Source organism: Cryobacterium sp. TMT2-4, assembly GCF_004402575.1.
Taxonomy (GTDB): Bacteria; Actinomycetota; Actinomycetes; order Actinomycetales; family Microbacteriaceae; genus Cryobacterium; species Cryobacterium sandaracinum.
Genome location: NZ_SOGE01000031.1, coordinates 55251 through 112470, shown reverse-complemented (window position 1 = coordinate 112470; position 57220 = coordinate 55251). Strand labels below are relative to the sequence as shown.

Annotated in this window: 57 protein-coding genes (2 of these 57 only partly in view); 14 read left to right on the top strand and 43 right to left on the bottom strand. The window is 65.2% G+C overall.

The genetic code is table 11. The features are described 5' to 3' along the window. The 33 genes from rpsQ to E3O54_RS10400 all read right to left on the bottom strand — a co-directional run. Positions 1-121 carry the beginning of a 30S ribosomal protein S17 gene (gene rpsQ / locus E3O54_RS10560; RefSeq protein WP_104100961.1) on the bottom strand. Its footprint begins 179 nt before the window's first position, so only the first 121 of its 300 coding nucleotides appear in the window; its start codon is at positions 119-121; its stop codon lies off the left edge, out of view. A 2-nt stretch (positions 122-123) separates the two neighbouring features. Continuing rightward, positions 124-462 carry a 50S ribosomal protein L29 gene (gene rpmC / locus E3O54_RS17220; RefSeq protein WP_134342141.1) on the bottom strand — a complete coding sequence of 113 codons (339 nt, stop codon included), beginning with the start codon at positions 460-462 and terminating at the stop codon, positions 124-126. Beyond that, the gene (gene rplP / locus E3O54_RS10550) at positions 462-881 is read right to left on the bottom strand and encodes a 50S ribosomal protein L16 (RefSeq protein WP_104100963.1); all 420 of its coding nucleotides are present in this window, start codon (positions 879-881) and stop codon (positions 462-464) included. The genes rpmC and rplP overlap by 1 nt, the downstream gene beginning before the upstream one ends. A 2-nt stretch (positions 882-883) precedes the next feature. Beyond that, complete coding sequence (gene rpsC, locus E3O54_RS10545) at positions 884-1645, bottom strand: 30S ribosomal protein S3 (RefSeq protein ID WP_104100964.1); 762 nt, start codon at positions 1643-1645, stop codon at positions 884-886. Next, the gene (gene rplV, locus E3O54_RS10540; protein ID WP_104100965.1) at positions 1645-2010 is read right to left on the bottom strand and encodes a 50S ribosomal protein L22; all 366 of its coding nucleotides are present in this window, start codon (positions 2008-2010) and stop codon (positions 1645-1647) included. Before rplV ends, rpsC begins: the two co-directional genes overlap by 1 nt. Positions 2011-2036: 26 nt before the next feature. Beyond that, a complete protein-coding gene (rpsS, locus tag E3O54_RS10535; RefSeq protein WP_104100966.1) occupies positions 2037-2318 on the bottom strand; it encodes a 30S ribosomal protein S19 in 282 nt (93 codons plus the stop codon). A 9-nt stretch (positions 2319-2327) separates the two neighbouring features. After that, on the bottom strand, positions 2328-3167 hold the full coding sequence (rplB, locus tag E3O54_RS10530; RefSeq protein WP_104100967.1) for a 50S ribosomal protein L2: 840 nt from the start codon (positions 3165-3167) through the stop codon (positions 2328-2330). Positions 3168-3192: 25 nt separating this feature from the next. Then, positions 3193-3495 (bottom strand): 50S ribosomal protein L23, encoded by a 303-nt coding sequence (rplW, locus tag E3O54_RS10525; RefSeq protein WP_104100968.1) that lies wholly within the window; start codon positions 3493-3495, stop codon positions 3193-3195. Beyond that, entirely contained in the window at positions 3495-4145 is a 651-nt protein-coding gene (gene rplD, locus E3O54_RS10520; protein ID WP_104100969.1) for a 50S ribosomal protein L4, read from the bottom strand. The genes rplW and rplD overlap by 1 nt, the downstream gene beginning before the upstream one ends. Positions 4146-4149: 4 nt before the next feature. Then, entirely contained in the window at positions 4150-4809 is a 660-nt protein-coding gene (gene rplC / locus E3O54_RS10515; protein ID WP_104100970.1) for a 50S ribosomal protein L3, read from the bottom strand. Positions 4810-4817: 8 nt separating this feature from the next. Then, a complete protein-coding gene (gene rpsJ / locus E3O54_RS10510) occupies positions 4818-5126 on the bottom strand; it encodes a 30S ribosomal protein S10 (RefSeq protein WP_035834607.1) in 309 nt (102 codons plus the stop codon). A 534-nt stretch (positions 5127-5660) separates the two neighbouring features. Then, positions 5661-6461: a hypothetical protein gene (locus tag E3O54_RS10505; RefSeq protein WP_134401560.1), complete on the bottom strand. Its 801-nt coding sequence runs from the start codon at positions 6459-6461 to the stop codon at positions 5661-5663. A gap of 21 nt (positions 6462-6482) precedes the next feature. Further along, the gene (locus E3O54_RS10500; protein ID WP_134511889.1) at positions 6483-6713 is read right to left on the bottom strand and encodes an Rv0909 family putative TA system antitoxin; all 231 of its coding nucleotides are present in this window, start codon (positions 6711-6713) and stop codon (positions 6483-6485) included. Between the two features lie 134 nt (positions 6714-6847). Further along, positions 6848-8041, bottom strand: a complete 1194-nt coding sequence (gene tuf, locus E3O54_RS10495; protein WP_104100973.1) for an elongation factor Tu — start codon at positions 8039-8041, stop codon at positions 6848-6850. A gap of 143 nt (positions 8042-8184) precedes the next feature. Continuing rightward, the gene (gene fusA, locus E3O54_RS10490; protein WP_104100974.1) at positions 8185-10299 is read right to left on the bottom strand and encodes an elongation factor G; all 2115 of its coding nucleotides are present in this window, start codon (positions 10297-10299) and stop codon (positions 8185-8187) included. A gap of 105 nt (positions 10300-10404) precedes the next feature. Further along, entirely contained in the window at positions 10405-10875 is a 471-nt protein-coding gene (gene rpsG / locus E3O54_RS10485; protein ID WP_066597688.1) for a 30S ribosomal protein S7, read from the bottom strand. After that, positions 10875-11249 (bottom strand): 30S ribosomal protein S12, encoded by a 375-nt coding sequence (rpsL, locus tag E3O54_RS10480; RefSeq protein WP_055811472.1) that lies wholly within the window; start codon positions 11247-11249, stop codon positions 10875-10877. Before rpsL ends, rpsG begins: the two co-directional genes overlap by 1 nt. Positions 11250-11572: 323 nt before the next feature. Then, positions 11573-12229 carry a spermidine/putrescine ABC transporter substrate-binding protein gene (locus E3O54_RS10475; protein ID WP_134401559.1) on the bottom strand — a complete coding sequence of 219 codons (657 nt, stop codon included), beginning with the start codon at positions 12227-12229 and terminating at the stop codon, positions 11573-11575. Between the two features lie 61 nt (positions 12230-12290). Further along, positions 12291-12800: a DUF6121 family protein gene (locus tag E3O54_RS10470; protein ID WP_134401558.1), complete on the bottom strand. Its 510-nt coding sequence runs from the start codon at positions 12798-12800 to the stop codon at positions 12291-12293. Between the two features lie 61 nt (positions 12801-12861). Continuing rightward, positions 12862-13830, bottom strand: a complete 969-nt coding sequence (locus tag E3O54_RS10465; RefSeq protein WP_134401557.1) for a hypothetical protein — start codon at positions 13828-13830, stop codon at positions 12862-12864. A gap of 103 nt (positions 13831-13933) precedes the next feature. After that, on the bottom strand, positions 13934-14710 hold the full coding sequence (locus E3O54_RS10460; protein ID WP_134401556.1) for a hypothetical protein: 777 nt from the start codon (positions 14708-14710) through the stop codon (positions 13934-13936). 2 nt (positions 14711-14712) lie between these two features. Beyond that, positions 14713-15378: a hypothetical protein gene (locus tag E3O54_RS10455; RefSeq protein ID WP_104100978.1), complete on the bottom strand. Its 666-nt coding sequence runs from the start codon at positions 15376-15378 to the stop codon at positions 14713-14715. Continuing rightward, complete coding sequence (pilM, locus tag E3O54_RS10450; RefSeq protein WP_134401555.1) at positions 15375-16415, bottom strand: type IV pilus assembly protein PilM; 1041 nt, start codon at positions 16413-16415, stop codon at positions 15375-15377. Before pilM ends, E3O54_RS10455 begins: the two co-directional genes overlap by 4 nt. 25 nt (positions 16416-16440) lie before the next feature. After that, on the bottom strand, positions 16441-17262 hold the full coding sequence (locus E3O54_RS10445; protein WP_134401554.1) for an A24 family peptidase: 822 nt from the start codon (positions 17260-17262) through the stop codon (positions 16441-16443). Between the two features lies 1 nt (position 17263). Then, positions 17264-18853 (bottom strand): hypothetical protein, encoded by a 1590-nt coding sequence (locus E3O54_RS10440; protein WP_134401553.1) that lies wholly within the window; start codon positions 18851-18853, stop codon positions 17264-17266. 47 nt (positions 18854-18900) lie between these two features. Continuing rightward, on the bottom strand, positions 18901-19494 hold the full coding sequence (locus E3O54_RS10435; protein ID WP_134401552.1) for a PilW family protein: 594 nt from the start codon (positions 19492-19494) through the stop codon (positions 18901-18903). 2 nt (positions 19495-19496) lie between these two features. Then, positions 19497-19952 (bottom strand): hypothetical protein, encoded by a 456-nt coding sequence (locus E3O54_RS10430; protein ID WP_134401551.1) that lies wholly within the window; start codon positions 19950-19952, stop codon positions 19497-19499. 80 nt (positions 19953-20032) lie between these two features. After that, positions 20033-20509 carry a type II secretion system protein gene (locus E3O54_RS10425; RefSeq protein WP_255570311.1) on the bottom strand — a complete coding sequence of 159 codons (477 nt, stop codon included), beginning with the start codon at positions 20507-20509 and terminating at the stop codon, positions 20033-20035. Between the two features lie 107 nt (positions 20510-20616). Next, the gene (locus E3O54_RS10420; protein ID WP_134401549.1) at positions 20617-21084 is read right to left on the bottom strand and encodes a type II secretion system protein; all 468 of its coding nucleotides are present in this window, start codon (positions 21082-21084) and stop codon (positions 20617-20619) included. Between the two features lie 198 nt (positions 21085-21282). Beyond that, the gene (locus E3O54_RS10415; protein WP_241976857.1) at positions 21283-22512 is read right to left on the bottom strand and encodes a type II secretion system F family protein; all 1230 of its coding nucleotides are present in this window, start codon (positions 22510-22512) and stop codon (positions 21283-21285) included. Then, positions 22512-23912: a type IV pilus twitching motility protein PilT gene (locus tag E3O54_RS10410; protein WP_134401548.1), complete on the bottom strand. Its 1401-nt coding sequence runs from the start codon at positions 23910-23912 to the stop codon at positions 22512-22514. Before E3O54_RS10410 ends, E3O54_RS10415 begins: the two co-directional genes overlap by 1 nt. A 19-nt stretch (positions 23913-23931) precedes the next feature. After that, positions 23932-25602 carry a GspE/PulE family protein gene (locus tag E3O54_RS10405; RefSeq protein ID WP_104100986.1) on the bottom strand — a complete coding sequence of 557 codons (1671 nt, stop codon included), beginning with the start codon at positions 25600-25602 and terminating at the stop codon, positions 23932-23934. A 382-nt stretch (positions 25603-25984) separates the two neighbouring features. Beyond that, positions 25985-26308: a hypothetical protein gene (locus E3O54_RS10400; RefSeq protein WP_134401547.1), complete on the bottom strand. Its 324-nt coding sequence runs from the start codon at positions 26306-26308 to the stop codon at positions 25985-25987. A gap of 359 nt (positions 26309-26667) precedes the next feature. Between E3O54_RS10400 and E3O54_RS10395 the strand changes: the two genes are divergently transcribed. Continuing rightward, a complete protein-coding gene (locus E3O54_RS10395; protein ID WP_134401546.1) occupies positions 26668-28113 on the top strand; it encodes a DUF222 domain-containing protein in 1446 nt (481 codons plus the stop codon). Between the two features lie 307 nt (positions 28114-28420). Beyond that, on the top strand, positions 28421-30817 hold the full coding sequence (locus E3O54_RS10390; RefSeq protein WP_134401545.1) for a glycosyltransferase family 2 protein: 2397 nt from the start codon (positions 28421-28423) through the stop codon (positions 30815-30817). Between the two features lie 72 nt (positions 30818-30889). Here E3O54_RS10390 and E3O54_RS10385 read toward each other — a convergent pair whose 3' ends face one another. The 4 genes from E3O54_RS10385 to rpoB all read right to left on the bottom strand — a co-directional run bounded on the left by E3O54_RS10385 (position 30890) and on the right by rpoB (position 42157). Next, positions 30890-33784 (bottom strand): bifunctional diguanylate cyclase/phosphodiesterase, encoded by a 2895-nt coding sequence (locus E3O54_RS10385; protein ID WP_134401544.1) that lies wholly within the window; start codon positions 33782-33784, stop codon positions 30890-30892. A gap of 84 nt (positions 33785-33868) precedes the next feature. Continuing rightward, a complete protein-coding gene (locus E3O54_RS10380) occupies positions 33869-34525 on the bottom strand; it encodes a hypothetical protein (protein ID WP_134401543.1) in 657 nt (218 codons plus the stop codon). Between the two features lie 180 nt (positions 34526-34705). Then, positions 34706-38617, bottom strand: coding sequence for a DNA-directed RNA polymerase subunit beta' (locus E3O54_RS10375; RefSeq protein ID WP_104100992.1), 3912 nt, complete (start codon positions 38615-38617; stop codon positions 34706-34708). Between the two features lie 45 nt (positions 38618-38662). Next, complete coding sequence (rpoB, locus tag E3O54_RS10370; protein WP_104100993.1) at positions 38663-42157, bottom strand: DNA-directed RNA polymerase subunit beta; 3495 nt, start codon at positions 42155-42157, stop codon at positions 38663-38665. 310 nt (positions 42158-42467) lie between these two features. Between rpoB and E3O54_RS10365 the strand changes: the two genes are divergently transcribed. The 4 genes from E3O54_RS10365 (at position 42468) to E3O54_RS10350 (ending at position 45992) form a co-directional block, all read left to right on the top strand. Beyond that, positions 42468-43337, top strand: a complete 870-nt coding sequence (locus E3O54_RS10365; RefSeq protein WP_134401542.1) for a spermidine synthase — start codon at positions 42468-42470, stop codon at positions 43335-43337. Between the two features lie 264 nt (positions 43338-43601). Next, complete coding sequence (locus E3O54_RS10360; protein ID WP_233191403.1) at positions 43602-44165, top strand: hypothetical protein; 564 nt, start codon at positions 43602-43604, stop codon at positions 44163-44165. A gap of 163 nt (positions 44166-44328) precedes the next feature. Next, positions 44329-45498, top strand: coding sequence for a sorbosone dehydrogenase family protein (locus tag E3O54_RS10355; RefSeq protein ID WP_241976856.1), 1170 nt, complete (start codon positions 44329-44331; stop codon positions 45496-45498). Further along, complete coding sequence (locus E3O54_RS10350; protein ID WP_134401541.1) at positions 45498-45992, top strand: SprT-like domain-containing protein; 495 nt, start codon at positions 45498-45500, stop codon at positions 45990-45992. The genes E3O54_RS10355 and E3O54_RS10350 overlap by 1 nt, the downstream gene beginning before the upstream one ends. A gap of 67 nt (positions 45993-46059) precedes the next feature. Here E3O54_RS10350 and E3O54_RS10345 read toward each other — a convergent pair whose 3' ends face one another. From E3O54_RS10345 to E3O54_RS10330, 4 genes are all read right to left on the bottom strand, one after another. After that, positions 46060-46362 (bottom strand): DUF427 domain-containing protein, encoded by a 303-nt coding sequence (locus E3O54_RS10345; RefSeq protein WP_104100997.1) that lies wholly within the window; start codon positions 46360-46362, stop codon positions 46060-46062. Positions 46363-46441: 79 nt separating this feature from the next. Then, positions 46442-46996 carry a 2-phosphosulfolactate phosphatase gene (locus tag E3O54_RS10340; protein WP_134401540.1) on the bottom strand — a complete coding sequence of 185 codons (555 nt, stop codon included), beginning with the start codon at positions 46994-46996 and terminating at the stop codon, positions 46442-46444. Between the two features lie 21 nt (positions 46997-47017). After that, the gene (locus E3O54_RS10335; RefSeq protein WP_134401539.1) at positions 47018-48283 is read right to left on the bottom strand and encodes a hypothetical protein; all 1266 of its coding nucleotides are present in this window, start codon (positions 48281-48283) and stop codon (positions 47018-47020) included. A gap of 140 nt (positions 48284-48423) precedes the next feature. Then, positions 48424-48852 carry an EVE domain-containing protein gene (locus tag E3O54_RS10330; RefSeq protein WP_241976854.1) on the bottom strand — a complete coding sequence of 143 codons (429 nt, stop codon included), beginning with the start codon at positions 48850-48852 and terminating at the stop codon, positions 48424-48426. 43 nt (positions 48853-48895) lie between these two features. On the opposite strand from E3O54_RS10330, the gene E3O54_RS10325 reads away from it, so the two are divergent. The 4 genes from E3O54_RS10325 to E3O54_RS10310 all read left to right on the top strand — a co-directional run bounded on the left by E3O54_RS10325 (position 48896) and on the right by E3O54_RS10310 (position 52716). Continuing rightward, positions 48896-49408, top strand: a complete 513-nt coding sequence (locus tag E3O54_RS10325) for a hypothetical protein (protein ID WP_104101001.1) — start codon at positions 48896-48898, stop codon at positions 49406-49408. After that, positions 49405-50085, top strand: coding sequence for a DUF1684 domain-containing protein (locus tag E3O54_RS10320; protein ID WP_198411477.1), 681 nt, complete (start codon positions 49405-49407; stop codon positions 50083-50085). Before E3O54_RS10325 ends, E3O54_RS10320 begins: the two co-directional genes overlap by 4 nt. A 232-nt stretch (positions 50086-50317) precedes the next feature. Next, the gene (locus tag E3O54_RS10315; protein WP_134401537.1) at positions 50318-51871 is read left to right on the top strand and encodes a DEAD/DEAH box helicase; all 1554 of its coding nucleotides are present in this window, start codon (positions 50318-50320) and stop codon (positions 51869-51871) included. Positions 51872-52182: 311 nt separating this feature from the next. Next, entirely contained in the window at positions 52183-52716 is a 534-nt protein-coding gene (locus E3O54_RS10310; protein WP_104101003.1) for a GNAT family N-acetyltransferase, read from the top strand. A 42-nt stretch (positions 52717-52758) separates the two neighbouring features. Here the strand turns inward: E3O54_RS10310 and E3O54_RS10305 are convergent, their stop codons facing one another. Then, positions 52759-53346, bottom strand: a complete 588-nt coding sequence (locus tag E3O54_RS10305) for an NUDIX hydrolase family protein (protein WP_104101004.1) — start codon at positions 53344-53346, stop codon at positions 52759-52761. Positions 53347-53887: 541 nt separating this feature from the next. Here E3O54_RS10305 and E3O54_RS10300 point away from each other — a divergent pair. Then, positions 53888-54136: a hypothetical protein gene (locus tag E3O54_RS10300; RefSeq protein WP_134401536.1), complete on the top strand. Its 249-nt coding sequence runs from the start codon at positions 53888-53890 to the stop codon at positions 54134-54136. Between the two features lie 360 nt (positions 54137-54496). Continuing rightward, complete coding sequence (locus E3O54_RS10295; protein WP_134401535.1) at positions 54497-55240, top strand: alpha/beta hydrolase; 744 nt, start codon at positions 54497-54499, stop codon at positions 55238-55240. 254 nt (positions 55241-55494) lie between these two features. Here E3O54_RS10295 and E3O54_RS10290 read toward each other — a convergent pair whose 3' ends face one another. Continuing rightward, positions 55495-55932 carry a DUF5997 family protein gene (locus E3O54_RS10290; protein WP_174720213.1) on the bottom strand — a complete coding sequence of 146 codons (438 nt, stop codon included), beginning with the start codon at positions 55930-55932 and terminating at the stop codon, positions 55495-55497. Positions 55933-56028: 96 nt separating this feature from the next. Here E3O54_RS10290 and E3O54_RS10285 point away from each other — a divergent pair, with 96 nt between their 5' ends. Both E3O54_RS10285 and E3O54_RS10280 read left to right on the top strand, forming a co-directional pair. Then, entirely contained in the window at positions 56029-56823 is a 795-nt protein-coding gene (locus E3O54_RS10285; protein ID WP_198411476.1) for a LysR substrate-binding domain-containing protein, read from the top strand. Between the two features lie 63 nt (positions 56824-56886). Then, positions 56887-57220 carry the start of a GAF domain-containing protein gene (locus E3O54_RS10280; protein ID WP_134401533.1) on the top strand. The gene runs 851 nt beyond the window's last position, so only the first 334 of its 1185 coding nucleotides appear in the window; it begins with the start codon at positions 56887-56889; its stop codon lies off the right edge, out of view.

The window sequence follows — 57220 nt, the reverse complement described above, 5'->3', positions numbered from 1 at the left end:
CCTCGACAACGATGGTCTTGTCCATCTTGTCGCTGGTCACGTAACCACGCAGCGTCTTGCGGTAGCCGCGAACGAGAGCCTCAGCCTCGGCAGCGACGACCTTTTCGTCAGTCTTCGCCATGACTAGGCCTCCTTCGTCTGGGCGGCGTCGGCCGCAGCGGAGTCGTCAACGGACTCCACTGCAGGCTTGGCCTTCTTGGTCTTCTTCTCAGCCTTGGCCGGAGCCTCGACTGGTGCGGGAGTCGGACGAATGCCCAACTCGCGCTCACGGAGAACCGTGTAGATGCGAGCGATGTCGCGCTTGACCGCGCGGAGGCGGCCGTGGCTCTCGAGCTGGCCGGTGGCCGACTGGAAGCGAAGGTTGAAGAGTTCTTCCTTCGCTTTCTTCAGCTCATCGAACAACCGCTCGTTTTCAAAAGTGTCGAGCTCGACTGAGGCGAGCTCCTTGGATCCGATCGCCATTATGCGTCGCCCTCCTCGCGCTTGATGATGCGTGCCTTCAAGGGCAGTTTATGGATAGCGCGGGTCAGCGCTTCCTTTGCGACGATGTCAGTGACACCGCTGAGTTCGAAAAGCACGCGACCGGGCTTGACGTTGGCAACCCACCACTCGACGGAACCCTTACCGGAACCCATGCGGGTTTCGGCCGGCTTCTTGGTGAGCGGGCGGTCCGGGTAGATGTTGATCCAGACCTTGCCGCCGCGCTTCATGTGACGGGTGATCGCGATACGAGCGGACTCGATCTGACGGTTGGTCACATAGGCGGGCGTGAGGGCCTGGATGCCGTACTCACCGAACGACAGCTCGGTACCACCGGTTGCGTGGCCGGTACGGCCCGGGTGGTGCTGCTTGCGGTGCTTGACTCTGCGTGGAATCAACATGGTTATGCCTCAACTCCTGCTGCAACCGGTGCCGCTGCCTCTGCGCGGGGCGCACGACGCGGTCGGTCGTCACGACGCTCGGGGCGGGTCGACTTAGCGTTGGCCTGCTCGCGAGCGAGTTCCTTGTTGGTGATGTCGCCCTTGTAGATCCAAACCTTCACGCCGATGCGGCCGAAGGTGGTCTTGGCTTCGTAGAACCCGTAGTCGATGTTCGCGCGCAGAGTGTGCAGGGGCACACGGCCTTCGCGGTAGAACTCCGAACGGCTCATTTCGGCGCCACCCAGGCGACCGGAGACCTGGATGCGAACACCCTTGGCACCGGCGCGCTGGGCACCCTGCAGGCCCTTACGCATCGCGCGGCGGAATGCCACGCGAGCGGAGAGCTGCTCGGCGATGCCCTGAGCGACCAGCTGAGCGTCGACCTCGGGGTTCTTCACCTCGAGGATGTTCAGCTGGATCTGCTTGGCGGTGAGCTTCTCGAGGTCGGAGCGAATGCGCTCAGCCTCCGCGCCGCGGCGACCGATCACAATGCCCGGACGGGCGGTGTGGATGTCGACGCGAACGCGGTCACGAGTGCGCTCGATCTCGATGCGGGACACGCCGGCGCGGTCGAGACTGGTGCTCAACAGGCGGCGGATCTTGACGTCTTCAGCGACGAAGTCGCTGTAACGCTGGCCCGGCTTCGTGCTGTCAGAGAACCAACGCGACACGTGGTCGGTCGTGATTCCCAGACGGAAGCCATAGGGGTTTACTTTCTGACCCATTACTTCGTACCCTCCTCAGGAGTGGCGAGCACAACCGTGATGTGGCTCGTGCGCTTCTTGATCTGGAATGCGCGACCCTGTGCACGGGCCTGGAAACGCTTGAGGGTCGTACCCTCGTCAACGAACGCCTGGCTGACGAACAGGTCCTGCTCGTCGAGGAAGGTGTTGGCTGCATCAGCCTTGACTCGCGCGTTGGCGATTGCCGAGGCAACCAGCTTGTACACCGGGTCGCTCGCGCCCTGCGGCGCAAACTTCAGAATTCCCAGGGCCTCGAAGGCCTGCTTGCCGCGGATCAGGTTGACAACGCGACGAGCCTTCTGGGGGGTAACGCGGATGTGACGCACGCGTGCGATCGACTCCACCATTTCTTATCCTCCTTCACGTCCCCGCGTTAGCGGCGACGGCCCTTCTTGTCGTCCTTCACGTGTCCACGGAAGGTGCGGGTGGGCGCAAACTCGCCGAGCTTATGCCCGACCATGCTCTCGGTGACGAACACCGGGATGTGCTTGCGTCCGTCGTGCACGGCGATGGTGTGCCCGAGCATGCCGGGGATGATCATCGAACGGCGCGACCAGGTCTTGATTACGTTCTTGCTGCTGGCTTCGTTCGCCTTGACAACCTTGCGAAGCAGGTGGTCGTCAACGAACGGGCCTTTCTTGAGACTGCGTGGCATCGTCTACTCCTACTTACGCTTCTTGCCGACGGTACGGCGACGAACGATGAGCTTGTCGCTTTCCTTGTTCGGGTGGCGGGTACGCCCTTCTTTCTGGCCCCAAGGGCTGACGGGGTGACGTCCACCGGACGTCTTACCCTCACCACCACCGTGCGGGTGGTCAACCGGGTTCATGGCGACACCACGAACGGTCGGGCGAACGCCTTTCCAGCGCATCCGGCCGGCCTTACCCCAGTTGATGTTCGACTGCTCGGCGTTGCCGACCTCGCCGATCGTGGCGCGGCAGCGGGCGTCGACGTTGCGGATTTCTCCGGACGGCAGGCGCAGCTGGGCGTAGATGCCATCCTTCGCAACGAGGCGAACGGATGATCCGGCGGAGCGGGCCATCTTGGCGCCACCGCCCGGACGCAGTTCGACCGCGTGGATGATGGTACCGGTCGGGATGTTCTTCAGCGGCAGGTTGTTGCCGGGCTTGATGTCAGCGCCGGCGCCCGACTCTACGATGTCGCCCTGGTTCAGCTTGTTCGGGGCGATGATGTAGCGCTTGGAGCCGTCCATGAAGTGCAGGAGCGCGATGCGCGCCGTGCGGTTGGGGTCGTACTCGATGTGAGCAACCTTGGCGTTGACGCCGTCCTTGTCGTTACGACGGAAGTCGATCAGACGGTACTGGCGCTTGTGTCCACCACCGATGTGACGGGTGGTGATGCGACCCTGGTTGTTACGGCCACCGGTCTTGGACAGGGGGCGAAGCAGGGACTTCTCCGGCGTGGAGCGGGTGATCTCTGCGAAGTCTGCAACAGATGAACCGCGACGACCGGGAGTCGTGGGCTTGAACTTACGAATAGCCATTTCTTATTCCTCTAGTCCGCGCCGCTTAGCCGACGGCCGTGAAGATGTCAATGGAACCGGACTTGAGCGTGACGATGGCACGCTTGGTGTCCTTGCGCTTGCCCTGACCGAACTTCGTGCGACGCGTCTTGCCGATGCGGTTCATGGTGTTGATCGAAGCGACCTCCACCTTGAAGATCTTTTCGATCGCAAGCTTGATTTCGGTCTTGTTCGAGCGCGGGTCCACGATGAAGGTGTACTTGCCTTCGTCGATCAGGCCATAGCTCTTCTCAGAGACGACCGGAGCGATGATGACGTCGCGGGGATCCTTGTTGATCGGGGTAGCCATTATGCGGACACCTCTTCCTTCTTGGTCTTGCTCGCCACGAACGCGTCGAACGCGCCCTTGGTGAAGACGATGTCGTCGCTGACGAGAACGTCATAGGCATTCAGCTGGTCCCACGGCAGAACGTGCACCGTCGGCAGGTTGCGGATGCTGCGCAGCGTCAGTTCGTCGGTGCGCTCCAGGACGACCAGCACATGCTTGCTGCTGGCGATCTGGCTGAGCAGCTCGATGGCGCCCTTGGTGCTGGGCGTCTCGGCGCTGAAGAGTGCGGTCACGACGTGCAGGCGGTCGCCACGGGCGCGGTCGGAAAGGGATCCACGCAGTGCTGCCGCGATCATCTTCTTGGGGGTGCGCTGTTCGTAGTTACGCGGGGTCGGTCCGTGGACGATTCCACCACCGGTCATCTGAGGGGCGCGGATCGAGCCCTGACGAGCGCGACCGGTTCCCTTCTGCTTGAACGGCTTGCGGCCGGAACCGGAAACCTCGCCACGACGCTTGGTCTTGTGAGTTCCCTGACGTGCGGCAGCGAGCTGCGCGACGACGACCTGGTGGATCAACGGGACGTTGGTCTGAACGTCAAAGATTTCGGCGGGCAACTCGACGGAGCCGGCCTTCTTACCCTTGGCGTCGATGAGATCGAGTGAGGTAGTCATACGACTAGGCTCCCTTCACTGCATTGCGGACGAATACGAGGCGGCCCTTGGCGCCGGGAACGGCACCCTTGACCAGCAGGAGGCCCTTCTCGGCATCCACGGCGTGAACCTTGAGGTTCAGCACGGTGACGCGCTCGCCACCCATACGACCGGCCATGCGCATGCCCTTGAAGACACGGCTCGGGGTCGAGGAAGCACCGATGGAACCAGGCTTGCGGTGGTTGCGGTGCGAACCGTGAGAGGAGGAAACACCCTTGAAGTTGTGACGCTTCATAACACCGGCGAAACCCTTGCCCTTGCTGGTGCCCATGACGTCGACCTTGGTACCGGCAGCGAACACACCGTCAACGGTGAGCTCCTGACCCAGGGTGTAGTCAGCGGCATCCGCAGTGCGGAGCTCGGTGAGGTGGCGGCGAGGCGTGACGCCTGCCTTTTCGAAGTGTCCGGCGGAAGGCTTGTTGACCTTGCGCGGATCGATGGCCCCGGCAGCGATCTGGACGCCGGCGTAACCGTCGATGTCCTTGCTGCGGATCTGGGTGACAACGTTGGGCGAGATTTCGATGACGGTGACGGGAACGAGCTTGTTGTTCTCATCCCACACCTGCGTCATGCCGAGCTTCTTGCCGAGGAGACCCTTGGTGGTCTTGGTATCTGAGTAAGACATCGCGGGCCCTAGAGCTTGATCTCGATGTTGACGTCGGCCGGCAGGTCGAGACGCATGAGCGAGTCGACAGCCTTCGGGGTCGGGTCAATGATGTCGATCAGACGCTTGTGGGTGCGCATTTCAAAGTGCTCCCGGCTGTCCTTGTACTTGTGAGGGGAACGGATGACACACACCACGTTCTTCTCGGTCGGAAGCGGCACGGGGCCGACGACAGTCGCACCCGCGCGGGTCACTGTGTCGACGATCTTGCGCGCCGAGATGTCGATGACCTCGTGGTCATACGACTTAAGTCGAATGCGGATTTTCTGTCCCGCCATGTCGAACTCGCTTTCTTGTCAAGGCTTCGTACATCCCGAGGGGCTGCATTGGACGCCGTAGTAGCACTGCTGCTGTCGCACCACTGTTCATCTGTCAATTTCGGCAGGGCCGCGGAGCGGTCATGCCGAGCCAACCCGCTTCTCCACACTCGCGCGTGGGGGAAGGCATGGATTTACCCAGCTGTCCCGGCTGTTGGTTTGAGCTATGTTCTGCTACCCGCGGCCTAACTGTGCACCTGGCGCCTTTTACGGCGAACGGCACAAGCTATGCACTGCCTGGCAGTGATCCCGACACCGCGTGCAGCGCGGCAGTCGAAAGTGTTGAACTAGAAGAGTCTGCCACAGGGTTGGGTCATTGTGCAACCCGGGCGTGTCGCGGGCGGCGTGTCGCCACATCCGCGTCGTTCCGCGGCTCGGCCGGCTCTCGCCCCGGGCGCGTCGCCGCCGCCATTCACGCCTCGCGCGAGTGCTGCGCCGCTCCGCGCGGGGCACGCCACCAGCGCAGCGGCGCAACACCCGCGCACCACCGGCACCTCACCGAAACTGGAGTCGCGGGCGCCCGAACGGCAGCCCCAACTGCAGCAGCCGAGTGCGCAGCCGACTCTGACTCATCCCGACCGGGAAGTCCCACCGGGTGAACGCGTGCACCTGGTGCCGCACGCCACCGTCACGGCGTTTCTCGTCGCAGAACACCTCGGCGGTGGTGCGATCGCCTCGCAACACGGGGTCGAAGTATTTGCCCTTGCCGTCGGCCTCCCCCACCGAGTTCTCGTCGATCCAGTAGAAGTCCGTGAAGACGGTCTTGCCTTCGACGACGAACGGATGCTGCAGCACCGGCTCCGGAAATCCGTTCAGCGCCACGTTGACGCGGCTTCCGGACACGTTGGGGGAACCGGACAGCGTCGAAGAGAAGTCGATCACGGCCCGCGCCCGCACGGACCCGCGGAAGGGAAGCAACCCTTCCCAGGTCTCAAGCAGCCTGGCTCTGGTGGTCAGAGGCAGAATGCGCCCCCTGCGATCCACCGCAATGGAGCGGTCGGCCATGGCGACCGCGGACTTCAGATCCAGAGTGGCGGCGAGGTCGACGACCGTGCGTTCGACGCTGGTGACCAGGAGTCCGTTCACCACGGCGATATCCCGCGTGTCGAGTCCCAATGCATGCTTGCGGATACCCGGCGTCGAGCGTCCGCCGCGGGTGCGTTCGGGGAGGGACTGGACCTCGGGCGGCCAGCCGGCGAGAGTGGGGAGTCCCCACAGGACAGCCGCGGACCCGTTCGCAGGTGGCATGCCACGCGCGAACCGGCGCACGACCCGCGCCACGGTGCGCTCGGTCACCGAAGTGAGCTCGACCAGCGGTTACCTGCCGTCGGGGCCAGTGCCTCGAGCGTCGCGGTCGGTCGGACCGTCCCCGCGACCGAGGTGTTTGTCCGCCGCCGCGCGGGCATCCTTGATCTTGTCGGCGTGCTTGTTGCCGGTGACCTTGTTCGCGGCGGCGGCGCCCCCGTCGAGAATCTTGTCGGCGATCTTCTCGCCCTTCTCTGTTTTGAGGAACTCCTGCGCTTTGCGGCTGATGTCGTTGAAATTCACGGGGTGCTCCGATCTGGGGCTGTTGAGGTTCATGTCAAGGCTAGTTCCTGGGCGATTCGGGATCAACTGGCCCCGCAAGTCGGGCACGAAAAAAGGGCCGGCCCCGAAGGACCGACCCCATTTTCTGAAGGGGACTACTTGACGATCTTGGTCACCGTTCCGGCGCCAACGGTGCGGCCACCTTCACGAATGGCGAAGCCGAGGCCCTCTTCCATGGCGATCGGCTGGATCAGCGCGACGTTCATGTCGGTGGTGTCGCCGGGCATGACCATCTCGGTGCCCTCAGGCAGCGTGATGACGCCGGTGACGTCCGTGGTGCGGAAGTAGAACTGCGGGCGGTAGTTCGCGTAGAACGGGTTGTGACGCCCACCCTCATCCTTGGACAGGATGTACGCGGTGCCCTCGAAGTCGGTGTGCGGAGTGACCGAACCCGGCTTGACGACAACCTGGCCGCGCTCGACGTCTTCGCGCTTGGTGCCACGAAGAAGAAGGCCACAGTTCTCGCCGGCCCATGCCTCGTCGAGCTGCTTGTGGAACATCTCGATACCCGTGACCGTGGTCTTGATGGTCGGGCGGATGCCGACAACCTCGACCTCGGAGTTGATCTTGAGGGTTCCACGCTCGGCGCGGCCGGTGACGACGGTTCCACGACCGGTGATCGTGAAGACGTCCTCGATCGGCATCAGGAAGGGCTTGTCCTTGTCGCGGACGGGCTCCGGGAAGTAGTCGTCGACAGCCTTCATGAGCTCAAGGATGTTGCCGACCCACTTCTCGTCGCCTTCAAGCGCCTTGAGTGCGGAAACGCGCACGACGGGAGCGTTGTCGCCGTCGAAGCCCTGGGCGGAGAGGAGTTCGCGAACCTCGAGCTCAACGAGCTCGAGGATCTCTTCGTCGTCAACCATGTCGGACTTGTTCAGTGCCACGAGCAGGGACGGCACGCCGACCTGCTTCGCGAGCAGGACGTGCTCACGGGTCTGAGCCATCGGGCCGTCAGTAGCGGCAACCACAAGGATCGCCCCGTCCATCTGGGCAGCACCGGTGATCATGTTCTTGATGTAGTCAGCGTGGCCCGGTGCGTCTACGTGCGCATAGTGACGCTTTTCGGTCTCGTACTCAACGTGCGAGATGTTGATCGTGATACCGCGCTGGCGTTCTTCCGGAGCAGAGTCGATCGACGCAAAGTCGCGCTGAACGTTCGTCTTGGACGGATACGTGTCGGCAAGGACCTTGGAGATCGCTGCAGTCAGCGTGGTCTTTCCGTGGTCAACGTGACCGATCGTTCCGATGTTTACGTGCGGCTTGGTCCGCTCGAACTTGGCCTTGGCCACTGTGGGTCCTCCTCAGGACTCATGGCTCCATCGACCGCTGGTTTGCGGCCGGTGAAACTGCTGGATTTGTGTACTTATGCTACTCGGGCCGGGAGGCCGAAGCGATTTCGGCCCGAAGGCCCGGAGAGACCGGAAGCCTCAGGCTATTCGCCCTTGTTCTTCTGGATGATCTCTTCGGCCACGGCCCGGGGGACCTCCGCGTAACTCTCGAAGGTCATCGAGTACACCGCGCGGCCCGAGGTCTTCGACCTCAGGTCACCGATATATCCGAACATCTCCGACAGCGGCACGTTGGCGCGAATTACCTTCACGCCCTGAGCGTCCTCCATGGTCTGGATCTGTCCACGACGCGAGTTGAGGTCGCCGATGACGTCGCCCATGTACTCCTCGGGCGTACGAACCTCGACGGCCATCAGCGGCTCGAGCAGAACAGGGTCAGCCTTACGAACGGCTTCCTTGAAGCCCATCGAACCGGCAATCTTGAACGCCATCTCCGAGGAGTCGACGTCGTGCGCGGCGCCGTCAAGCAGGCTTGCCTTGACGCCCACCATCGGGTAGCCGGCCAGGACGCCAACGTGCAGCGCATCCTGGATTCCTGCGTCCACCGAGGGGATGTACTCCCGGGGGATGCGGCCACCCGTGACCTTGTTGACGAACTCGTAGCTCTTCTCGGCAGTGATCTCGAGCGGCTCGATCGCGATCTGAATCTTCGCGAACTGCCCGGATCCACCGGTCTGCTTCTTGTGCGTGTAGTCGTGACGCTCGACCGCCCTGCGGATGGTCTCGCGGTAGGCGACCTGAGGCTTGCCGACGTTGGCTTCGACGTTGAATTCACGTCGCATCCGGTCGACCAGGATGTCCAGGTGAAGTTCACCCATCCCCTTGATGACCGTCTGACCAGTTTCCTGGTTCTGCTCGGTGCGGAAGGTCGGGTCTTCTTCGGCCAATTTCTGGATCGCAAGACCCAGTTTTTCCTGGTCCTGCTTCGTCTTCGGCTCGATCGCAACCTCGATGACCGGGTCAGGGAACGTCATCGACTCGAGCACGACCTGCGCGTTCGGGTCGCACAGGGTGTCACCTGTGGTGGTGTCCTTGAGGCCGATGACCGCGTAGATGTGACCGGCGGTCACGAAGGCCACCGGGTTCTCCTTGTTGGCGTGCATCTGGAAGATCTTGCCGATGCGCTCCTTCTTGCCCTTGGTCGAGTTGACGACCTGGGCGCCGGAGTCAAGGTGACCGGAGTACACGCGAACGTAGGTCAGACGACCGAAGAACGGGTGAACGGCGACCTTGAACGCGAGGGCCGTGAACGGCTCCGTCGCGTCGGGGTGACGCATGATGACCTTTTCCTCGTCGCGCGCGTCGTGGGCTTCGATGGCCGGCACGTCGAGCGGGGTGGGGAGGTAGTCGACGACTGCGTCAAGCATCGGCTGAACGCCGCGGTTCTTGAACGCGGAACCGCAGAGGACCGGATAGATCTCGCTGGAGACCGTGAGCCCCCGAATCGCGTGCTTGATCTCGGAGACGGTGAGCTCTTCGCCGGAGAAGTACTTCTCCATGAGGTCGTCGTCGGTCTCGGCGACGGTTTCAAGGAGCAGCTTGCGGTATTCCGCGGCCTGCTCGGCAAGGTCGGCCGGGATCTCTTCGATGGCGTATTTGGAGCCCATCTCGACGTCACCCTTGGAGTCGCCGCGCCAAGTCAGTGCACGCATTTCGACGAGGTCGACAACACCTTCGAAGGTGTTCTCGGCGCCGATGGGCAGCTGGATGACGAGCGGCTTCGCACCGAGGCGCTTGACAATGGTGTCGACCGTGTAGAAGAAGTCGGCGCCGAGCTTGTCCATCTTGTTGACGAAGCAAATGCGGGGCACGTCGTACTTGTCGGCCTGGCGCCAGACGGTCTCCGACTGGGGCTCAACGCCCTCCTTGCCGTCGAACACTGCGACGGCGCCGTCGAGGACGCGGAGCGAACGCTCCACCTCGACGGTGAAGTCGACGTGGCCGGGGGTGTCGATGATGTTGATCTGGTTTGAGGCCCAGAAACAGGTCGTCGCGGCAGACGTGATGGTGATGCCACGTTCCTGCTCCTGCGCCATCCAGTCCATGGTCGAGGCGCCGTCGTGCGTCTCGCCGATCTTGTGATTGACACCCGTGTAGTACAGGATGCGCTCAGTGACGGTGGTCTTGCCAGCATCAATGTGAGCCATGATGCCGATGTTGCGGACCTTACTCAGGTCGGTGAGCACGTCAAGTGCCACGGGGGTCCTCCGGAAGTTTGCTTGTGGATCTTGGGGCGAAACAGGGCATCCGGTCGCCGGGCCCATCGAGATCTGCTCTCGACAAGCCCGGATTCCGGAGCGCGACTACCAGCGGTAGTGAGCGAAGGCCTTGTTCGCCTCGGCCATCTTGTGCGTGTCCTCGCGGCGCTTCACAGCGGCGCCGAGGCCGTTGGATGCGTCGAGAATTTCGTTGGTGAGACGCTCGGTCATCGTCTTCTCGCGACGAGCCTTGGCGTAGCTGGTCAACCAGCGCAGAGCCAGGGTGTTGGCGCGGTGCGGCTTGACTTCGACGGGCACCTGGTAGGTGGAACCACCGACGCGGCGCGAACGCACCTCAAGGGTCGGGCGCACGTTGTCGAGTGCCTTTTTCAAGGTGACGACGGCATCCGCACCGTTCTTGGCAACGACGCCTTCGAGTGCATCGTAAACGATACGCTCGGCGAGGCCCTTTTTGCCGTCGAGGAGGATCTTGTTGACGAGCTGGGAGACGATGGGGGCGCCGTATACCGGGTCAGCGATAACGGGACGCTTGGGCGCTGGGCCTTTACGAGGCATTACTTCTTCTCCATCTTGGCGCCGTAGCGGCTACGAGCCTGCTTGCGGTTCTTGACGGCCTGGGTGTCCAGTGCGCCGCGAACGATCTTGTATCGAACACCGGGGAGGTCCTTCACACGACCACCGCGGACGAGCACCATCGAGTGCTCCTGCAGGTTGTGACCCTCGCCGGGAATGTAGGCGGTGACCTCGGTACCGTTCGACAGCTTGACGCGGGCGACCTTGCGGAGGGCCGAGTTCGGCTTCTTCGGCGTGGTCGTGTAAACACGGGTGCACACGCCGCGCTGCTGGGGGTTGGACTTCAGGGCGGGCGCCTTGGTCTTGGTGACCTTGGGGCTGCGGCCCTTTCGTACCAACTGCTGAATGGTGGGCACTAATTACTCCTTGTTTTTGCTGCACGGTGACAGCTCATTGATGGTTAGCATTCGAATCGCTCCGTTTCCGGCCCGATCGAGTTCATCTGGACCCACCGAAACACGCGGAATGAGTTACGCGGGCCGTAGTGGGTATGCCGTGGGGGCTGCTCGGAGAGCACACCCTGTGTGAGTGCCACATCAAGGCGCCTAAGGTGCGGCACGACAAGATCGCGGTGGCATGACTCAAGCGCACGACAAAGCGCACACGTACAAAGGATATCCCGGAGGTGACCGCTGGGTCAAATGGATCACGCGGCCCCAGGGGTTCGTTCAGGTGCTGTTCACGGGCCGCGCGGCCAGAGCGGGGAATCGAGCGCGGTGTCGAGGTCGGCGAGGAGAGCGAGCACCCAGGGTTCGGCGAATTCGGTGACGGCGCTGCGCATCCGTTCACGGTGCCGGGACAGTTCGGCGCAGACCCGACCGCCGACCAGCGCCGCGTGTTCGTCGGCGCGTGTGACCTCGGCGCGGATGGCCGCCTTCTCCTCGTCGGTCAAGGGAGGCGGGTCAACGGGCAGGGCCACGGATGCCTCGGGCCGGGCGAGTTCGGCGAAGGTGAAGAGGTAGGGGGCGTCGGGCATGGCCGGCGGGTCGAGGTCGAGGCCGGTGTAGGCCGGGTCGAGGCCCTCAGCGGGGCGGTAGGTCAACGCGGCCTGCTTGCGCTCCTCGTTCAGGCGGATCTCCCGGAGCAGCAGGGGGAGGTGCGTCTCGGTGAACTCGTCGACCTCGGCGTCGATCAGGTGCTTCAGGCGCATGGCGAGGGCGTGCTGCACGGCGTGCGGGACATCCATGGCGAGGCCGGCGGCGGCGATGACCGGCGACCCGAAGCAGGTGCGGCACAGGCGTGAGCGGCCGCGATGCGTGCCCGGGCGCCAGCGAGGCAGCCAGTTGAGCCAATCGTCAACCTGTTGGCTGACCCGCAACTCGATGGAACCGCCCATGAGAGTCAAGGGTACCCGATCGGAGTGCTCCGCAGTCAGCGACTTTCAGGCCGGCGGGGTTTCAGTCTTCGCCTTGCTCCCACGGCCACTTCGGGGGGCCGCGTTCGGGCATCCGTGAGGCGAGGACCAGCGAGTAGAGCAGGGTGACGATGAAGGAGAGGATGCCGGTGGTCACCGCGAACGGGCCCAGCAGCACGGAGGCTGCGAACCCGACGCTATCGCCCGGGAGCCCGGCGGTGTCGGCCGGCACCCCGGTGCCGAGCGCGTAGAGCACCCCGCCCACCAGAACGAAGACGACAAGTGCGGCGACCCCGGTGCCGAGGGAGTACCCGACGGCGATCCGCTGGTTCTCCGGTCTGGTGCGCAGCCCGAGCAGCAGCATCAGGGTGAACACCAGCACCACGGCGGCGGCGGTCATGATCGGGCCGACGAGAGGTCCGGCGTTGGGGTCACTGATGACATCTGTGTCGGTCAGCAGGCTGATCATTCCGAAGGCGGCGACGAGGAGCGCGGCAAGGAGCACTGCCGCGAAGACGGCGACGACCGTCGCGTACTTCTGGTAATTTCGCATCGCTCCCCCTTGATGGCGTACCTGCTGGGGCCCGGCACGCTGAGCGCCGGGCGTCGACCGACTAGTTGCTGCGGATGCCCTGCGGTCCGGCGGCGAGGACGCGGTCGTATTCGGCCTTCGCTGCAGCGTTGCGTTCGGTGACGGCACGGCCGTTGCGGGCGATCCAGGCGCCGGCCCAGATCGGCACCTCGCGGGCGACGACCGCAGCGGCGATGGCCCCCGGGTTCAGCCACTGCTGGCTGATGAAGCGCGCCGCCTGGTCGGGCGTGAAGTTCCAGGCCTGCACGCTCAGCAGCGCCGCCCCGATGTAGGAGAAGTAGACGACCACGGCCACCAGGAAGCCGAAGAGCACGTAGGCCCACCAGCCGCCGCGGTTCACGATCAGCACCAGAAGGGCGAACGCGACGAAGAAGAAGATGACCGGCACGTAGAAGATGGGCAGCACGATGAAGTCGGTGAACTTCGAGGCCGTGTCCGCAATGGACAAGCTGCCGATGCCGGACAGCACGAACGCGACCACGGCGTAGAGGGCGGCGAAGATGACGGTGGAGAGCAGGGCGATCAGCACGCCGGGGCCGCGGTTGCTCTTGTAGCGGGGAGCGGTCGGCGCCTGGATGTAGACGGGGGGCTGCGCCGTGGTGTTCGTGGGGGCATAGGCCTCGGCGGGCGGGGCCTCTGATGGGGTCGCAGTCGGGTTCTCGCCGGGCTCGATGCGCCGGGTCTCGGCGGTGGTGTTCACCGGGGCGATGTTCACGGAGGCGGCGGGCACGTAGGTGGGCGTCGCGGGCTCGCGGGAGGTCGCGGGGGTGTCATAGGAGATCGGCTCGCCGACGGGGGTGGCCGGGTAGTGCGCCGGTGTCTCAGCGGCAGCATCGGTCGCGTCGCCGGACTCGGCCGGAGCGGAGTGGGAGCCGGTGCCGGTGTAGTCGGGGGCATCCGTGCGCTCTTCATGGCCGGCGTAGTCGACCGGTTCAAGATTCGAGTCGTTGTTACGGTTGCGGTTGCCCTCAGGGGACGATGTGTCGCTCATGGTGCGCTCCTTGTGGTTGGCCGGGACGATCAGCAACAATCTTAGCAATGCGACTCCCCCGGTCGAGGGAGGCGTGACCGGACGCGGCGCTGGTCAAGTCGGGCTAGCCTGCGGGGGTTGTTGCGGCGGCCGTATTGGGATCGAGAAGAACGTAGATGAGCGCCGAGATCGTGGTAGTCACCTGATCCGAACCCCCGAGGGTGTCGATGGCGGTCTTGTCGGTGGCCGCTGGCGCTGCAACGGGGGGAGACTCAACCATGGATGTTGCAAAGGTCGTCACCATGACCAACCGGGTGCCCTTCTGAAGACCCTCGATAAAGTCGAGCACGTTCCCATAGCTGCCGGAAACGGTGAGGGAGACGGGCACGGACACGAAGTTCGAGGCAGTGATGAGCTCATTGGGCACGGGAGCGAGGGCTGCGGCCTCCTCAGCCGCCGTCGGTGCCGTGGTTGGGGTGGGAGTGGGTGTTGGTGACGCAGCACCCTCTGTCGGCGCCGCCTCAGCTGCCAGTGCGGGGGGAGCGACAACGAGGGGTGCGTACGCCTGGGCGTCGTTCACCGAAATGTCGGTCAGCGTCACTTGATGCTGCTGCGCGATGGAGTCCAGCTGAGTGAGGAATGCGGGGATCTCAGCCGCATCTGGGACAGCCGATCTGAGCGCCGACAATTCGCCCTTGAGTTCTCCAATGCTGGCGAATTTCTCCTTTAGGGCAGCGACTTTGAGCTCAGATGCTGAATTTTGGGTCTCGACCACGACACGATCTGCGTCGGCGAGACTCGCTTCACTGAGTTTCGGGGAAATCCCGAGGACCCAGCCGAGGAGGGCGGTGGCCGCGATCAACACAACGGTGCCAAAAACCCAGAGCCTGTTCAGATCCATGCTTACTTTCCTTCCGGGTCGGCAAAGCGATTCGAATACGCTCCACCGTTGATGTGCATGACCAGGTTGACGGTATACGCGCCCGTCTCGGATCGTTTGATCGACCCGGGGGTGGCATCCGCGTAGCCAGGCAGCCCCTTGATCGCGTCGAGCCACTGCGGTACGGACGGCAGGTTCGGACTGGTCACGGTGAGCGTGAGAGTCGCAACACGCGCAGCTTGCAGGGGTGCCGTGGGTTGGATGTATACGCCGAGTGGCGACGCGGCATCTACGCCGACCGTATCGATGGAAACGTCTGCTGGCAGCGCGGCCCTAACCTGAGACAGGTAGGCCTTCCAGTCGACTTCGGTGGACGCACCGAATTGCCGTGCTGCAAGGGTGATGTCGACTTCATTTTGGACCTGATTTACTTCGGCATACTTTGCCTGACTGGCGAGCAACTCTGCCGTGCGCGCCTGGGCGGAGGCAAGCTCATCCCGGCTCTGCTGCGCATGCCATGTGGCTGCGCCGACGCCAGTGATCATCAGCAGTACCACGGCGACGAGAGTAGCCCCAAGACGCCGACGCGTTGCGTTAGCCTTCTTGCCTGCCTTGACCTCCGGCGGCAACAAGTCAACGCGCGGCTCTCCACCAAAGACAAGCTCCTCGCCGACCTTGGAGCGGCTCATGCGTGGCTCCCAAGGGCGAGTCCCAGTGCGACGGTAAACGCACCACGAGTGTTCTGCAGCGCATCGACGTTGACGCCACGCCCAAGCAATACTGAAGCAGCGGGATCGGCCTCAAAAACTGGAAGTCGTGTCAACTCGCCTAGCGCGGCAGCGAAGCCACGCAAGTGAGCTCCACCGCCAGTAAGGACAATCCGCGTTACTGGAATGTGGTTTCTCGTGTTCACGAAATAGTTGACTGTGTTCCTCAGACTGTTGAGCAGTTCGGTCGTCACCTCGTGGATGATCGAAGTCGCCTGCGGATGCTCCGTCGCTGGGTCCAGACCGATCTTACGTTTAAGTAGCTCAGCCTCCTCGACGGTCAAACCCAGACGGAGGACCATCGCTTGGGTGAGGTCTCCACCTCCCGCGGGGATGAGCCGCACGAATTGAGGGACACCCTGCAGTGTGACAACAACAGTGGTGGTTGCCAAACCGACGTCGATCTGCACCACCCCGCCATCCGATTTCACACCTCTGTGGATTACCCGAGTCAGTGCGAACGGGATCAGATCTACTTCAACGGGCGTGAGTCCAGCCAACTGAACCGCCTTGACATTTCCCTGAACCGCATCCTTGACGGCTGCAATCAGTAGCCCGTTTACCTCTGGCCCGGATTCTCCTTCGCTCTCAGAAATAGGATAAAAGTCGAGCAGGGCGTCGGCCACCGGGACCGCGAGCAGATCCTGCACTTGGAAGGGAAGAGACTCCCGGATGCGTTTGATGGGCATTTTGGGCACCGTGAGATCGCGCGCAAGTACGCGATGGTTGCCCATACCCAGCACTACCTTCTTGCTCTTGAAACCGCCTGATGACCACAAGGTCTTGATCGCGGCCGCGACAGTATTGGGCTCAACAACCTCCCCACGGTTGACCGCACCTTCAGGCAATTCCACCGAGTGGTAGCGAAGCAAGGTCGGCTTCCCCTTGTCTGCGTCACTCACCTCAGCGGCACGCACACCGGACGTTCCGATGTCGATTCCTACGACACTTGTCGTCATTGCTTCTCCCTCGCGACTGCTGCGGTCATGCCAAACCAAAAAGCGACAGATAACCAGTGGCTATCTGTTCACCATAGAAGATGCCTAGCCATGCTCCAGCCAACATCCAAGGGCCAAACGGGATGCCGCTCTTGCGGTTGGCACGACGGGTGATGAGGAGCAAGAGCGCGAACAGGCCACCCAGTAGAAACGCACTGAACGCCCCGACAGCGAGCTGCCCCCAGCCGAACCATCCCAAGTAGAGGCCGAGCAGCCCAGCGAGCTTCACATCTCCCATGCCCATGCCGGCCGGATAGGCCAGCGCCAGGAGAAAGTACAGCCCGAATAGCGCGCCAGCGCCGATGAGGGCCCCGAGGAGCCGCCCGGGCTCACCCGCCGCCATGACTGCCCCGGTGAGCAACACCGCGGCCACCGGGTATGCCGGCAGCACAATCCGGTTGGGTAAGGTGTGCGTATCGACATCGATCATCGCCAAGGCGACGCTCACCGCGGCCAGGTACAGCAAGGCAACGAGGGTGAGAACCAGTGCGAGGGTCACCCTTGTCGTCGTCGGGACCTGCACCGAGCGACCCGCCAGTACCCACCAGGCCACGACGCCGAAGAACACAGCGGTGCCCAGCTCGACGAGCGGGTACCGCGCCGAGATCCTGATCCCACAGTCCCTGCAGCGGCCGCGCAACAGTAGCCAGGACAGCACGGGAACGTTGTCGCGAGGTCGGATCAGCCCGCCGCATCCGCCGCAGGCGCTCGGCGGCGAGACGATGGACCGTTTGAGCGGCACCCGGTAGACGACGACATTGAGGAACGAACCGATCACGGAGCCGAAAATCCCGATGAGAACGGCCACGCTAGCCCGCGTTGATGTTACGAAGGGCGGTACGGATTCCCAGCACGCCCGTGCCTGGAATGGTGATGCTCGTCGACGTGCCGTCGCTCAGGTTGACACCGGGGATGCCGATGGGCACGTAATTCAAAACGAACGCATTCGCGGTCTTGGTGCCCGCCGCGTAGATCTGCCCCTGCCAGACATCGGCGGAGTTGGTGATCGTGCACGGCGAGTAGATCAGGGCGTTGACCTGCGGGCTGACCGTTGTGTGGCTTGCCATCTTGAACGTCCCACCGGTCGGGCAGTTCGGAAACTGGTTCGCTATGAGGTTTCCGCCAACACCCCGGTCCGGGGTGATGAGCCACATATTCCGGGTGTTGGCAACGTTCGACGACACGAAGTTGTTGTTGCCCAGGTTGAACGAGTTGGCGATGACCACCAGGTCGCTGGTCAGCGTCTGCGTAGAACTGAGCTTGGTGAAATCCAGCCCAGAGGCTCCGCAGGCGAGCCCGTTGAGCACCTTAGGGGTGGACGACGCCAGCATGGCGGTCATCGCGGTCACGAACCCGGTATCGCTGCAATCGGATATCACGAATTCGGTGAACCCGCCTGGAGACCAGTCGGACAGGCTGTAGGGGTAGTCCACCCAGCCCGGCACGAAAGGAATGACCGGAGCGACGATGCCGGTCTTACCCGTGACGGTTGACCCGATGATTGTTCCTCCCGACGTGTTCAAAGTGCCGGCGACAATCACCGACCCCCCCACGGATCCGGATATCTTCGTGACTCCACCGGCGGGGCCTGCCACGATGTTCCCGCCGACCGCTCCCTGGACAAGAACCGGACCTCCAGCCGAGACATTTCCCTGGACGGTCGCGGAAGGGGCCAGCGACACAGACGGGTAGGTTCCGCTGTCGGCGCTCACATTTCCGGTAACGATGGCACTGTTCAGAGACACCGACCCCGCAGCGTACAGGTCCCCGTCGATGAGGCATCCACTGGCCAACGATGCCCCGCCTTGGCCGAGAATCACGCTGCCGTGGATTGTCGAGCCTGAGGTGCAGCTTGCGCTGCCCGACAGATACTGGATCGTGGCCGGCGTCGCGCTTGAGGAGTTGATGTCCAGGTTGTTGATGGTGCTGTCAGTCTGTGAGAACGAGTAAATGGCCGCGCCCGACGCCGTAATCCAGGTAGGGGGTGTCGGCGTGTAGGGGTAGATCGCCTCGACTTTGCGTTTGTCCCCGGACGCATTACCGAGTATCCCCAGCGTATTCGCCGATCCCTGGGAGACGAGTTTGACCCTCTTGAATGCTGCCGATGTAGGACACCCGGCTACCCAGGACGTATCAACATCGCCCGTTGCAGATGCTGACAACAGTGACGACGACACCGTGACGGTGAACACCGGTTCCGTGGCGGTTGGCCCATACTGCGACTGGCACACCGAGGTCGCGAGCTTCGCCGCGGCGTAATCGATTCCCGCTTCGCCTGCGGCCTGCGCCTGCACGCCGGAGCGCGTCGAAGTGGTGTAGCCGACGGCGTACAGCGAGCTCGAGGTGATCGTGATTGCGATTATGGAAGCCACGGCCGTCAGGCCGAGGGCGACAAGCATGGCGCTTCCACGTTCGTGACGCAGACGACCTGAGAGTTTGGCGATTACTAGAAGCACGGTGCGCTCACCATCGATATCTGTGGGGTATAGGTCGTCGTATTAATCAAAACGTACGGGTGGGCCCCGGCCGCAACATTGAACTTCAGGTCTACGCGGGAACCGCTGGGGGCGTTGAAGACTCGCGCGGTCACAGGGTCTGCCGGGCTCACCCCGCTGCCCAATAAGGACCACACGCCCTGAGGCCCACCGGCGGGCACCGTAATGAGGGTGGCCGGAGACGAGGTCCTTTTCGTGTAGATGGAACCGCCGTTGTGAGGGGTGTAAAACCAGGCCTGGCACGATGCCGCCGTCGAACTGGGATCGGTTCCGATGGCACGAACGACCAGCAACTGGGTACCGGCTACGGCATCAGTCACGACCGTGACGGCTGATGCGTTTCGCACGCCGGCCTGCACCGAGCGCGCAATCTGTTGGGCGGTGGTTGAGGCGTTCGTGACGGATTGCGTTGTCTCCTGCGTTCGCAGGCCGTTGACCAACAGTCCGCCGGCGACGAACAGCACCAGAACGAGCAACGCCATGTAGATCAAAAGTTCAGCCAGCGAGAATCCCCGTTCGCGGCCCGGTACTGCGTGCTGCTCCATGGCTAGTACCCACCCGAAGCGACGAAAATGAGCGTGCTGGCGGACGCAGTGGAACTGGAATATCCGACCTGGGTGACTGACACTCTCACCCGAACGTACCCCGCCGTCAGGCTCGCTGTGCAGCCGCTGACGGTGTCCCAAACAGGCTGCAGCACGACGCCGCGCGGATCGACGACCGGAGCCTGGGTGAGAGCGAGAAACGATTGGATGTCGGTGCAGCTCGGTGTCGTGGCTGTGACCGAACGCACAGCGCGGGCCGCCTGGATCTGCTTATTGACGATCTGAGTCGCGGTGGCAATGGTCGTGTTTCTGGCCGTGAACTGCAGATTCGTGATGAGGATGGGGGCGAAGGAGATGATGAGCAGGCCCAGTAGAAACATTGACACCACGATTTCGATGATGCCGAAGCCGCGCTCGTCGTTGTTCGCCTGCGTGCGCCTACCGGGCTGGTCGTTCATCCGGGCCTCGCTTGAATGTCGGGTATCCGTGGGTTTCGTAATTCCTGGACGTGCGGCAGTAGATCCCGCATAAGTGGGGGTCACTGAGTGAGAACGCCGGTTGCCGAACAAGCGGTGAACGCGCTGGACGGGACGCCCGAGACGCCACTGGCACCGACCTTCGCGCCCGTCGTGGTGACTGTATAAACGCAGAAGGCCGTTGAGGTTCCAGTGCCTTCAGTGAGCACGGGGATGGAACCCGGAGAGAGATAGTTGCCGCCTATCGCCAGCGGAGAAAAATACCCGTATTTGCCAGGCAAACTGGCCAGGTCGGCGGGAAGGAAACCCTTGTTATCCGTCGCGTACGCTACGACGGCGGTCTTGGCATTGCGCACGTCCGACTTCACGGCACTGTCCAGGGCGTTGTTTTGGATGCCCAAGTTCACTGGGATGGCGACCGCGGCCAGGATGCCGATGATGATGACGTCGACCAGGAGCTCCATCAGGGTGAAGCCATGCCCACCCTGCGACAGGCGCCCGCGACGAGCAGCTCCGGCGCGAGAGACGCTGCAAGTCATCATCTCTATCCGTTCCTGAATAGTGAAAGAGCAAAGGTGAACATGCCCACTACTGAGCGATGACCTGGGGGCGCTGTGCGGCACCCCCAGGTCGATGCGGCCGATTGTTACGGGGTGAGTACTCCGCCTGCACTGCACGCGGTCGTCCCGCTGGAGACGATGCCGGAGATGTCGCTGGCGCCGATCTTGGTGCCGGTCACCGCAGTGGCGATGATGCAGAATGCGCTACCGGTAAACGTGAGCGTGGGAAGCCCGGTGGCGGAGGTGTAGTTCCCGCCAGTTCCTGCCGGCGCGACGTAGCCGTATTTCGACGGCAGGGCGCCGAGGCTGGCAGGAAGCGCACCGTTGTTGTCGGTCGCGTATGCCGCGATAGCGGTCTTGGCGTTGGCCACGTCCGACTTCACTGCGCTGTCCTTGGCGTTGTTCTGGATGCCCAGGTACACCGGGATGGCGATCGCGGCCAGGATGCCGATGATGATGACGACGACGAGGAGCTCGATCAGGGTGAAGCCCTTTTCGTTCTGCTCGAGAGAATTGCGGCGGCGGTTCAGCCCGCCCATGATGCAAGAAATCATGAGAATATCCGTTCTATCTACTGCTGCTGTGGGCGGGAATTCCGGATCAGGCGAGCCAGAGTGATTCTGATGGTACGGGGAGAAATTTCCCAGAAAAATCCCACCAATGGGGGGTATTTTGCAATTCTCTTCCCCCAGTTGAAGGGACGCGGCAATCATCACCCCCCAGTTCGGGGACTACTTGATCAATGTTGGGGACTACTTGATCAAGGTGGAGATGTTAAAGATCGGCAGGTAGAGGGCGACGATCATGCCGCCGACGACGACGCCGAGGAAGGCCACCATCAAGGGTTCGATCATGGCGGTCAGTTGCTCGGTGGCAGACTCGACCTCTTGATCATAAAAGTCGGCGATCTTGTTCAGCATCTGTTCGAGGGAGCCGGAGTCCTCGCCCACTGAGATCATCTGGGTCACCATATTTGGGAAAACCGGTTCCTGGGCAAGGGGACCGCCGATGGAATGACCTTGGCGAACGGAGTCAGCCACCTTGACCAGTGCCTGCTCGACCACCCAGTTGCCCGAGGTCTCGCCTACGATGTGCAGGGCCTGAAGGATTGGTACGCCGGCGCCAATCATGTTCGCGAAGTTGCGACTAAATCGAGCGACCGCGATCTTCTTGAGCAGCTGCCCGAAGACCGGCAGCTTCAACTTGAGCGGATCAAGGAACTTGCGCACACGTTCCGTGTTCTTATTGCGCGGCCACCAGATCGCAAAGGCGATCCCGATCACGACGAGAATCGGAGCGACGTAAATCATCGACCGGGACAGATACACGAGCATCATCGTGGGGAGCGGGAGTTGCCCACCCAGATTCGTAAACATGTTCTCGAATACCGGAACGATGAAGATCAGCATCGCGACGACAGACACCAGAGACATGATGAGCACGATCACGGGATAGGTCATCGCAGACTTAATCGTGCCCCGCAGTTTGACTTCCTTTTCGAAGTTCTCGGCGATCGAGTCCAGCGAACCCTCTAGAAACCCGCCCGTTTCTCCGGCCCGAACCATGTTGACCATCAGCGGCGGAAACGACTCGGAATGTTTCGCCATCGCCTCCGAGATGGAGACGCCAGTCTCGACGTCGTCCCTAACTGCGACCAAGATCTTGGTGAGAGCCTTGCTCTCGGTTTGTTCGGCGAGGATGTTGAGCGTCCGAAGCAGGGACAGCCCCGCTCCGATCATGGTTGCCATCTGACGGCTCATGATCGCCAGATCTTTCAGGGTGACGCCCTTGCTGAAACCGGGAATGTTTATTTCCCGGCTGAGCCCGCTTCCCTCCGGCACGACGACCATGGAGATTGGCGACAGTCCCATTGTGCGGAGGCGCGACATTGCGGCGCTTTCCGAGGCGGCATCCAGACGCCCCTTGACTGCTTTGCCAGCAGCGTCGCGCGCCTTATAGGCGTAGGCAAGGCTCGTTGGCACTATCGCCCCCTGGGCGAGTAAGAGTCGCCGAAGTCGATGCCGCCGGCGGACATCGGGTTGACGGACGCCTCCATCGGGTCAACCCGTCGGATCAGCTGGTTCAACCCCTCGAGGTCCTGAGCCTTCTCTTCGGCGGATGCACGGGTGATCAGACCTGCGTCCACAAGCTCGGCAAGGTGCTGGTCCATGGTATGCATTCCCAGAGCGCGCCCGGCCTGCATCGAGGATGCGATTTGGTAGGTCTTGCCCTCGCGGATCAGGTTTGCGACCGCGGAGGTCGTGACCAGGACCTCGGTGGCGACCACCCGGCCGCCGCCGATCTTCTTGACCAGGGTCTGACAGACCACACCCTGCAGGGTGGCGGCCAGCTGCGCGCGCACCTGACCCTGCTGATGCGGCGGGAACACGTCGATCACGCGGTCGATGGTCTGGGACGCCGACTGCGTGTGCAGGGTGGCGAAGACGAGGTGGCCGGTCTCGGCAGCAGTCAGGGCCACGGAGATGGTCTCCAGGTCGCGCAGCTCGCCGATCAGAATCACGTCGGGGTCCTGGCGCAGCACGTGCTTGAGCGCGGAGGCGAAGCTTTTCGTGTCGTGGCCGACCTCGCGCTGGTTGACCAGCGACTTCTGATGCTTGTGCAGAAACTCGATCGGGTCTTCGACCGTGACGATGTGGTCGGCACGGGTGCGGTTGACCAGGTCGATCAGTGCCGCCAGGGTGGTGGACTTGCCCGAACCGGTGGGGCCGGTCACCAGAACCAGGCCGCGAGGAAGCTTGGCGAACTGGCCGACGGTTTCGGGGATGCCGAGCTCTTTCAGGGGCTTGATCTCGCGCGGGATCAGGCGGAACGCCCCGCCGATCGAGTTGCGCTGGTAGTAGTAGTTCACGCGAAAGCGCGCGCCGCCGGCCGTATAGGCGAAGTCGAGTTCGAGCTCCTCCTCGAACTGCGCGCGCTGCTTCGCCGAGAGGATGCTGTAGAGCGCAGAGGTGACCTTGTCACCCATCCACTTGCTCGCGCCCTCAATCGGCCGCAAGCCGCCATCGACACGGATGCTCGGCGGCGCTCCGACGGTGATGTGCAGGTCGGAGGCGTTCAGGTCGAGAACCTCGGCCAGGGCGTTCAGTAGGTCAAGGTCGGAGACCTCGTTGTCGCCGGTGCGGTTAGCGCGGGCGCGGCGCCCGGTCGTCTCGACCGCGCCGGTGTCCACCGGGAGGACCGTTGTCGCCGGCTGCGCGGCATCCGTAACATGGACGAACTCGAACTCCGCCGAGTCAGGAGCGGCCGGCGCGGCATCGTGCTCCGTCGGTTCGGCACCACGACGCTCGGGATCGCCGATGCTCCAGCTGCCCCCGGCGGCCCCAGGAGACGTGACCGGAATTTCATAGATGGGCTGGCTCATGCAGATATCCCCTTTCGCACTATGCGACCACTCGCAAGATTTCTTCGATCGATGTCAAACCCATTTGGGCCTTGGCCCAGCCATCCTCGCGGAGGGTGATCATGCCCTGTTCGCGCGCCACCCGGCCGATTTCGGCGCTCGATGCTCGGGCCACGGCGAGCCGCTCGATCTCCTCGGTCACGGTCATCACCTCGTGCACGGCGATGCGCCCCCGGTAACCGGTCTTCGAACACTGCGTGCAGCCGACCGCCTCGAAGATCGTGGGCAGCGGGCGCTCCGGGTCGAACGCGAAGCGGAGGCGCGTCAGGTAGTCGACGGTCAGCACGGATGGCGTCTTGCACTTGTCGCAGAGGCGCCGCGCCAGGCGTTGGGCGACCACGCAGTCCAGGGCGGAACCCACCAGGAAGGGCTCGATACCCATTTCCGTCAGCCGGGTGATGGCGCTCGGCGCGTCGTTGGTGTGCAGGGTGGAGAGCACGAGGTGGCCGGTCAGCGAGGCCTCGATGGCGATCTGTGCGGTCTCGTGGTCGCGGATCTCACCCAGCAGAACGACATCCGGGTCGCTTCGCAGGATGGAACGCAGCGCACTCGCGAAGGTGAGACCTGCCTTCGGGTTCACCTGCACCTGGTTGATGCCGGCCATGCGGTATTCGACCGGGTCTTCGACCGTGATCACGTTGATCTCGGGGCGGGCGACCGCACCCAGGGTCGTGTAGAGCGTGGTGGACTTGCCCGAACCGGTCGGACCGGTGATCAGGATCATGCCGTAAGGCTTGGAGTAGGAGGTCTTGTAGGCCTCGAAGTTGTGCTCGAGCAGGGCCAGCGCGCGCACGTCGAGGGTCGTGTTCGAGTTATCGAGAATTCGCATGACGACCTTCTCGCCCCACACTGTGGGGAGAGTCGCAACGCGCAGGTCGATCTGACGGCCGGCATGGCGCACGGTCATGCGGCCGTCCTGGGGTTTGCGCCGCTCGGCGATGTCGATATCGCTCATGATTTTGAGCCTGGAGATAACACCGTTCTGGATGCTCTTGGGTGCGGTCTGCATCTCGTGCAGCACGCCGTCGATGCGGTAGCGCACCCGCAGGCTGTGCTCGCCGGGTTCGATGTGGATGTCCGAGGCCAGGTCCTGGATGGCCTGGCTGACCAACAGGTTCACGAACCGCACGATCGGGGCATCGTCGTCGATGGAGTCCGAGACTCCGAAAGAGGAGCTCTCGGTGGCGGCGTTCTCTTCCTCGAGTGTGGAGGTGAGGTCGCTGAGCTCGTCGTCGGCGCGGTGGTAGCGGGTGATGGCGGCGAGCAGATCGCTGCGCTCGGCGACAACCTGGGTGACGCGCATCCGTGATGCTTCGCGCACGTCGTCGACGGCGAAGACGTTGCCAGGGTCGACCATGGCGAGGATGAGGCGGCCGTTGTCGACGGCGATCGGGAGCACTTCGTGGCGTTTGCAGACGGCCACCGGAACGAGAGCCACGGCGAGGCGATCGACCGGGTAGTCGATCAGCTCGACGAAGGGCAGGTTGGCCTGCTGGGCCCGAGCCTTGGCGAACTGAACCTCGGTGATGACGCCCTTGGCGACGAGGGCGCGGACGGCGCTCTCATCGGCGGGGTCGCCGGCCATGAGGTGGTCGAGCTCCTCGATCGGCAGCAGACCGTGCAGGATCAAGATTTCGGTGAGGCTGGCCACGCGATCCTCTCGAACAGGCTCGGTAAGTAAGTAACGGACAACACTATCTCGGGGGCAGGGAATCCGGCCAGACCCACAATGAGGGGACACGGTTCGAAAAAATGCCTCTGTTCAGTGATCCTAACGGGGCGGGGCTTCGACCCGACATAGACACGGCATCGACCCGGCTTCGACCCGGTTGCGGCGCGGCATCGACACGGTTGCGGCCCGGTTGCGGCCCGCAGAACGGCAGGCGGAATACGGCCGCTCCTGGGCGATGCCCGGGCCGGTCTCGGCCTGCTCGAAACGGTCTGGACGCCCATCAAAAGGTTGTCGATGATGTTCTGTGTGTAGCCCAGCGGGCCGGCATTCGTGTACTTCGTGGCGAGCCAGATGCCGCCCCTCAGAAAGTGGGACTCACCGAAAGCGCCGTCTGCCGTGTCGTCCGGATGATGCAACGGCGGCCCTCCGACTGGGTGAAGCACTCCAGTCCGTTTGCGACGAGCCGGGCCTCCACCGCGACGGTCTGTTCCAGGGTCACCCAGACCACAGTGGTGATGATCCCGGTGTCGGATCCCCCGTACGGGCTCGCCCAGACGCAGGTCAGGTGGTCGAGAGCGTCGATCTGGACGCGCAGCTCGGCATTGTCGGTGCCGTGGGACACGCCGGCATCCGGGTCCTGGCTCCAGACGGGGTTCAAGGTCAGGTCGCCGAGCGCCTCGCCCATGGCCGGGCTGTAGAGCTGCGTGCACGCGGTTGAACGTGGATCGCCCGGCGCCGCGGTCTGCCCGGGTGCGGATTGAGTCGGCTTGAGGATTGCGTCGGCTTGAGGGTTGCCGGGGGCGTGGTGGTGGTCGGAGAATCTGTAGCGGTGGGTGCGTTGGTCGGGGCGGGCGTCACGGTGGCGGTTCCGGTGGTCTCGCCTGCGCCCGGGAAACCTTCACCGCCCCGGGGTCTCCATTGAGGCAACCGGCGGTCTTGGACGGCTTCGGAGCGGCCGGAGTTGCTCAGAGATAAATTTTATTATTCTCTCAAATTATGTGAGTAACTCTCGAAACTGGGTGCGAGTTGAGGTATTCTCTTAACATGACCAACCTCGCGGAAGACCTCAGGCAGGCGGCCGATGCCGTGGCCCTGCTGGGCTCGTCATGCGCTGACTTCTCGGCCCTTCCTGATGCCGAGGTGTTGGCCGGTCAGAAGCGAATCGCTTCGATCCGCCGTCTCGTCGATACCTATGCTGCCTGGATGGCGGCGACCATCGCCGAGCGTTCCCGACCGGAGCTCGGGCACTCGGGTTTGGCGGCGCAGCAGGGGTATCTCTCCCCGGAGGCCCTGATTCAGAACTCGACCGGCTCGTCGAAGGGCGACGCGTACAAGCTGGTGGCGGTCGGCACCATGATGGCCGATGCCGAGGCGGCCGACAGGCTCGTCGAGGCGGCGCTCTCGACGCCCGACGCGGATGCCGCCGAGGTCGCCGAGGTCGAGGCGAAGGTGCCGTGGCAGGCGCCGATCGCCCGGGCCGTCATCGCCGGCACGCTCTCGGTTGACGCGGCCGAGGCGATCCGGGCAGGGCTCGGCCAGATCGATGCGGCAGTTACCGCGGAGAAGCTCGGGGTGGCCCTGGCGGCGCTGCTCACCGAGGCGTCGTCACTGAATGCCGATCAGGTGTTCAAGCAGGCGAGACGGATGCGCGACCGGCTCGATGAGGCCGGCATTGCCGCCCGCGAGAAGCAGGCCTACGACGACCGCTACCTGCGGGTCTACCGGCTGGGCAACGGCACCGTACGACTCAGCGGGCTGTTTGCCCCCGAAGACGGCGAGTTCGTGCTCTCCACCTTCGACTCGATCACGGGCCCCCGCCGCGGCGGGGTGCGATTCGTGGACGCAGAGCGGGCAGCCTGGGCAAAGAAGATGCAAGACGACCCCCGCACGACCGAACAGATCGCCGCGGACTCCCTCGTGCAGCTGCTGAAGATCGCCGGCGAGGTCGACCCGGGCCGGGTCTTCGGCGGACGCCGCCCCTCGGTGCGGGTGATCGTGACCGAGAAGGCGCTCAAGCCGGAAGCAGCCGCGCAGGAAGCAGAGGCGCGGCAGCCGGCCGCTCACGGGCAGATCGAGGGCAACCCGGTCCCGATCTCGCAGGAGACCATCGACCGACTCCTCTGCGACACCGGAACCCGCGGCATCAAATTCGACGCGGACGGCCAAATCATCAACGTCGGCCGCGACGAACGGCTCTTCACCGAGCACCAGCGCGCCGCGATGGCAGTCCGTGACGGTGGATGCCTCTGGGTCGACTGCGACAGGCCACCGGCGTGGACTGAGGCCCATCACGTCAACGAATGGTTGAAGGAAAACGGGTACACCGATTTGGCCGACGGAGTGCTGCTGTGCCATCCGCACCACTTGCTACTGCACAACCAGCACTGGACGATCATTCGCACCGGAACGCAGTACTGGCTTGGGCCACCGGTCGAGGTCGATCCAGAGCAGACACTGGTGGCGTTGCCGAGTAAGAGATCGGGGCTGTAGTCCAGTCACACTTCTCGACGACGGACAATGCGTCAACATCGGCCTCGCGCAGCGCCTCTTCACCGAGAAGCAGCGCGCGGGAATCGTGGCCCGCTACGTCGGATGCCGCTGGCCCGGCTACGAACGCCCGCCCGCCCGGACCGAAGCCCACCACCTCGACCAATGGCTCGCAGACGCCGGCGGCCCTGCCCGGCAAGAACGCCCTCCTGCAATCACCAAAACCCCCGGGAAACCGAAAATTCTGATGCTCACCGAATCTGAACCAGCACTGCTAGGTTTTCCCTAGGAACGACCAGGGGGCTGCAAGATGATTGAAAATTGGTACTGGATGCTTGTCTATCCGGCCTTGATACTGGTCGTGATGGAAACGCTTTGGATCGGTTCACGCCGGCGCCCCGGCTTCGGGCACAAGACTGCCATCGTGATCACCATTGTCGTGCGAATCATCTACCTCACGTGGCGCGTGTTGTTCACCATCCCGTCCGACGCCTGGTGGAACACTGCGACCGGCATTCTGCTGTTGACGGTCGAAGTACTCGGATTCGCACAATCGCTGGCGGTGTATGTCACCCTCTGGACCCCATACGCCGGGCGCACTGTGCCGTTGCCGCCAGCAGACGAGCTCCCGCGGGTCGACGTGTTCATTGCCACCTACAACGAGCCCGTGTCAATGCTCCGGATGACCATCGCCGGCGCCGTGGGCATGCGCTATCCGACCGACGGCGTTCGCGTTTTCGTCTGCGATGACGGCGCGCGTGAGGAAGTGCGCCAACTTGCCGAAGAGTACGGGGCCATCCATCTCATCCGGCCTGACCACGCTCACGCCAAAGCCGGCAACCTCAACAATGCGCTTGGGCGGAGCGACGGGGACCTGATCGTGACCCTGGACGCGGACATGGTTCCCCGGCCGGACTTCCTGGAGCGCACCGTCGGTCGTTTTCAGGACCCCGAGCTGGGCTTCGTCCAGGCGCCCCAGGCGTTCTACAACGAGGACCCGTTCCAGTACAACCTGTTCTCCGGTCAGGCTTTGCCGAACGAGCAGGACTTCTTCATGCGTACCCTGCAGGCCGGCAAATCACGCTTCAATGCGGTGATGTACGTGGGGAGCAACACGATGTTCCGCCGCTCGGCTTTGGAAAGCGTGGGCGGATTTGCAGTGGGTGTGATCACGGAGGATCTCGCCACGGGCCTCCTGATCCAGGGGGCCAAGTACCGGACCGAATTCGTGCCGGACATCATTGCGGCCGGGCTGGCCCCGGAGAACCTGGCCGACATGCTCAAGCAGCGTGACCGCTGGTGCCGCGGCAACATCCAGACGGCCCGCAAGTGGAACCCACTGACCCTGCCCGGACTCACACTCATGCAGAGGTGGCTCTATTCCGATGCGGTCGTCTACTGGTACTTCGGGGTTTTCAAGCTGATCTACATCATTACCCCGCTGCTCTTCCTCCTCTTCGGGGTGGTCGCCCTGGACACGAGCGTGGAGGCCCTGCTTATCTTCTGGCTGCCCACCTATCTCTGCGTGATGCTGTGTTTCGCCATCATCGTCGGACGTCGCCGGAGCCATTCCTGGAGCAACATCTACGAATTGGCTCTGACCCCCGCCATCGCGCTCTCCGCGGCAGCTGAGACGCTGGGCCTGCGAGTCAAAGCCTTCAACGTCACCCCCAAGGGCGTTGGCCTGAAAGAACAGGTCTTCCACTGGCGAATCGCGCTCCCCCACCTGGTGCTTCTGACCCTGGCGGCCGTCGGCCTGGTGCGAGGAATCTTCCTCAGCCCGGAACTCGCCAACACGAGCGCGCTGTACATCAACGTCTTTTGGTGCCTGTACTTCGTGGTCGGCCTGGTGCTGGCCGTCACTCTGTGCGTTGAGCGTCCACGCCTCCGGTCAGCCGAGCGCACGCCGATGAGTACACCGGTGATCGCAGCCTTCCAGAATTTTGGCGCTCACCCGGGTGAACTCGTCGACCTGAGCCTGATGGGTGCACGCATATCCATTCCCTGGTCGGAGCGGCTCGACCCGAAGGGCTTCGCCTCCAAGGCATCGTCGGTCACCGCTCTTCAGATCCCTGAGGTCGGCGAACTGCCCGGAATAGGCAGCTGGATCGTGAACTCCTCGGACGGTGTGACGATCGGCTTCCGTTTCGATCCGCTCACCCCAGAGCAGACCGTGGACCTGGTACAGGTGATCACCGAATCACCGAGCTGGGTCCGGGGAGACGAGGAGGAGAAGGCCTACCTCGCCACTGCCGGCTGGCGTGCAGTACGTGGGGCCACAACGCCCACGCTTCCCTGGCGGCGCGCCCAGGTTCGGATGGCTACCAGCTCGTCGGCTGTTTTGCATCCCGTCACCCTCTTCGAGCGCGGCCCAGCTCTCGAACTCGCCCGGGAACGTGAGGCCGCGTTCGCCGTCGACCGCGTGCCCACCGCCGCGGCGGGAGGGCTGGCACTCGACGTCGTCGATCATCCGGAAGCGGAATCCCTGGATCGGGATCCCGGGGCGCTCACGGCAGCGGTCGAGGACATCGGCTTCGGCGGGTGCCGCCTATCGCTCCGCCACCGTCTGGAACCGGGAGCGCTCGTCATCGTCGAGATCCCCGGAAGCCTGGCACAACCGGAGGTGGCCGAGGTGCGGTGGGTGAAACGACGCTGGGTGGGCTACGAGGCCGGCCTTCAATTCGACCGGGCGAACCCGACGGGGTAAGGCCGAGCGGTGGCACTCTCATGGGGCGGCTGCGACATCACCCTCCGTCCCGGGCACCGTAGAGCGCCAGGGCTAGTGGGCGAACTGCACTTCGGGATGCACGGACGGCGTGGGCTTGGAGAACAGATAGCCCTGGCCGAAGCGGCAGCCCATGGATCTCAGCAGGTCCCGCTGGCTCGTCGTCTCGATGCCCTCGGCGACGACATCCAGGTTCAGGGAATCGGCCAGACGCAGGATTCCCTCCACGATCGCGCGATCGTGATCGGAGCTCTCGACGTCGCGAATGAACGTCAGGTCGATCTTGAGCAGGTCAACCGTGAACGCGCGCAGGTGCGTGAAAGATGAATACCCCGTGCCGAAGTCGTCGATGGCCAACCGCACGCCCAGGCTCCGCAGCTCCTGGAAGGTCCGGGCCGCGGAATCGATGGCGTCGAGCACCGCGCTCTCGGTCAGCTCCAGCCAGAGCTGTTCCGGCGGCAGACCCGACTCGGCGAGGGCCCGCTTGACGACGTCACCGAAGTCATCCTGCACGAATTGCCGCGCGGACACGTTGACGCTGACCGCCACTCCCTGAGCCAGCCCCCTGGCCGCCCGGCACGCCTGGCCGAGCACCGTCGATCCGATTCCCTTGATCAGACCCACTTCCTCGGCGAGAGCAATGAAGTCACCCGGCATCACGAGCCCGCGCTCGGGCCTCCGCCAGCGTGCCAAAGCCTCGGTCGCCACCACCTTGTGGTCCTGCAGATCCACGATCGGCTGATACCAGGATTCGATCTGGCCCAGTTCCACCGCGTCGCGCAGGGCCAACTCGCTGTCGAGCCGCTGATGGATGCGGTACCGCAGGTCGTCGTCGAAGACCTCGTAGCGGGCGCGCCCGCGGTCCTTCGCCAGGTACATGGCCTGATCCGCATTGCGCAGGAGCAGTTCGGCATCGTCGTGCCCGAGGCCGAAAGCAATCCCGATGCTGGCGTCGACGGATGCCGACTGGTCGCCGATCGTGATCGGCCGCGCGATGGCCGCCTGGATCGAATCGGCAATCCGGTGCACATCCTCGCTGCCACCGACATCCGGGCAGATCACGACGAACTCGTCGCCTCCGATCCGGGACACCGTGTCGCCGGCCCGGATGCTTTGCCGGAGGCGGATGGCAACCTCGTTCAGCACTGTGTCACCGGCGTGGTGCCCAAGGCTGTCATTGACGAACTTGAACCGGTCGAGGTCGATGAATAGCACCGCAACGCCGCGACCCTGGCGCGACGCCTGCAGAAGCGCCTGCTTCAACCGGTCGAGCAGGAGCAGACGGTTGGGCAGGTTCGTCAGCGGGTCATGGAATGCCAGGTGCTCAACCCGCGCCTCGGCCAGGCGTCGGGCGGTGATGTCCTCCAGCTGGTACAGCAGTCCCCCGGCCTGGTCGCCCTCGAAGATCTCGGCGATGCTGACCTTGACCCAGGTTTCCTGATTGCCTTCGTGGCGCATCCGCCGGTCGATGCGTTGTCGGGTCGACGGACCTTCCAGGCCAGCGCTCTCCATCTCCTCATCGTCAGCGTCCTCAGCCGGCATGAAGATCGTCTCGATATGGGCGCTGACAAGCGGGTTCTGGTGACCCGCCAGTTCCAGGAGCCGCCTGTTGGCGGCCACTACCTGTCCGTCAAGCGTCACGATGGCCGTTCCCAACGGCGAGGAAGCGAAGGCAGCCTCGAACCGGGCCGCGGCGGCCGTGGCCGCGTTCTCGGCCTCACGCTGCGCGGTGACATCGGTGACGCTGGCCAGGTGCCCGATGATGCCCTTCTCATCACGCATCGGAGCGGTGTTCACCTGCACCCAGTTGATGTGGCCCTCAGGGGTGCGGAACCGCAGGGTGGTTTCGTAGGGCTCGCCGGCTGCGGCGCTCGCTTCCCAACCGAGGAGCACCCGTTCTGCGTCATCCGGATGGAGCGCGGTGGCCCAGCCGTCGCGGCGCGACTGACTCTTCGTGAGGCCGCTGAGTGCCAGCCACTGGTCGTTGGCGGACACGAGCCCGCCCGCGGCATCCATCTGCACGATTCCAACGGGTGCGATCTTGATGAGGGTGTGCAGCGTGTCGGCCGTCTCCGCGAGCTGGCGGGTTCGGTTCTCGACCGTCGCCTCCAACGTATGGTTGGCCTCAGCGAGAGCCTGCATCGCGCCATCACGCTGACGATCGAGGTCACGCAGCCGGCGGGCAGCGACCCACGCCAGCACGCAGCTGAGCACTGTCATGCCGAGGATCAGGATGGCGACGCCGAAGGCCGTGTCGTACCAGCCCTGGCGCTGTCCCCACAGCCGCAGCCAACCGAGGATGAACGGTCCCAGAACTAGGAATGGAATGACCTGGCGGAGGAGCCGACCCGCACTGCCACCGTCTCGGAAGAGGCCGATCAGACCGGCATCGGGGCGCTGAATCAACAGGGCCGTGGCGAGGATTCCGACGCCCAAGGCCGTCTGCCAGGCCATACTCGTGTAGCCGCCCAGCGAATACAGCGAGGAGACGCCATAGGCATAACCCAGGATCGCGACCAGGCTGACGCCCAGAGCCGCGAATGCGAAGCCGAGCATCACGGCGGATCGAGCGGCCCGGCTGGCGATGACGGACGCACCGAGCAGGACCAGCGCCACCGACGTGGACGGCGCCATCCGCTCCGACCGCCCGCCGAAGTCGATTCCCGGCAGGAGCACATCGATGCCGAGTGATCGGCCGACGACGAACTCCGCGATCGTGAGGGCGCCGATCATCAGTGCCAGCAGACCCAGGATCACGGTCAGCCTGCGACGATCGACGGCCAGCACGGCAACCGCCACCAGCACGAGCCCCAGGGCTGCCATCGGCTTCATCGCCAGCAGGTCGCGGAGCACGGGCGGCAGGGCGTCGACTCCGACGTACCAACTGACCAGCACCAGGAGACCCATGGCACCGACTAGCGCTCCACCGAGCTGCCCGACCAACCGCATACTGTTCCTCTGCTCCCGAAAAGCAGGTCTGCCGGTCGTTGCTTCTACCCTACTTTGTGCGCGGATTGCGGATCTCCCGGGCGACTACTCGTCGGCCCACACGTTGGCGATGATGTCGTGCGTGTAGCCGTCCGGTCCGGTATTGACATATCTGGTGGCCAGCCAGATGTCGTCGCGAAGAAAGTGCGACTCACCGACGAGTTCACCATCCTCGGTTGTCTCGATGAGGCAACGCATTCCGCCGAGTTCCTCGTAGCAGTTCATACCTGCGGCGGTCAGCCGGCTTTGAATCTTGGTCGACTGTTCCGGGGTCACCCACACCAACTCCGTGGTCAGTCCCAGGCCGGACCCGCCGTTGGCGTTCGCCCACACGCAGGTGAGGCGCTCCCCGGTAGCGTCGATCAGGGCGATCAACTCCGGGTCCCCGGACCCGCGGTTGACGTCCGAGTTCTCCTCAGCGACCCAGGCCGGGTTGAGCACCAGGTCATCGAAAGCGGCCACGATCGCCGGGCTGTAGAGCTCATCACAGGTCGACGGATGCGGCCCATCCGTCGTGGCCGTCGGAGCAGGCACACTCGCGAGGGCCAGGGGCGCAGGGGACGAGTGCGGCTGCGGCCGCCCGACCGCCTCTCGCTCCGGCGCGCCCGCGCCGCCCCGCCAGACAATGAGCAGGACAATGAGGGCGATGACCAGCATGGAGCCGACGGCGCCGAGGAGCACCCACATCCGTCGACGCGTCATTGCCGAAGCGGACACCGGACCTGCACCCATGCGATACCCCCAGAAAGATTCTGGATCAGCCTATCGCGGGTCTCGACAGGCTCGGGTTTCGACAGGCTCGACCAGCGGAGGCGAACGGGCTTAACCGAGGACGGCCCCCTGCCGAGGCAGGAGGCCGTCCGTGGAACCTATCGCTAGTGACTAGTTGTAGGTGCCGGGGGTGAAGTCATCCGACGAAAAGCTGTCGAAGTCGACGAAGCTCAGGTCACCCTCGTTGAACGCTGCATCATCGGTGAAGATGCGGTTCGGGTAACGCTCAGCCTTGGCTTCATCCGTTGCCTCGACGGTGACGTCGCGGTAGCGGGGAAGACCGGTGCCGGCCGGGATCAACTTACCGATGATCACGTTCTCCTTGAGGCCCATCAGCGGGTCGCTCTTGCCTTCCATGGCCGCCTGGGTCAGAACCCGGGTGGTCTCCTGGAAGGAAGCGGCCGACAGCCAGGACTCGGTCGCCAACGAAGCCTTGGTGATACCCATGACTTCTTGACGAGCCGACGCCGTCTTCTTGCCCTCGGTGAGCGCGGTGCGGTTGAGGTCGTTGTACTTCAACCGGTCAACGAGCTCGCCGGGGAGCAGGCCGGTGTCGCCGTGCTCGACGACGGTCACCTTGCGCAGCATCTGGCGAACGATGACCTCGATGTGCTTGTCGTGAATCGGCACACCCTGCGACCGGTAGACATCCTGCACGCCACCGACGATGTGCTTCTGCACGGCGCGAACACCCTTGACGCGAAGAACTTCCTTCGGGTCGACGGCGCCGATGATGATCTGCGTGCCGAGCTCGACATGCTGGCCATCCTCGACGAGGAGAGTGGAGCGCTTGAGCACCGGGTAGGCAATCGGCTCATCGCCGTTGTCGGGGGTCAGGATGACCTTCCGGCTGCGGTCGGTGTCCTCGATGGTGATGCGACCGGCGGTGTCGACGATCGGCGACGCACCCTTGGGGGTACGCGCCTCAAACAGTTCCTGCACACGAGGCAGACCCTGGGTGATGTCATCGGCGGATGCCGATCCACCGGTGTGGAAAGTACGCATTGTGAGCTGGGTACCCGGTTCACCGATGGACTGTGCGGCGATGATACCGACGGCCTCACCGATGTCGACGAGCAGCCCGGTGGCGAGCGAGCGGCCGTAGCAGACCGCACACACTCCGACGGCCGACTCACAGGTCAGCACGGAGCGCACCTTGATGGTCTCGACACCGGCCTCGACCAGCTTGTCGATGAGCACGTCACCCACGTCGTCGCCGGCGTCAGCCACGATCTCACCCTTGGCGTTGACCGCCGGGGTGGCCAGGCTGCGAGCGTAGACCGCGTTCTCCACGTTGGGGTGGCGGACGAGATCGCCCATCGGGTTGACCTCGGCGATCGGCAGTTCCAGACCCTTGGTCGTGCCACAGTCGTCTTCGCGGATGATGACATCCTGCGAGACGTCCACGAGACGACGCGTGAGGTACCCGGAGTCGGCGGTACGCAGAGCCGTGTCGGCCAGACCCTTACGAGCACCGTGAGTAGCAATGAAGTACTCGGCGACGGACAGGCCTTCGCGGTAGCTCGAGATGATCGGGCGAGGAATGATCTCACCCTTCGGGTTGTTGACCAGGCCTCGCATACCAGCGATGTTCCGCACCTGCAGCCAGTTACCACGGGCACCGGAGGTGACCATGCGGTTGATGGTGTTGTCGGCCGGGAAGTTCTCCTGCATGGCCGCGGCGACGTCTTCGGTTGCCTTGGTCCAGATCTGGATGAGCTCCTGGCGACGCTCGAGGTCGGTCGTGAGACCCTTCTCGAACTGCGACTGCACCTTGGCGGCCTGCTTCTCATAGCCGGCAACGATCTGCGGCTTGTTCGGCGGGGTCAGGATGTCGCTGAGCGCCACGGTCACACCGGACCGGGTGGCCCAGTAGAAACCGGCGTCCTTGACGCGGTCAAGCGTCGCGGCGACTTCCACCTTCGGGTACCGTTCGGCGAGGTCGTTGACGATCGCCGAGAGGCTGCCCTTGTCGGCGACCTTTTCGAAGTACGGGTAGTCAACCGGCATGGCCTCGTTGAAGATCGCGCGGCCGAGCGTGGTGGTCACCAACACGGTTCCGACGGCCTGGCCGTTGACGAGTTCGACGCCTTCGGGCTGCGTGCCCTCCTCGAAGTACTTGTCGGCCAAACGGATGCGCACCTTGGCGTTCAGGTCGAGGCCCTGGTTCGCGTCCTTCTTCTGGTCGAAAGCGAGAATCGCTTCCGCGATCGAGGAGAACGCCCGGCCCTCGCCGATGACGCCTTCCTTGAGCGTGGTCAGGTGGTGCAGACCGATGATCATGTCCTGGGTGGGCAGGGTCACCGGGCGACCGTCAGACGGCTTCAGGATGTTGTTCGAGGCGAGCATCAGGATGCGCGCTTCGGCCTGGGCTTCCATCGACAGCGGCAGGTGGACTGCCATCTGGTCACCGTCGAAGTCGGCGTTGAACGCGGCACAGACGAGAGGGTGCAGCTGGATCGCCTTACCCTCCACGAGCTGAGGCTCGAACGCCTGGATGCCGAGGCGGTGGAGCGTCGGCGCCCGGTTCAGCAGCACGGGGCGCTCGCGGATGATCTCCTCGAGCACGTCCCAGACCTGCGGGCGTGAACGCTCGACCATGCGCTTGGCGGCCTTGATGTTCTGAGCGTGGCTCAGGTCGATCAGGCGCTTGATCACGAACGGCTTGAACAGCTCGAGTGCCATCTGCTTGGGCAGACCACACTGGTGCAGCTTGAGCTGCGGGCCGACGACGATGACCGAACGGCCGGAGTAGTCGACGCGCTTGCCGAGCAGGTTCTGACGGAAACGACCCTGCTTGCCCTTGAGCATGTCGCTCAGTGACTTGAGGGCGCGGTTTCCGGTACCCGTGACGGGGCGGCCACGACGACCGTTGTCGAAGAGTGCGTCAACGGCCTCCTGCAGCATCCGCTTCTCGTTGTTCACAATGATCTCGGGGGCACCGAGGTCAAGCAGACGACGCAGGCGGTTGTTGCGGTTGATCACGCGACGGTAGAGGTCGTTGAGGTCGGAGGTCGCGAAGCGGCCACCGTCGAGCTGCACCATCGGGCGCAGTTCGGGCGGGATCACGGGGACGACGTCGAGCACCATCGCGGCCGGCGAGTTGCCGGTGATGATGAACGCGTTGACCACGCGGAGGCGCTTGATCGCACGGATCTTCTTCTGGCCCTTGCCCTCGGCGATCTGCAGGTGCAGGTTTTCGCTCTCGGTGACCAGGTCGAAGGCCAGCAGGCGCTTCTTGATGGCTTCGGCGCCCATGTAGGCCTCGAAGTACATGCCGAAACGGTCCTGCAGCTCGTGGAAGACGGAGTCTTCGGGCTTCAGGTCGCCGACCTTGAGGGTGCGGAAGTCTTCCCAAACGCGCTCGAGGTGAGCGATCTGCTCGTCGAGAGACTTGCGGACCTGGCTCATCTCCTTTTCGGCGGCGTCCTTGGTGCGCTTCTTCTGGTCGCTCTTGGCACCTTCGGCCTCCAGCGCTGCGAGGTCGGTTTCCAGGCGCTGCAGACGGTCAGCGATGCGGGAATCGCGCTGGCCCTCGATGGTCTTGATCTCGAGGCGGAGCTCGTTCTCAAGGCCGGGCATGTCCTGGTGGCGGCCGTCTTCGTCAACCGTGATGACCATGTACGCGGCGAAGTAGATGACCTTTTCGAGGTCCTTCGGAGCCATGTCCAGCAGGTAGCCGAGACGCGAGGGGACACCCTTGAAGTACCAGATGTGGGTGACCGGGGCGGCGAGCTCGATGTGGCCCATGCGCTCACGGCGCACCGACGACTTCGTGACCTCGACGCCGCAGCGCTCGCAGACGATGCCTTTGAAGCGCACTCGCTTGTACTTGCCGCATGAGCATTCCCAGTCCCTGGACGGGCCGAAGATCTGCTCGCCGAACAGGCCGTCTTTTTCCGGCTTGAGCGTGCGGTAGTTGATTGTTTCGGGCTTCTTGACTTCACCGTGAGACCAGCGACGGATGTCGTCGGCGGTCGCAAGGCCAATGCGAAGCTCGTCAAATGTGGTTACGTCGAGCAATTTCTCTCCTTGGAAAGTATTCGAAGTGTTCGTCATCGGCCGGGCCTAGATGTCGTCGATCGAAGACGACTCAAACCGGGTGGAAATGTTGATGCCGAGTTCTTCCGCAGCGCGGAACACCTCGTCATCCGTGTCGCGCAGGCTGACGGCGGTACCGTCGCTCGACAGCACCTCGACGTTCAGGCACAGCGACTGCATTTCCTTGATCAGAACCTTGAAGCTCTCGGGGATACCCGGCTCCTGAATGTTCTCGCCCTTGACGATGGCCTCGTAGACCTTCACCCGGCCGAGGATGTCATCGCTCTTGATGGTCAGGAGTTCCTGCAGGGCATAAGCGGCTCCGTATGCTTCGAGCGCCCACACCTCCATCTCACCGAAACGCTGTCCGCCGAACTGCGCCTTACCACCCAGCGGCTGCTGCGTGATCATGGAGTAGGGGCCGGTGGAACGGGCGTGGATCTTGTCATCGACAAGGTGGTGCAGCTTCAGGATGTACATGTAGCCCACGGAAACCGGGTTGGGGAACGGTTCGCCGGAGCGGCCGTCGAACAACTGGGTCTTACCGGTGCGGTCGATCAGGCGGTCGCCGTCACGAGTCGGGGTCGTCGAGTCGAGGAGACCCTCGATCTCGACCTCGAGCGCGCCGTCGAATACCGGGGTCGCGACCTTGGTGTTCGGAGCTGCGCTGTGCGCGGCCTCGGGCAGACGGCCGGCCCACTTGGGCTTGCCTTCCACCTGCCAGCCCTGCTTGGCGATCCAGCCCAGGTGGGTTTCCAGAACCTGACCGAAGTTCATTCGGCCCGGGATGCCCAGCGGGTTGAGGATGATGTCGACCGGGGTTCCGTCGGCGAGGAACGGCATGTCCTCGATCGGCAGGATGCGGGAGATGACACCCTTGTTGCCGTGACGGCCGGCGAGCTTGTCACCCTCGGTGATCTTGCGCTTCTGCGCGATGAAGACCGCGACGCGCTGGTTGACGCCCGAGCCGAGCTCGTCGTCGCCGTCCTGCGAGTCGAAGACCTTGACACCGATGATGGTGCCGCGCTCACCGTGGGGAACCTTGAGGCTCGTGTCGCGAACTTCGCGGCTCTTCTCGTTGAAGATGGCACGCAGCAGGCGCTCCTCGGCGGACAGCTCGGTCTCGCCCTTGGGCGTGACCTTGCCGACAAGGATGTCGCCGGGGCGAACCTCGGCACCGATCCGGATGATGCCGCGTTCGTCGAGGTCGGCGAGCAGATCGGGCGACACGTTGGGCAGGTCGCGGGTGATCTCTTCCTTGCCCAGCTTGGTGTCGCGAGCGTCGACCTCGTATTCCTCGATGTGAATCGACGAGAGGGTGTCGTCCTTGACCAGGTTCTGGCTCAGGATGATCGCGTCCTCGAAGTTGTAGCCTTCCCATGGCATGAACGCGACGAGCAGGTTCTTGCCGAGAGCGAGTTCTCCGTTTTCGGTGGCGGGGCCATCGGCGATGACTTCGCCGACTTCGATCCGCTCGCCGGCCTGCACGATGACGCGGTGGTTGTAGCTCGTGCCCTGGTTGGAGCGCGCGAACTTGCGCAGGTAGTACTCCTGCGTGCCGCCCTCGTCGAGCTGAATGGTGACGACGTCGGCCGAAACCTCCATCACCACGCCGGCCTTGTCGGCGGTGAGCACGTCACCGGCGTCGATGGCCGCAAAAACCTCCATGCCGGTACCGACGAGCGGGCTCTCGCTCATCAGGAGCGGGACGGCCTGACGCTGCATGTTGGCACCCATGAGGGCGCGGTTCGCATCGTCGTGCTCGAGGAACGGGATGAGCGAGGTGGCGACGGACACCATCTGGCGAGGCGAAACATCCATGTAGCCAATGTCTTCCGCGGGGAAGAGGTCGACCTCTCCACCCTTCTTGCGGGCGAGAACACGGGCGTCGGCGAAGTGCCAGTCCTTGGTGAGCGGGGCGTTCGCCTGGGCGACGATGAACTCGTCTTCTTCGCTGGCGGTGAGGTAGTCGATCTGGTCGTTCATGACCTTGCCATCGACGACGCGGCGGTACGGGGTCTCAATGAAACCGAAGGCGTTGATCCGCGCGAACGAGGCGAGCGAACCGATCAGGCCGATGTTCGGGCCTTCCGGGGTTTCGATGGGGCACATGCGGCCGTAGTGCGAGGGGTGAACGTCTCGCACCTCGACGCCGGCACGGTCACGGGACAGACCACCCGGACCCAGCGCGGACAGGCGACGCTTGTGCGTCAGTCCGGCGAGCGGGTTGTTCTGGTCCATGAACTGCGACAGCTGGCTGGTACCGAAGAACTCCTTGATCGCGGCGACGACGGGGCGCACGTTGATCAGGGTCTGCGGGGTGATCGCTTCGATGTCCTGCGTGGTCATGCGCTCGCGAACGACGCGCTCCATGCGGGACAGGCCGGTGCGCACCTGGTTCTGGATGAGCTCGCCGACGGCACGGATGCGACGGTTGCCGAAGTGGTCGATGTCGTCGATGTCGATGCGGATGTCGGTCTGCTTGCCGTCGCGGACGCCGGCGATCGTGGTCTGGTTGTCGTGCAGCGCAACCAGGTACTTGATCGTGGCCAGGATGTCCTTAAGTGTCAGCACGGAGTCGCTGAGCGGCGCTTCGAGTCCGAGCTTGCGGTTGATCTTGTAACGACCGACCTTGGCCAGGTCGTAGCGCTTGGAGTTGAAGAAGAAGTTGTCGAGGAGCGCACGCGCGGCCTCGGCGGCAACTTGCTCGCCCGGACGCAGCTTGCGGTAGATGTCCTTGAGGGCTTCTTCCTTGGTGAGGATGTTGTCCTTCTCAAGGGTGAGTTCGATCGACGCGAAGCCCTTGAACTCCTCGAGGATCTCTTCGCTCGTGAGGCCGAGGGCCTTGAGGAAGACGGTGACGGACTGCTTGCGCTTGCGGTCGATGCGAACGCCGACCTGGTCGCGCTTGTCAATCTCGAATTCGAGCCAGGCACCGCGGCTCGGGATGACGCGAGCGGAGTAGATGTCCTTGTCGGACGTCTTCTCCTGCTGGCGGTCGAAGTAGACGCCCGGGGAGCGGACCAGCTGTGAGACAACGACACGCTCGGTGCCGTTGATCACGAAGGTGCCCTTGGGGGTCATCAGCGGGAAGTCACCCATGAACACGGTCTGGGTCTTGATCTCACCGGTGAGGTGGTTCATGAACTCAGCGTTCACATAGAGAGGTGCGGAGTAGGTCTTACCCTTTTCCTTGCACTCGTCAATGGTGTACTTCTCCGGCTCGAGTTCCGGGTTTGTGAACGACAGCTGCATCGTTTCGCCGAGGTCCTCGATGGGTGAGATCTCTTCGAAGATCTCGTCGAGCCCCGTGCGAGTCGGCAGGTCCTGTCGACCGGCCGCCTGGCCTTCTGCGACACGCTGTTTCCAGTTGTCGTTACCGACGAGCCAATCGAAGCTCTCGGTCTGCAAAGCAAGCAGATCCGGAACAGTCAGATTGTCGGTGATCTTCGCGAACGAAAGACGGCCAGCGGCGCGTCCGTTCTTGGGTGAGTTGGTGGTTGCGTTGCGCGCAGCAGCCAAGGAAATAACCTCCGTGGACCCCGTCAGGTCTAGTCACTGTTAGTAAGGAATACCGAGTACGAACTCCTCAGACCCTCGCGTTCTGAAATTCCGGTGTTCTGAAATCCTGGAACGAGGTATGCGTCAAGGTGGCTTGAGCACGCAAAGCCGACCGCAATATGAAGGCAGAGTTTAGTCTGGGAGCGCAAAGAACAACTATATGCCGGTTAGTTCACCATGTCCACTCAATTCTTGACGTGCCATAAATTCTCAGGTATAACCCGGTTTCGGGCCGCCCCGGTGCAGACTGCGGAGGGCGCAGACTTGAGGGATGAGCAGGCCTGTAGCGCAACATCCGTCGATCACCTTGAAATTGAGCGGCCACCACGCCGTCATCGAGCCCGACCGATTCACCCCGGGCAGCTTCAACCTGATCGTGGACGGCACGCCGCAGTCGAACGTGAACCTGGACGATCCGGGCGAGCTGTTCTTCGAATACGTGCAGCGGATCGGTCACGTGATCGACCTGATCGGCGAGGTGGGCGAGCCGATCACCGCCGTGCACCTCGGCGCCGGCGCGCTGACCCTCCCCCGATACGTGGAGGCGACCCGGCCGGGCTCCCGCCAGCAGGTCGTGGAGTTGGAGAGCGACCTGATCGATTTCGTTCGCGGCGAGCTGCCCTGGGACAAGCGGGCGCAGCTGCGCGTGCGGCACGGTGATGCCCGCGAGGTTCTGGCCAAGCTGCCGGCCGGGCTGCACGGCGCGGTGGACCTCGTCGTCGTCGACATCTTCTCCGGGGCCCGCACCCCGGCCCACGTGACCAGCCGCGAGTTCTACGACTTGGCCGCTCCCCTTCTGTCGCCGCGCGGGGTGCTCGTCGTGAACGTCGCCGACGGGCCCGGTCTGCCGTTCGCCCGCTCACAGGCCGCGACGCTGTCAGCCGTCTTCGGACACGTGCTCGCCCTCGCGGAGACCCAGGTGCTCAAGGGGCGCCGGTTCGGCAATATCGTCTTCGTCGCCGCGCACACCCCCATCGACACGAGCTGGGTGTCGCGGCTGCTGGCGGGCGGGCCGCATCCGTCGAAAGTGGTCGAGGGTGCTGAGCTCACGCACTTCATGGCGACCGCGATAGTGACGACGGATGTGACGGCCACCCCGTCCCCGCTGCCCGGCCGCACGGTGTTCCAACTCGGCAGCTGAGCCGCGGTTACGCCGGGGGTCACGGGTTGGGCGTCGCGTGCCGGGTGATGTGTGGCCAACTCAGGAGATCCGGGGCCAAGGTGCTGCGGGCATCCGTGTTCATGCGGCTTTATGTGCTCACGCGCTGGGATCTCCTGAGTTAGCCACGTGTGCGGCTCGCGGCGGGGGGACGAGGGCGACGGATGCCGGTGGATCAGGCCGGATCGGGGACCAGCCCGGCCCGGCCCGGCTACGCTGGTTGGGACCACGTTTACTCCGCGGCATGTGCCGCCTTCGCCTCAGGACCACACCCTGCCCATCATCATTGGCTATGACGCCGTCACCCTGCGTGAGAAAGTCGACCTCTCTGCTGCTGAGCTGCGCCTCGAAGAACTCGGCGAGCTTCGCAGCCTGTCCGCCCTCAACGAGAAGGTCGTGCTATTGCGGCTGACCGGCCGGATCGACGAGGCCTGGGACATGGCGAACACTGCGCTGCGCCAGTCCCGGTTCACCGGGTCGCGGGAAGAACTCGCGTTCAGTCGCATCCGTCGCGCCCAGGTACAGCAGTACCGAGGCAAGCTCGACGAGGCGGTGACCGAGCTGACCCATTGTGTGCTCGAGTCCGAGACGCACGAGTGGGGCGCCGTCGCGGCGTTCGCCCGGGAAAGCCGCGGCAAGGTTCACTTCGAACAGGGCGACCTCGACGCCGCCCTGGCAGACTTCACGGCCTCGGTGACGCTGCGGGAGCAGGCCGGCGCCACACCCGCCCTCCTCGAGAGTGCGCTCGTCGCCGTTGCGGTGGTCGAGTCATTCATTGCCGAGCGGCGACAGTCCCGCTTACAGCAGTAGCGCGTCGGCACCGCGGGGCGCCGGCCGGCGATTGACCGGCCGGCTGCATCCAGACATCGATTTGCAGGAGCTACGCACGGAACGGGCCACTCACCACGAAGCAGAAATTCGGGGCATGCTGGACACAGCGCCGGCGAGCGTGCCGGTGCGAAGGAGGTTGAAGATGAGCGGGCGGATGCCACCACGCAGCGGCGCGGCCGGGGTGCTGGCCCTGGGCGCGCTCCTGCTGCTCAGCGCGTGCACGGCGACCGCGCCCGGGCCCGCGGCAGAGACCTCGACCCCCGCCCAGCCGGTTCCGTCCGACACCGTTGCACCCGGGCCGACCGGCACCGCCGGGCCATCGGTGCGGCCGGTCGACGCCCCGGTCGTGATCGCATCCGGGCTGGATGCCCCCTGGTCGATCCTGCGACTGCCGAACGACGGCACCCTGATCAGCGAACGCGACACGACCCTCATGCGCGAACTCCTGCCCGACGGCAGCCTGCGCGACGCCGGCCGGGTCGCCGAGGCGAGCCCGGGCGGTGAAGGCGGGCTGCTCGGCCTCGCCGCACTGGCCGACCCGGCCGCACCGGGCGGAACCGGGTGGGTCTACGCCTACTTCACGTCCGCCGACGACAACAGGATCGTACGGATGCCGCTGCTCGGCACGGTCGGAAGCCACACCCTCGGCGCATCCGAACCGGTGCAGGGCGGCATCCCGAAGGCCGGTAACCACAACGGCGGTCGGCTCGGTTTCGGCCCGGACGGCCTGCTCTACGCCACGGTCGGCGACGCCGGGAACCCCGAGAACGCCCAGGACCTGGGTTCCCTCGGCGGCAAGATCCTGCGGATGACGCCGACCGGCGCCGTGCCGGACGACAACCCGTTCGGCACGCTCGTCTACTCCTACGGCCACCGCAACCCGCAGGGGATCGCCTGGGACTCCAGCGGCCGACTCTGGGCCAGCGAGTTCGGACAGAACACCTGGGACGAGCTCAACCTCATCACCCCGGGCGGCAACTATGGCTGGCCGATCGTCGAGGGCCGGGGACAGAGCGCAGACTCCGGCTACCTCGACCCGGAGCAGCAGTGGCCCACCAGTGAGGCCAGCCCGAGCGGGCTCGCCATCGTGAACGACACCATCTTCATGGCGGCCCTGCGCGGCGAGCGGCTGTGGCGCATCGATCCCTCCACAGGCGAGGTCGATGACTGGTTCGGGAACAGCTTCGGGCGGCTGCGCGATGTGGTGTCGGGGCCCGATGGCACACTGTGGTTCGTGAGCAATAATACGGATGGCCGCGGCACCCCTTCCACTGGCGACGACCGGCTTTACCAGGTGGCGGTCGCACCCTGATGGCCGACCTCGACCGGGTGCGGCACTGGGCGGACGCGTTGATCACGCTGCACCTCGATCCCAGCTGGACCTTCGCCTTCGACAACGCGAAGAAGCGAGCGGGGCTCTGCAACTTCACCGTGCGGCGCATCACCGTGTCCCGCTACTTGGCGGCGCGCTACGAAGACGATGACGTGCACCAGATCCTGCTGCACGAGGTCGCGCACGCTCTGGCCGGACCGCGCGCCGGCCACGGGCCGAAGTGGAAGGTGATCGCGCGGAACCTCGGCTATGACGGCAAGAGCACGCACGAAGGGGACATCGCCGACGAGCTCGCGCCGTGGGTCGGCACCTGCCCGGCCGGCCACGCGCACTACCGTTACCGACAACCCACCCGGGCGTTCGCCTGCGGGTTGTGCGTGCGCGGATTCGACAAGCGGTTCCTGATCCGGTGGACCCGGCGCGAGATCACGGCCGCCGCCCGGCGACAGGCTGCGGGGGCGGCGAAGCCCTAGCGCTGCCCTGTGGTCTCGACAGGCTCGACCACCGATTACCCGGGCCGTCCTTCCGGCCAGGAGCGGTCTACTCGGAGACCTGGACCTCTTTCCAGAAGGCGACGTAGTTGCTGTAGTCCTGGCCGACCCGGTCGAAGGAGGCCGAGGGCGGAGTCGGGTAACTGAAGGCGCGATCCTGCAGCAGAGTCTCACCGTCCTTGACGCTGAAGTACTGGCACGCGCCCTTCCAGGAGCAGGTGTACTGCGTGGGGCTCTCGACGAGGAACTCGGAGTTCACGCTCGCCGGTGGGAAGTACCAGTTGCCCTCGATCTTGAGAAGATCTGCCTGCGGTGCTTCGGCGATGACGGTGCCGTTGAGTACTGCCTTCATGGGAGTTGCTCCTTCAGTGAGATTCAAACGGTGAGGGTGAAACGAGGGGTTCGGCTCGGAGACCGCTTCAGGAACAACCTCAGCCCGGAAAGGCGAATTCCCGCAATCGGGAGATTCCCGGGGAGCGCGCCGGGGCATCCGTCGCCTGCACCTCGGCCGACCTCCCCTCGGCGACGAGCGCCTGGGCGGTTTCGGACGCGGTGACCAGGTGCCGCACGGCCCGCGCGAGACCCGCGAATCCCGCGGCGGCCGCGGCCGCCTCCGGCGAGCAGTGGTCGATGCCGCGGGCGGCGAGGGCGTCGATCACGGCGCCGGCGGCGAGGAAGTCCTCCACCGCGAACCGGGGGGTGCCGCCCTGGCGTTGCTCGCCCACGGCGATCACGGCCACGGAGAACCGGTCTCCCTTCTCCGCCTGGCGGGCGAGCACCCAATCAGCCACGCTCTCGCGATTGGCGAGGGTTGCGGCGATGACCTGGTGCTCGTGCAGGGCAGTCGGGAGAACGATCTCGGAGCCGGGCGACGGCAAAGCGTCGGCCAGGATGACCACGTCGGCCTCGGCGGCCAGAGCCTGGAACCCGGCCAGGCCGACATCGAAACGGACCTGGTACTTCTGTTGGGGCGCGTCTTTGTTCACTCCCCAAGGGTAGCGGCGGCGCTACCGGTCGTCGAAGCGGGCGAGCGCGTCGGCATCCGTGGCATGGGTCATCGAGCTGCGCGCGGTGTCCAGTGCGGACACCGGGTCGGCCTCCGAAGCCGCCAGGCTCAGCTTGCGTTCGGCCTCCGCGAGGCGGGTGCGCGCCACAGCGCCCACGCGGCCGGGATGCGCGGTGATGAAGTCGCGGGTCACGGTGATCTGGCTGCGCGCGGCCAACAGAGCGCCGGTCAGCGCGCCGCGGGCGTTGTCGAGCCGCAACTGGCGGTTGCGGGCCTCGGAACGGATCAGGTCGAGACCGTCCATTGCCGTGCGCAGTCGGGACTGGTCAGCGGCAGGGTCGCTCAAGCGCGACGGCTGCCGCAACTCGCCGACCACCCGGTCGGCCTCCGCAATAACGCGGTTCAGTTCGCCGCGGGCCGTGGTCTCCTCGTGGGTGTCGCGCAGCGCGCGCACCTCGGCCAGCTCGGCGTCCGCCGCGTCGAGCGCTCGAGCCAGGGAGGCGAATCCGACGTGCAACTGGTCTTCGCCCTGTTCGATCGCGTCGAGCAGGGTGCCGGCGCGGTGCAGGGCCTGCTCGGCCGCGAGCAACTGGTCACCCACGGGGTCGGTGGCTTCGCGGGAGAGACGGGCGGCCGCGGCATCCGCTGCCCGGCGGGCGTCATCGACGGCCTCTTCGGCGCGGGCGACGTTGCCGCTGATCGGGGCCAGGGCGTGCGCGGCATACGTGCGGCTGAGTCGGGAGAGGCTGGCGGTGCCGGCCGCGACGCGGTCGGCGACCCGGTCGAGGCGACGACGCAACTTCTCAAGCAGCAGCGGGGCATCCCGTTCGACGCCGCGCCGGGAGTCGAAAGTGCGGGTCTGCGCGCCAAGGCGCTTGACGGCCTCGTCGGCGAGCACGATGATCTCCTCGGTCCAGCGGCGACGCTCACCCTCGGAGTCGGGCACGCTGTCGTCGAGCTTCTGCTGCAGCAGGAACGCGTCACGCACCTGCCGCCGGGAGGCGTCGAGCGCGGCGGCGAAGTCGCTGGTGGCGTTCTCCCCGAACTGGGCGACCGCGAAACCGAGCTCGTCGGTGGCGACCTCGATCAGGTCATCCGCACGCACGAGGGCGATTGCGGCGGCTCGGGTGCGCTCCGCGGCCAGAGCGAGGTCGACGCGCGCGCGCGCCCGGACCCGGCGCCGCATGATCATCACGATCACCACGACGACCGCTGCCGCCCCACCGAACACGACGGCCGAGGGCACCCACCAGAACTCGCCAGTCATGCCTTCAGTGTACCGAAAGGATGCGCCTCACCCCGGCGCCGCACCCGGTGGCACGTCCTCGAAAATCGCCGATCCCACCCACAATCGCCGCGGAAACGGGTCGCCTCGGCATCATCTGCGAAGAACGGCTGGTACCAGCGCTACTCCCGGCGCATCTGCCGCCGGATCACCTCGAAGTCGTGCCGGGAGATCTCGAGCAGCCCCCGGCGCAGCTGGTAGCCCCAGTCGGGGTTGCTGCGGGTGAACTCGAGAACCGACAGGAGCGGGCGAATGGAGGCGGCCACGACATCCGTTTCGTAATCGATGTGACGTCGCCACGGGCGGTACGAGCTCGGGGCGGCGGACTCGCCTTGATGCACGATTCCGGGGGCGATGCGACCGATCGCGGTGAACTCGCGCAGCGTGTCGCCGTCGATGTTCGTCTTCGGGGAATAGTAGACCACCCCGTCGGACTCGCCCATCTGCTCGAGCGCCACCCGGGCCCCGTGGCTGGCCTGCACAAGCCCCACCGAGACGGCGCGCAGCACGTGTTCGCGTGAGGCAACGCCCAGCCAGTATCGAATTGCCACCCTCTTAGTTGTACTGCATGCCCCAGCACCACAGACTGGGGTCATGCGTGTTCTTCTGAAAGAGATCCTCGACTGCTCCCCCGATGCCGCCTGGCGCGCCCTGCGGAGTCCTGCCGTGTTCCGCGAGGTAAGTTCGCCCGTGGTGAGCGTCGAATCGCTTGAGATGGATGGGTTCCCCACCATCTGGGAGCCGGGTGAGCATCCGGTCAGCTTGACTGCGCTCGGCCTGGTGCCGATGGGCGACCAAGTGATTCGCCTGACCATGGCGACCACCCGGAAGGATGGCGTGCGCATCCTGCGTGACACCGGCCGCGGGGTATCGGGGCCGCTCGCCTCGGTCACCCTCTGGGACCACCGGATGGCCGTGTCTCCCGACCCGGCCGGCACCGGCAAGACGCTTTTTCGAGACCAGCTGATCTTCCGCACCGGCGCGCTCACCCTGGCCAGCTGGCCCGTTTTCTGGGCGCTCTGGCAGTGGCGGCTGCACCAGCTCAAGCGCCTCGCGCCGAACTGGAGCCTCGACCTCGGCGTCGATGAGTCCGGCGCGAGCTCGTGAGCACCACCCTCGGCGCCCTGCAGGTGGCCGACTGGCGTCGGCGCGTGTTCGGGCTGTACGGCGGCGTGCGCCAGCTCAGCGCGCACGACCCGGCCGCCGGCCACGAACTGTGGCGGAGCGGCAGGGACGACCTGTTCGGCGGGCATTCGGCGTCGCCGTTGATGCCCGACGACCGGGCCGGCTTCACCGGGCTGCCGGTCGCCGCCTACGACCCCGACTGGCGGTTCGAGGCCGAGGTGCACCGCGCGGAACATCCGATGCGCATCTCGGTTGACACCGGCACCGACGGGAAGGTGCAGTTCGACCTCGTCGGCACCGTGCGTTTGCCCTACCTGGGACCAATCGACCTGTGGCGGCTCTCCAACTACGGCGGCGGGCTCTTTCTGCCTGTGCGCGACGGTCTGGCCGGCAAGCCCGGCGGAACCTACGGCGGCGGTCGCTACCTGCTCGACACGATTAAGGGCGCCGACCTGGGCGCCGGGGCCGACGACGACAGCATCATCCTCGACTTCAACTTCGCCTACAACCCATCCTGCGCGTACGACCCGATGTGGGCCTGTCCGCTGCCCCAGGCCGGCAATACCGTGGCCGCGGAGGTGCCCGTCGGCGAGCTGACCCCCGGTGCGGAGCGCCATCCCACGGCTCCCGTCGGGCGGGCGTTCGACCCTAGGGCTTGACAGCATCCGCTACGATGGAAGCTTGCGGGTGCGTAGTTGCGCCCGCTGCGTCGTAGAACGCCTCTTCTTATTGCGGCAGCCCACCAGGGCCGGCCCGATTTTTCGAATTAAACCTTCTTACGGCGAACGGATGTGCCCATCGGCACCTTCGCCATGTGAAACCTCTGAGGCTCCGAGTTGCCGCCCGTGCGGAACGGATGCCCGAGGAATCTGATGCCCGAAAGGCACCATTTTGTCTGAAACTTCCTTTAGCGCGCTCGGCGTGCCGGCCCCTCTCGTTGCCATCCTGACCGAGCAGGGCATCGACAGCCCGTTCCCGATCCAGGTGGACACGCTGCCCGACACCCTCAACGGCCGCGACGTGCTCGGCCGCGGCAAGACCGGCTCCGGCAAGACCCTCGCGTTCGCACTGCCCATGGTGTCGCGCCTCGGCGGCCAGCTCGCCGGCGGCCGACGTCGTCCGGGCCGCCCGCTCGGCCTCATCCTCGCCCCGACCCGCGAGCTGGCCACGCAGATCACCAACGCGCTCACGCCGCTGGCCGAGGCGTACGGCCTCAACACAACCACGATCTTCGGTGGCGTCTCGCAGGGCCGCCAGGTCTCCGCACTCAAGGCCGGCGTCGACATCGTCGTGGCCTGCCCGGGTCGCCTCGAGGACCTCATGAAGCAGGGCTTCATCAGCCTGGACGCCGTCGAGATCACCGTACTCGACGAGGCCGACCACATGGCGGACCTGGGCTTCCTGCCCGTCGTCACGCGCATCATGGACAAGACGCCCAGCAGCGGCCAGCGCCTGCTATTCTCGGCCACGCTCGACAACGGGGTGGACAAGATCGTGCGCCGTTTCCTGCACAACGAGGTCATGCACTCGGTCGACGAGGCCAACAGCCACGTCTCCGCGATGACGCACCACGTCTTCGAGATCGACGGCGTCGAATCGAAGAAGGCGCTCGTCGAGAAGCTCGCGAGCGGTTCCGGCCGCCGCATCCTCTTCATGCGCACCAAGCACCAGGCCAAGAAGCTCGCCAAGTCGCTCACCGACGCCGGGATCCCCTCCGTCGACCTGCACGGCAACCTTTCACAGGTGGCCCGTGACCGCAACCTCGCCGCGTTCAGCGCCGGCGACGTGAAGGTTCTCGTCGCCACGGATGTCGCCGCCCGCGGCGTGCACGTCGACGACATCGAACTCGTCATCCACGTCGACCCGCCGGCCGAGCACAAGGCGTACCTGCACCGCTCGGGCCGGACCGCCCGCGCCGGCAGCGCCGGCGACGTCGTGACTCTGGTTCTCCCCGAACAGCGCCGCGACACCGACGCGCTGCTGCGCAAGGCCGCCATCAAGGTGACCCCGCAGCGCGTGACCGCGTCCTCCCCCGCCGTGGACGCCCTCGTCGGCGACGTCGCAGCGTACGTCAAGCCGCTCCCCCGCGTGGAGCAGCCGCACGGCCAGTCCCAGGGCGGCCGCTCGCAGGGCGCCAACGCCCAGCGCAAGCGCGTCAACCGCGATGAGCGCGACTCCGGCTCCCGTGACTCCGGCGCCCGCGCCGGTGGAGCACGTGGCAACCGCGGACACCGCGGCAGCGACGCAGTGGCACCCGCCGGCGGAGCGCGCCAGGAGCGCTCGGGCCGCCCCGCGGCATCCGGTCGCAGCCAGGGATCGGGCAACGCCCAGAGCCGTCCGGCCCAGGGTGGTCGCTCCGGCGGCCTCCAGGTCGGAGGCCTCGTGCGCGGCGCCGGCGCCACCGGCGGCGCTCGTCGCTCGGCCCCGCGCCGCGCGCAGGGCTAGTCGCTCGGCAGCATCTGCACGTTAGTTCCACTGTGAACGGGCCGGCCTCTCCCGAGGCCGGCCCGTTCTGCGTTGTGGCCAACTCAGGAGAAACATGCCCGTGACGGATGCTCGGCCCCGGAATCACGTGGCGCCGCACCATGGCGCCACCGGATCTCAGGAGTTAGCCACTTGTTATCCGACTCATCGGCGGGGTCTGGAGCCGCCGTAGACCGGGAAGTCGCGGATCGGACGGGAGCCGTCGGCGCAGTGACCACGGGCAGAACCCGGCAGCGTCAATCGGGTGCCTGCGGCTGAGCTAGTCTCGGGTCATGGCCACCACAGCAGTACTTCGTCCCGTCGCAGAAGCGGATGCCGACAGCCTCGGCCGCGTGCATGCCACCTGCTGGCACGAAACCTACGACCAGTTGCTCAGCGAGGCCGCCCTTGAGCAGCTGCAGCCCGCACGCCTGGCCGCCATGTGGCGCCGGTTCAGCGCCCAGGGACCGAACCACCGCCAGGTTGCGGCCCTCGTCGACGGCGAGATCGTCGGATTCGCCGGCAGCGGGCCGTCCCGCGACGCCGACAAACCGGCCCCGATGGAGCTCTACTTCATCTACCTGCTCGACGCCTACCACGGCACCGGCATCGGCCAGCAGCTCTTCGACGCCGTCGTCGACGAGGGCCCGTCCTACCTGTGGGTCGCCGAAAACAACCCCCGCGCGCACTCGTTCTACAAGCGCAACGGCTACGCCCCCGACGGCCACGAGCAGGATCAGGAAGTGCTCGGCGAACAGCTCCACGAAGTGCGCCTGGTGCGACCGCGCTCGCTCGCGCGTCGTCTGTCACTCGTCACGACCGAGTAGCTCGCAGCGGCGGCCCGCAGGATCGGGCCGCCATCAGGCGGCTTAGCGCAGCTCGCCGACCGAGGCGAGCGCCATGCGCAGCAGCGCCCCGCGCCCGCCCTCCATCTCGGCCGCCACCGCGTCGGAGGCAGCCTCCTTGGGGGTCATCCAGGTCAGTTCGAGGGCGTCCTGGCGCGGGTCGCAGGTGCCGGTGACGGGAACGACGTAGGCCATCGAAACGGCGTGCTGGCGGTCATCCGTGAACGCGGTGATGCCCGGCATCGGGAAGTATTCGGCCACCGTGAACGGCACCGGGCTCATCGGCAGCTGCGGGAAGGCCATCGGGCCGAGATCCTTCTCGAGATGCCGGAAGAGGGCGTCGCGCAGGGTCTCGCCGTAGAGCACGCGGCCGGACACGAGCATCCGGGTCATCTCGCCGGTCGACCGGGCGCGCAGGAGCACGCCGACCTCCACGACCTGGCCGAGGCCGTCGACTCGCACGGGCACCGCCTCGATGTAAAGGATCGGAAGTCGGCGCCGCACTTCGGCCAGCTCGACGTCGCTCAGCCAGCCCGGGTTGGTGTGGGGCGGCCCCGCGCCCTCGGGGCCAGGCGTCCAGTCCGGATCGGGGTCAGGGGTGCGCACGCTCATGAGGCTATTCTGTCGTACCCTGCGCCCGGATACGCCATAGGCACCCCGCTGCGGGTCGGACGGAACGGGCGCGGTCCGGCGCGCGTGCGGCGACGGTCTGCGCATGGTGAGGCAGAGAACTGCGGCGGCGCGCCACGACCGCGCGCTCGGCGCCTTCACCGGCTGGCCCTCGGCGATGCACTCGGGATGCCGACGCAGGACCTGTCCCGGGCTTAGATCGAGGCCGACTACGGCGCCAGTGAGGGGTTTCGGAACCCCGGACCGCACCAGCCGATCGCCGTCGGGATGCCCGCCGGGTCGATCACGGATGACACGGAGCAGGCCAGTCTGCTGGTCCGCTCCTGATCGATTGTCACGGCCAGGGCGACCCCGGCGTCTTCGCGAAGCGGCTTCTCGACTCGGTGAAACGGGCGCGGGCGCGCGGCTCCCTCGATCTGCTCGGACCCTCGACGACGACGCTTGAGCGCCTGCGATCCGGCGTGTCATCCCTCGAGTCCGGGCGCTTCGGCACGACCAACGGCGCGGCCATGCGCATCACCCAGTGGGGATCTCCTTCGGCCTCGCTCCCCTCGCCGGGTTCATCGACCGAGTGGCTCGGGCCGGCGCAGTCACCCACAACACCGGACTGGGGTTCGCCGGCCGTCTCTGGTGGGCGACGGGCGACCTCGCGGGCCTCACTCCGGCGGCGCGGGGCGAGGCGGCGGACCAACTGATCGGGACATCCGCCGCCGGTCGAGCAGGTGGCGACGGATGCTCGGGCCGGCCAGGGCAGGCCAGGCGGGGCGAGTGAGGTGAGGCTGACTCAGGAGAAACGGGTGGCTGGCGCGGCCGCCCAGCGAAACGACGCGGTAACATGCGGAACTCTGCGGGGGCGCGCCCGCCGCTGCCGGAATCTCCTGAGTTGGCCACGGGGTGCCCGCGGATGCCGCCGCCACGTGGGGAAGTGCCGGCCAGTGGTGCATGACCCCTGAAATTCGGCGGAGCCGTGGCACGGTTCCCGCAAATACGGGCATCTTTCCGGCTTCTCGCAGCGGATCGCCGGAGTTCTGCACGGGGACGACGGATGCCGACCGATTTTGCCGCGTCCCCGGGAGTGGAAAGATTGACCCGTCGGCGTTTCTCGGTGTCGACCTCGAACAGGAGGACCACCATGGGCCCGAACGACACCAATCCCGGCGGCGACGCCTCCACCGGGAGCGACGACACCACCGAGAGCAGCACCACCGGCGCCGCCGCGGCGTGCGCCGAGCCCATCGACCCGGATGGCGTGCTGTGGAGCGCGTCTGGCGCCGACCGCGCCGGGCGACCGCTTCTGCTGATTCTGCACGGCTACGGTTCGCACGAGGGGGATCTCTTCTCGCTGGCGCCGCACCTGCCGCTGCATCCGGTGATCGCCGCGCTGCGCGCCCCGCTCCCGGCCGGTCCGGGCTGGGCCTGGTTCCCGATCGGGGCCGCCGGCGCCAAGGTCAACCCGGGCTCGCCGAGCGCTGACGCACTGGATGCTGCCGCTGCCGGGGTGCTCGAATGGCTGGACGGCCTTCCCGAGCAGCCCGCGTCCGTCGGACTACTCGGCTTCTCGCAGGGCGGGGCTATGGCGCTGCAGCTGCTGCGTCAGGCACCCGACCGGTTCGCGTTCGCGGTGCAGCTGTCCGGTTTCGTGGGGCGCAGCAAGCACACCGGTGACGAGCGCCTGCGTGAGCGGCGCCTGCCGGTCTTCTGGGGTCGCGGCACGGCCGATCCGGTCATCCCGCAGGATGCCGTCGACCGCACCCGGGCTTGGCTTCCCGAACACTCCACACTTACCGAGCGCATCTACGAGGGCATGGGCCATTCCATTTCGCAAGCCGAACTGGACGAGATCGTCACGTTCCTGCGCGCGCAGTACGACGCCTAGGAGGCCCGGCACCCCGACCCCCGCTACACCCGATACACCCGGCACCCCGACACCCGGCACCCCGCACCCGACACCCGACACCCGACACCCGACACCCGACACCCGACACAGCAGCGTCTCCCGCCCCGAACGAATTCGACGGAGATTTTGGCCCGAGTTGGCCAAAAAGGCCGGAATCGACGTCCTACAGGCAAAATCTCCGTCGAATTGGTGAGACGACGCGGAGGGAGCGACGTGCGCGCGGGACGGCGGCGCTAGCGGCCGCGACCGGCCTTCTCGTTCTGGGCTGCCTGGCGGGCGACGTGGGCGATCTTGCGGGCGCGCTCGGCGTCGCGGTCCTTGACCCGGATCTGCTCCTCGCGCACCTCATACTGGGTGGCACGCTCGGTCACGAGCCAGGCTGGCGGCTGCTGCAGCAGAGCCTGGATCTCGGCGGAGGTGAGCGGCTCCGTCACGGCGCCGCGCACGAGGCCGGAGATCGAGACGCCAAGCTTGGCGGCGACGACCTGCTTGGGATGCGGGCCGTTCGCCCGCAGTTCGACCAGCCAGGCAGGCGGTTTCGCTTCGAGCGCGGCCAGTTCGGTGCGCGACACGGGCACGCTCTGGAATTCTTCCGGGGCTGCTTCGAGCAGAATCCCGAGCTTCTGGGCCGCCGTGGCGGGCTTCATGGTCTGGGTCTTCTTCTCGCTCATCAGCCAAGCGTATAGCCTGAGAGCACCCGCATAGCCTGAGAGACAGCCGCTCCCCACGGATCTACGTTCGCAGTGCCATCACGAGAAAGGATGCCGGTGACCTTTTCCCTTGCCTTCGTCGCCGGTGTGACCCCCACCAAGTGGACCCGCACCTGGGCCGATCGACGCCCCGACCAGCCACTCGAGGTCTTCCGCACCGACCCGTCCGAACAGGACGCGGTGCTGCGTGACGGCCGCGCCCAGATCAGCCTGGTGCGCCTGCCCGTCGATGAGACCGATCTCAGCCTGATCGCCCTCTACCGGGAGATCCCGGTGGTCGTCGCGGCCAAAGACCACTTCATCGCCGACGCCGACAGCGTGCTGGTGGCCGACCTGGCCGAAGAACACCTGCTGCAGGACCCCGACGACGTGCCCGAATGGCGCCTCGTGGCCACCGAGGTCAAGGACGGCACCCGCCGCCCGCTCCCGGCCATGCGCGACCTCGACGACGCGATGGCGCAGGTCGCGGCTGGGGTCGGCATCCTGATCGTCCCCCATTCGATCGCCCGACTATACGGCCGAAAGGATGTCATCTCGCGCCCGGTCGAGGATGTCGCCGAGAGCCAGGTGTCCCTGGCCTGGCTCTCCCGTGAGACCACGGAAGACGTCGAAGAGTTCATCGGCATCGTGCGCGGCCGCACGAAAGACAGCTCGCGGGTCGACTCGCTGCCCGCCGGCACCGAAAAGGTCAAAAAAGAGAAGAAGACCGACAAGGCCAAGGCGGCGGCGAAAGCCGTGCGGGTCGCGGCGGCGAAATCCAAGCCGGCCGTGGCGAAGAAGGCGACGAGCGCCCCGGGCCGCACCCGCAACACCCCCAGCCCCCGGGCGGGCAAGCGCCGCGGCGGCCGGTAGCCCTCCGTGCCGCAACTCCTGCGCTGGGTGCTGGTACCCCTGATGTGAGCCTGGTCGGCGGCCGTGACGCGCGACTACGACGACATCCCGCGGCCCCGGGACACTCCTCAGGCGCATTCCCCGGGAACCGACAGTGACCGCGTGCTCCTCTTCGGCAGCGGACCGGCCGTCGGCTGGGGCGTGCTCAGTCACGACGTGGCCCTGCCCGGATCTCTGGCGCGGGCGTTGTCGACTCGCACCGGGCGGGGCACGGATGTCGACGTCATCCCGAACCCGCTGGTCACCATCCGCACATCGCAGGCCGAACGCGACGGGCTGGGACTCTGGCGCTATGACGCGGTCGTCGTGAGCCTCGGCACGACCGACGCCGTCACCCTCCTGTCAGCCCTGGTCTGGC

Excerpts from the sequence above, each read along its gene's own strand:
- E3O54_RS10345 (WP_104100997.1), bottom strand. The coding sequence starts at position 46,362 with ATGAAGGCAGTACTCAACGGCACCGTCATCGCCGAAGCACCGCAGGCA.
- rplW (WP_104100968.1), bottom strand. The coding sequence starts at position 3,495 with ATGGCTACCCCGATCAACAAGGATCCCCGCGACGTCATCATCGCTCCG.
- E3O54_RS10310 (WP_104101003.1), top strand. The coding sequence starts at position 52,183 with ATGGCCACCACAGCAGTACTTCGTCCCGTCGCAGAAGCGGATGCCGAC.
- E3O54_RS10305 (WP_104101004.1), bottom strand. The coding sequence starts at position 53,346 with ATGAGCGTGCGCACCCCTGACCCCGATCCGGACTGGACGCCTGGCCCC.
- E3O54_RS10465 (WP_134401557.1), bottom strand. The coding sequence starts at position 13,830 with ATGAGCGACACATCGTCCCCTGAGGGCAACCGCAACCGTAACAACGAC.
- E3O54_RS10325 (WP_104101001.1), top strand. The coding sequence starts at position 48,896 with ATGCGTGTTCTTCTGAAAGAGATCCTCGACTGCTCCCCCGATGCCGCC.
- E3O54_RS10425 (WP_255570311.1), bottom strand. The coding sequence starts at position 20,509 with ATGACTTGCAGCGTCTCTCGCGCCGGAGCTGCTCGTCGCGGGCGCCTG.
- rplV (WP_104100965.1), bottom strand. The coding sequence starts at position 2,010 with ATGGTGGAGTCGATCGCACGCGTGCGTCACATCCGCGTTACCCCCCAG.
- rplB (WP_104100967.1), bottom strand. The coding sequence starts at position 3,167 with ATGGCTATTCGTAAGTTCAAGCCCACGACTCCCGGTCGTCGCGGTTCA.
- pilM (WP_134401555.1), bottom strand. The coding sequence starts at position 16,415 with ATGACGACAAGTGTCGTAGGAATCGACATCGGAACGTCCGGTGTGCGT.
- E3O54_RS10365 (WP_134401542.1), top strand. The coding sequence starts at position 42,468 with ATGAGCAGGCCTGTAGCGCAACATCCGTCGATCACCTTGAAATTGAGC.
- E3O54_RS10390 (WP_134401545.1), top strand. The coding sequence starts at position 28,421 with ATGATTGAAAATTGGTACTGGATGCTTGTCTATCCGGCCTTGATACTG.
- E3O54_RS10440 (WP_134401553.1), bottom strand. The coding sequence starts at position 18,853 with ATGCTTGTCGCCCTCGGCCTGACGGCCGTGGCTTCCATAATCGCAATC.
- E3O54_RS10400 (WP_134401547.1), bottom strand. The coding sequence starts at position 26,308 with ATGGGCGAGGCGCTCGGCGACCTGACCTTGAACCCCGTCTGGAGCCAG.
- rpsS (WP_104100966.1), bottom strand. The coding sequence starts at position 2,318 with ATGCCACGCAGTCTCAAGAAAGGCCCGTTCGTTGACGACCACCTGCTT.
- E3O54_RS10290 (WP_174720213.1), bottom strand. The coding sequence starts at position 55,932 with ATGAGCGAGAAGAAGACCCAGACCATGAAGCCCGCCACGGCGGCCCAG.
- E3O54_RS10420 (WP_134401549.1), bottom strand. The coding sequence starts at position 21,084 with ATGATTTCTTGCATCATGGGCGGGCTGAACCGCCGCCGCAATTCTCTC.
- rplD (WP_104100969.1), bottom strand. The coding sequence starts at position 4,145 with ATGACTACCTCACTCGATCTCATCGACGCCAAGGGTAAGAAGGCCGGC.
- E3O54_RS10385 (WP_134401544.1), bottom strand. The coding sequence starts at position 33,784 with ATGCGGTTGGTCGGGCAGCTCGGTGGAGCGCTAGTCGGTGCCATGGGT.
- rpmC (WP_134342141.1), bottom strand. The coding sequence starts at position 462 with ATGGCGATCGGATCCAAGGAGCTCGCCTCAGTCGAGCTCGACACTTTT.
- rpsJ (WP_035834607.1), bottom strand. The coding sequence starts at position 5,126 with ATGGCGGGACAGAAAATCCGCATTCGACTTAAGTCGTATGACCACGAG.
- rplC (WP_104100970.1), bottom strand. The coding sequence starts at position 4,809 with ATGTCTTACTCAGATACCAAGACCACCAAGGGTCTCCTCGGCAAGAAG.
- E3O54_RS10410 (WP_134401548.1), bottom strand. The coding sequence starts at position 23,912 with ATGAGCCAGCCCATCTATGAAATTCCGGTCACGTCTCCTGGGGCCGCC.
- E3O54_RS10430 (WP_134401551.1), bottom strand. The coding sequence starts at position 19,952 with ATGAACGACCAGCCCGGTAGGCGCACGCAGGCGAACAACGACGAGCGC.
- E3O54_RS10435 (WP_134401552.1), bottom strand. The coding sequence starts at position 19,494 with ATGGAGCAGCACGCAGTACCGGGCCGCGAACGGGGATTCTCGCTGGCT.
- rpsC (WP_104100964.1), bottom strand. The coding sequence starts at position 1,645 with ATGGGTCAGAAAGTAAACCCCTATGGCTTCCGTCTGGGAATCACGACC.
- E3O54_RS10460 (WP_134401556.1), bottom strand. The coding sequence starts at position 14,710 with ATGGATCTGAACAGGCTCTGGGTTTTTGGCACCGTTGTGTTGATCGCG.
- E3O54_RS10295 (WP_134401535.1), top strand. The coding sequence starts at position 54,497 with ATGGGCCCGAACGACACCAATCCCGGCGGCGACGCCTCCACCGGGAGC.
- E3O54_RS10455 (WP_104100978.1), bottom strand. The coding sequence starts at position 15,378 with ATGAGCCGCTCCAAGGTCGGCGAGGAGCTTGTCTTTGGTGGAGAGCCG.
- rplP (WP_104100963.1), bottom strand. The coding sequence starts at position 881 with ATGTTGATTCCACGCAGAGTCAAGCACCGCAAGCAGCACCACCCGGGC.
- E3O54_RS10350 (WP_134401541.1), top strand. The coding sequence starts at position 45,498 with ATGGCCGACCTCGACCGGGTGCGGCACTGGGCGGACGCGTTGATCACG.
- E3O54_RS10395 (WP_134401546.1), top strand. The coding sequence starts at position 26,668 with ATGACCAACCTCGCGGAAGACCTCAGGCAGGCGGCCGATGCCGTGGCC.
- E3O54_RS10470 (WP_134401558.1), bottom strand. The coding sequence starts at position 12,800 with ATGCGAAATTACCAGAAGTACGCGACGGTCGTCGCCGTCTTCGCGGCA.
- E3O54_RS10335 (WP_134401539.1), bottom strand. The coding sequence starts at position 48,283 with ATGACTGGCGAGTTCTGGTGGGTGCCCTCGGCCGTCGTGTTCGGTGGG.
- rpsG (WP_066597688.1), bottom strand. The coding sequence starts at position 10,875 with ATGCCTCGTAAAGGCCCAGCGCCCAAGCGTCCCGTTATCGCTGACCCG.
- E3O54_RS10355 (WP_241976856.1), top strand. The coding sequence starts at position 44,329 with ATGAGCGGGCGGATGCCACCACGCAGCGGCGCGGCCGGGGTGCTGGCC.
- E3O54_RS10475 (WP_134401559.1), bottom strand. The coding sequence starts at position 12,229 with ATGGGCGGTTCCATCGAGTTGCGGGTCAGCCAACAGGTTGACGATTGG.
- E3O54_RS10380 (WP_134401543.1), bottom strand. The coding sequence starts at position 34,525 with ATGACGCGTCGACGGATGTGGGTGCTCCTCGGCGCCGTCGGCTCCATG.